Source organism: Azospirillum sp. B21, assembly GCF_008364825.1.
GTDB lineage: Bacteria > Pseudomonadota > Alphaproteobacteria > Azospirillales > Azospirillaceae > Azospirillum.
Map to the genome: position 1 here is coordinate 111,197 of NZ_VTTO01000009.1, position 55,313 is coordinate 166,509.

The 55,313-nt window shown below is 65.8% G+C and carries 56 protein-coding genes, 4 tRNA genes and 1 CRISPR repeat array (1 of these 61 cut by a window edge); of the genes, 16 read left to right on the forward strand and 44 right to left on the reverse strand.

Going from position 1 to position 55,313, the window contains the following annotated elements; genetic code table 11:
- The 3 genes from FZ983_RS21125 to FZ983_RS21135 all read right to left on the reverse strand — a co-directional run.
- Positions 1 to 768: the 5' portion of an O-acetylhomoserine aminocarboxypropyltransferase gene (locus FZ983_RS21125; protein WP_149225489.1), read on the reverse strand. Its footprint begins 570 nt before the window's first position; only the first 768 of its 1,338 coding nucleotides appear in the window; the start codon lies at positions 766 to 768; its stop codon lies beyond the left edge, outside the window.
- Between the two features lie 380 nt (positions 769 to 1,148).
- Positions 1,149 to 2,285, reverse strand: coding sequence for a carboxylate-amine ligase (locus FZ983_RS21130; protein WP_188092440.1), 1,137 nt, complete (start codon positions 2,283 to 2,285; stop codon positions 1,149 to 1,151).
- A gap of 19 nt (positions 2,286 to 2,304) precedes the next feature.
- Positions 2,305 to 3,207 (reverse strand): N-formylglutamate amidohydrolase, encoded by a 903-nt coding sequence (locus FZ983_RS21135; protein WP_149225491.1) that lies wholly within the window; start codon positions 3,205 to 3,207, stop codon positions 2,305 to 2,307.
- A 119-nt stretch (positions 3,208 to 3,326) separates the two neighbouring features.
- On the opposite strand from FZ983_RS21135, the gene FZ983_RS21140 reads away from it, so the two are divergent.
- From FZ983_RS21140 to FZ983_RS21150, 3 genes are all read left to right on the forward strand, one after another.
- Positions 3,327 to 4,028, forward strand: coding sequence for a hypothetical protein (locus FZ983_RS21140; RefSeq protein WP_149225492.1), 702 nt, complete (start codon positions 3,327 to 3,329; stop codon positions 4,026 to 4,028).
- A 140-nt stretch (positions 4,029 to 4,168) separates the two neighbouring features.
- Complete coding sequence (locus tag FZ983_RS21145; RefSeq protein WP_149225493.1) at positions 4,169 to 5,086, forward strand: DMT family transporter; 918 nt, start codon at positions 4,169 to 4,171, stop codon at positions 5,084 to 5,086.
- 163 nt (positions 5,087 to 5,249) lie between these two features.
- Entirely contained in the window at positions 5,250 to 6,029 is a 780-nt protein-coding gene (locus tag FZ983_RS21150) for a FadR/GntR family transcriptional regulator (protein WP_149225494.1), read from the forward strand.
- A gap of 93 nt (positions 6,030 to 6,122) precedes the next feature.
- Here FZ983_RS21150 and FZ983_RS21155 read toward each other — a convergent pair whose 3' ends face one another.
- The 39 genes from FZ983_RS21155 to FZ983_RS21345 form a co-directional block, all read right to left on the reverse strand.
- The gene (locus tag FZ983_RS21155) at positions 6,123 to 6,770 is read right to left on the reverse strand and encodes an adenylate kinase (RefSeq protein WP_149225495.1); all 648 of its coding nucleotides are present in this window, start codon (positions 6,768 to 6,770) and stop codon (positions 6,123 to 6,125) included.
- Complete coding sequence (gene secY, locus FZ983_RS21160; RefSeq protein ID WP_014246905.1) at positions 6,770 to 8,110, reverse strand: preprotein translocase subunit SecY; 1,341 nt, start codon at positions 8,108 to 8,110, stop codon at positions 6,770 to 6,772. The genes FZ983_RS21155 and secY overlap by 1 nt, the downstream gene beginning before the upstream one ends.
- Before the next feature lie 123 nt (positions 8,111 to 8,233).
- Positions 8,234 to 8,719, reverse strand: a complete 486-nt coding sequence (gene rplO / locus FZ983_RS21165) for a 50S ribosomal protein L15 (RefSeq protein ID WP_149225496.1) — start codon at positions 8,717 to 8,719, stop codon at positions 8,234 to 8,236.
- Between the two features lie 4 nt (positions 8,720 to 8,723).
- Positions 8,724 to 8,915, reverse strand: a complete 192-nt coding sequence (gene rpmD / locus FZ983_RS21170) for a 50S ribosomal protein L30 (RefSeq protein WP_014246903.1) — start codon at positions 8,913 to 8,915, stop codon at positions 8,724 to 8,726.
- Between the two features lie 2 nt (positions 8,916 to 8,917).
- The gene (gene rpsE, locus FZ983_RS21175) at positions 8,918 to 9,487 is read right to left on the reverse strand and encodes a 30S ribosomal protein S5 (RefSeq protein WP_014246902.1); all 570 of its coding nucleotides are present in this window, start codon (positions 9,485 to 9,487) and stop codon (positions 8,918 to 8,920) included.
- A gap of 12 nt (positions 9,488 to 9,499) precedes the next feature.
- The gene (rplR, locus tag FZ983_RS21180; RefSeq protein WP_014246901.1) at positions 9,500 to 9,862 is read right to left on the reverse strand and encodes a 50S ribosomal protein L18; all 363 of its coding nucleotides are present in this window, start codon (positions 9,860 to 9,862) and stop codon (positions 9,500 to 9,502) included.
- Between the two features lie 5 nt (positions 9,863 to 9,867).
- Positions 9,868 to 10,401, reverse strand: a complete 534-nt coding sequence (gene rplF / locus FZ983_RS21185) for a 50S ribosomal protein L6 (RefSeq protein ID WP_149225497.1) — start codon at positions 10,399 to 10,401, stop codon at positions 9,868 to 9,870.
- Positions 10,402 to 10,414: 13 nt separating this feature from the next.
- A complete protein-coding gene (rpsH, locus tag FZ983_RS21190) occupies positions 10,415 to 10,813 on the reverse strand; it encodes a 30S ribosomal protein S8 (RefSeq protein WP_042694090.1) in 399 nt (132 codons plus the stop codon).
- Between the two features lie 13 nt (positions 10,814 to 10,826).
- A complete protein-coding gene (gene rpsN / locus FZ983_RS21195) occupies positions 10,827 to 11,132 on the reverse strand; it encodes a 30S ribosomal protein S14 (protein WP_149197556.1) in 306 nt (101 codons plus the stop codon).
- 15 nt (positions 11,133 to 11,147) lie between these two features.
- Positions 11,148 to 11,690: a 50S ribosomal protein L5 gene (gene rplE / locus FZ983_RS21200; protein ID WP_014246897.1), complete on the reverse strand. Its 543-nt coding sequence runs from the start codon at positions 11,688 to 11,690 to the stop codon at positions 11,148 to 11,150.
- Positions 11,691 to 11,700: 10 nt separating this feature from the next.
- Positions 11,701 to 12,018, reverse strand: coding sequence for a 50S ribosomal protein L24 (gene rplX / locus FZ983_RS21205; RefSeq protein ID WP_014246896.1), 318 nt, complete (start codon positions 12,016 to 12,018; stop codon positions 11,701 to 11,703).
- A complete protein-coding gene (rplN, locus tag FZ983_RS21210; RefSeq protein WP_012973215.1) occupies positions 12,018 to 12,386 on the reverse strand; it encodes a 50S ribosomal protein L14 in 369 nt (122 codons plus the stop codon). The genes rplX and rplN overlap by 1 nt, the downstream gene beginning before the upstream one ends.
- Positions 12,387 to 12,405: 19 nt before the next feature.
- Positions 12,406 to 12,660, reverse strand: coding sequence for a 30S ribosomal protein S17 (gene rpsQ, locus FZ983_RS21215; RefSeq protein ID WP_042694099.1), 255 nt, complete (start codon positions 12,658 to 12,660; stop codon positions 12,406 to 12,408).
- 12 nt (positions 12,661 to 12,672) lie between these two features.
- Positions 12,673 to 12,879, reverse strand: coding sequence for a 50S ribosomal protein L29 (gene rpmC, locus FZ983_RS21220; RefSeq protein WP_012973213.1), 207 nt, complete (start codon positions 12,877 to 12,879; stop codon positions 12,673 to 12,675).
- A complete protein-coding gene (gene rplP / locus FZ983_RS21225) occupies positions 12,876 to 13,307 on the reverse strand; it encodes a 50S ribosomal protein L16 (protein WP_012973212.1) in 432 nt (143 codons plus the stop codon). Before rplP ends, rpmC begins: the two co-directional genes overlap by 4 nt.
- A gap of 12 nt (positions 13,308 to 13,319) precedes the next feature.
- Entirely contained in the window at positions 13,320 to 14,069 is a 750-nt protein-coding gene (rpsC, locus tag FZ983_RS21230; protein WP_085088119.1) for a 30S ribosomal protein S3, read from the reverse strand.
- Entirely contained in the window at positions 14,069 to 14,464 is a 396-nt protein-coding gene (gene rplV, locus FZ983_RS21235) for a 50S ribosomal protein L22 (RefSeq protein ID WP_014246892.1), read from the reverse strand. The genes rpsC and rplV overlap by 1 nt, the downstream gene beginning before the upstream one ends.
- Positions 14,465 to 14,467: 3 nt before the next feature.
- On the reverse strand, positions 14,468 to 14,746 hold the full coding sequence (gene rpsS, locus FZ983_RS21240; protein ID WP_012973209.1) for a 30S ribosomal protein S19: 279 nt from the start codon (positions 14,744 to 14,746) through the stop codon (positions 14,468 to 14,470).
- A gap of 12 nt (positions 14,747 to 14,758) precedes the next feature.
- Positions 14,759 to 15,586 (reverse strand): 50S ribosomal protein L2, encoded by an 828-nt coding sequence (gene rplB / locus FZ983_RS21245; RefSeq protein WP_012973208.1) that lies wholly within the window; start codon positions 15,584 to 15,586, stop codon positions 14,759 to 14,761.
- A 16-nt stretch (positions 15,587 to 15,602) separates the two neighbouring features.
- Positions 15,603 to 15,920 carry a 50S ribosomal protein L23 gene (locus FZ983_RS21250; protein WP_012973207.1) on the reverse strand — a complete coding sequence of 106 codons (318 nt, stop codon included), beginning with the start codon at positions 15,918 to 15,920 and terminating at the stop codon, positions 15,603 to 15,605.
- Entirely contained in the window at positions 15,917 to 16,537 is a 621-nt protein-coding gene (rplD, locus tag FZ983_RS21255) for a 50S ribosomal protein L4 (RefSeq protein WP_044549482.1), read from the reverse strand. The genes FZ983_RS21250 and rplD overlap by 4 nt, the downstream gene beginning before the upstream one ends.
- Positions 16,538 to 16,542: 5 nt before the next feature.
- Positions 16,543 to 17,253, reverse strand: coding sequence for a 50S ribosomal protein L3 (rplC, locus tag FZ983_RS21260; protein ID WP_149225498.1), 711 nt, complete (start codon positions 17,251 to 17,253; stop codon positions 16,543 to 16,545).
- 59 nt (positions 17,254 to 17,312) lie between these two features.
- Positions 17,313 to 17,621, reverse strand: a complete 309-nt coding sequence (gene rpsJ / locus FZ983_RS21265) for a 30S ribosomal protein S10 (RefSeq protein ID WP_012973204.1) — start codon at positions 17,619 to 17,621, stop codon at positions 17,313 to 17,315.
- A 539-nt stretch (positions 17,622 to 18,160) separates the two neighbouring features.
- Positions 18,161 to 19,351 (reverse strand): elongation factor Tu, encoded by a 1,191-nt coding sequence (gene tuf / locus FZ983_RS21270; protein ID WP_014246875.1) that lies wholly within the window; start codon positions 19,349 to 19,351, stop codon positions 18,161 to 18,163.
- A 38-nt stretch (positions 19,352 to 19,389) separates the two neighbouring features.
- The gene (gene fusA / locus FZ983_RS21275) at positions 19,390 to 21,462 is read right to left on the reverse strand and encodes an elongation factor G (protein ID WP_149225499.1); all 2,073 of its coding nucleotides are present in this window, start codon (positions 21,460 to 21,462) and stop codon (positions 19,390 to 19,392) included.
- A 27-nt stretch (positions 21,463 to 21,489) separates the two neighbouring features.
- On the reverse strand, positions 21,490 to 21,960 hold the full coding sequence (gene rpsG, locus FZ983_RS21280) for a 30S ribosomal protein S7 (RefSeq protein ID WP_012973202.1): 471 nt from the start codon (positions 21,958 to 21,960) through the stop codon (positions 21,490 to 21,492).
- Positions 21,961 to 21,972: 12 nt separating this feature from the next.
- Complete coding sequence (gene rpsL / locus FZ983_RS21285) at positions 21,973 to 22,344, reverse strand: 30S ribosomal protein S12 (protein WP_012973201.1); 372 nt, start codon at positions 22,342 to 22,344, stop codon at positions 21,973 to 21,975.
- A gap of 325 nt (positions 22,345 to 22,669) precedes the next feature.
- Complete coding sequence (gene rpoC, locus FZ983_RS21290; protein WP_149225500.1) at positions 22,670 to 26,842, reverse strand: DNA-directed RNA polymerase subunit beta'; 4,173 nt, start codon at positions 26,840 to 26,842, stop codon at positions 22,670 to 22,672.
- A gap of 102 nt (positions 26,843 to 26,944) precedes the next feature.
- Positions 26,945 to 31,138, reverse strand: coding sequence for a DNA-directed RNA polymerase subunit beta (rpoB, locus tag FZ983_RS21295; RefSeq protein ID WP_149225501.1), 4,194 nt, complete (start codon positions 31,136 to 31,138; stop codon positions 26,945 to 26,947).
- Positions 31,139 to 31,386: 248 nt separating this feature from the next.
- The gene (gene rplL / locus FZ983_RS21300) at positions 31,387 to 31,764 is read right to left on the reverse strand and encodes a 50S ribosomal protein L7/L12 (RefSeq protein WP_014246882.1); all 378 of its coding nucleotides are present in this window, start codon (positions 31,762 to 31,764) and stop codon (positions 31,387 to 31,389) included.
- A 58-nt stretch (positions 31,765 to 31,822) separates the two neighbouring features.
- Positions 31,823 to 32,347, reverse strand: a complete 525-nt coding sequence (rplJ, locus tag FZ983_RS21305) for a 50S ribosomal protein L10 (protein ID WP_014246881.1) — start codon at positions 32,345 to 32,347, stop codon at positions 31,823 to 31,825.
- A 305-nt stretch (positions 32,348 to 32,652) separates the two neighbouring features.
- On the reverse strand, positions 32,653 to 33,366 hold the full coding sequence (gene rplA / locus FZ983_RS21310; RefSeq protein WP_149225502.1) for a 50S ribosomal protein L1: 714 nt from the start codon (positions 33,364 to 33,366) through the stop codon (positions 32,653 to 32,655).
- 4 nt (positions 33,367 to 33,370) lie between these two features.
- Positions 33,371 to 33,805: a 50S ribosomal protein L11 gene (gene rplK, locus FZ983_RS21315; RefSeq protein WP_014246878.1), complete on the reverse strand. Its 435-nt coding sequence runs from the start codon at positions 33,803 to 33,805 to the stop codon at positions 33,371 to 33,373.
- A gap of 160 nt (positions 33,806 to 33,965) precedes the next feature.
- The gene (gene nusG / locus FZ983_RS21320; protein ID WP_014246877.1) at positions 33,966 to 34,496 is read right to left on the reverse strand and encodes a transcription termination/antitermination protein NusG; all 531 of its coding nucleotides are present in this window, start codon (positions 34,494 to 34,496) and stop codon (positions 33,966 to 33,968) included.
- Between the two features lie 3 nt (positions 34,497 to 34,499).
- Positions 34,500 to 34,697 (reverse strand): preprotein translocase subunit SecE, encoded by a 198-nt coding sequence (gene secE, locus FZ983_RS21325; RefSeq protein WP_014246876.1) that lies wholly within the window; start codon positions 34,695 to 34,697, stop codon positions 34,500 to 34,502.
- Positions 34,698 to 34,784: 87 nt separating this feature from the next.
- Positions 34,785 to 34,860, reverse strand: a tRNA-Trp gene (locus tag FZ983_RS21330).
- A 192-nt stretch (positions 34,861 to 35,052) separates the two neighbouring features.
- Complete coding sequence (gene tuf / locus FZ983_RS21335) at positions 35,053 to 36,243, reverse strand: elongation factor Tu (RefSeq protein WP_014246875.1); 1,191 nt, start codon at positions 36,241 to 36,243, stop codon at positions 35,053 to 35,055.
- 80 nt (positions 36,244 to 36,323) lie between these two features.
- Positions 36,324 to 36,397, reverse strand: a tRNA-Gly gene (locus FZ983_RS21340).
- Positions 36,398 to 36,459: 62 nt separating this feature from the next.
- Positions 36,460 to 36,545, reverse strand: a tRNA-Tyr gene (locus FZ983_RS21345).
- A 141-nt stretch (positions 36,546 to 36,686) separates the two neighbouring features.
- Here FZ983_RS21345 and rlmB point away from each other — a divergent pair.
- The 13 genes from rlmB (at position 36,687) to FZ983_RS21410 (ending at position 52,866) form a co-directional block, all read left to right on the forward strand.
- Positions 36,687 to 37,586 carry a 23S rRNA (guanosine(2251)-2'-O)-methyltransferase RlmB gene (gene rlmB / locus FZ983_RS21350; protein ID WP_149225503.1) on the forward strand — a complete coding sequence of 300 codons (900 nt, stop codon included), beginning with the start codon at positions 36,687 to 36,689 and terminating at the stop codon, positions 37,584 to 37,586.
- A gap of 85 nt (positions 37,587 to 37,671) precedes the next feature.
- Positions 37,672 to 37,747 (forward strand) — tRNA-Thr (locus tag FZ983_RS21355).
- Between the two features lie 176 nt (positions 37,748 to 37,923).
- Positions 37,924 to 38,619 carry an Abi-alpha family protein gene (locus FZ983_RS21360; RefSeq protein ID WP_149225504.1) on the forward strand — a complete coding sequence of 232 codons (696 nt, stop codon included), beginning with the start codon at positions 37,924 to 37,926 and terminating at the stop codon, positions 38,617 to 38,619.
- 195 nt (positions 38,620 to 38,814) lie between these two features.
- Positions 38,815 to 39,093, forward strand: a complete 279-nt coding sequence (locus FZ983_RS21365; protein WP_149225505.1) for a hypothetical protein — start codon at positions 38,815 to 38,817, stop codon at positions 39,091 to 39,093.
- A gap of 1,595 nt (positions 39,094 to 40,688) precedes the next feature.
- Positions 40,689 to 43,304 (forward strand): CRISPR-associated helicase Cas3', encoded by a 2,616-nt coding sequence (cas3, locus tag FZ983_RS21370; protein WP_188092441.1) that lies wholly within the window; start codon positions 40,689 to 40,691, stop codon positions 43,302 to 43,304.
- A 372-nt stretch (positions 43,305 to 43,676) separates the two neighbouring features.
- Positions 43,677 to 45,299, forward strand: coding sequence for a type I-E CRISPR-associated protein Cse1/CasA (gene casA, locus FZ983_RS21375; RefSeq protein WP_188092442.1), 1,623 nt, complete (start codon positions 43,677 to 43,679; stop codon positions 45,297 to 45,299).
- Positions 45,268 to 45,882: a type I-E CRISPR-associated protein Cse2/CasB gene (casB, locus tag FZ983_RS21380; RefSeq protein WP_211102968.1), complete on the forward strand. Its 615-nt coding sequence runs from the start codon at positions 45,268 to 45,270 to the stop codon at positions 45,880 to 45,882. The genes casA and casB overlap by 32 nt, the downstream gene beginning before the upstream one ends.
- 25 nt (positions 45,883 to 45,907) lie before the next feature.
- A complete protein-coding gene (cas7e, locus tag FZ983_RS21385; RefSeq protein ID WP_149225508.1) occupies positions 45,908 to 47,113 on the forward strand; it encodes a type I-E CRISPR-associated protein Cas7/Cse4/CasC in 1,206 nt (401 codons plus the stop codon).
- Positions 47,110 to 47,952, forward strand: a complete 843-nt coding sequence (gene cas5e, locus FZ983_RS21390) for a type I-E CRISPR-associated protein Cas5/CasD (protein ID WP_149225509.1) — start codon at positions 47,110 to 47,112, stop codon at positions 47,950 to 47,952. The genes cas7e and cas5e overlap by 4 nt, the downstream gene beginning before the upstream one ends.
- Positions 47,949 to 48,713, forward strand: coding sequence for a type I-E CRISPR-associated protein Cas6/Cse3/CasE (locus tag FZ983_RS21395; protein ID WP_149225510.1), 765 nt, complete (start codon positions 47,949 to 47,951; stop codon positions 48,711 to 48,713). Before cas5e ends, FZ983_RS21395 begins: the two co-directional genes overlap by 4 nt.
- Positions 48,707 to 49,594: a type I-E CRISPR-associated endonuclease Cas1e gene (cas1e, locus tag FZ983_RS21400; RefSeq protein ID WP_149225511.1), complete on the forward strand. Its 888-nt coding sequence runs from the start codon at positions 48,707 to 48,709 to the stop codon at positions 49,592 to 49,594. The genes FZ983_RS21395 and cas1e overlap by 7 nt, the downstream gene beginning before the upstream one ends.
- Positions 49,566 to 49,898: a type I-E CRISPR-associated endoribonuclease Cas2e gene (cas2e, locus tag FZ983_RS21405; RefSeq protein WP_149225512.1), complete on the forward strand. Its 333-nt coding sequence runs from the start codon at positions 49,566 to 49,568 to the stop codon at positions 49,896 to 49,898. The genes cas1e and cas2e overlap by 29 nt, the downstream gene beginning before the upstream one ends.
- Positions 49,899 to 50,145: 247 nt before the next feature.
- Positions 50,146 to 52,249: a CRISPR direct-repeat array (repeat unit 29 nt; unit sequence GGCTCCCCTACGCCCGTAGGGATGGACCC).
- Positions 52,250 to 52,602: 353 nt separating this feature from the next.
- On the forward strand, positions 52,603 to 52,866 hold the full coding sequence (locus FZ983_RS21410) for a hypothetical protein (protein ID WP_149225513.1): 264 nt from the start codon (positions 52,603 to 52,605) through the stop codon (positions 52,864 to 52,866).
- 121 nt (positions 52,867 to 52,987) lie between these two features.
- Here the strand turns inward: FZ983_RS21410 and FZ983_RS21415 are convergent, their stop codons facing one another.
- Together FZ983_RS21415 and FZ983_RS21420 are read right to left on the reverse strand one after the other, a co-directional pair.
- A complete protein-coding gene (locus FZ983_RS21415) occupies positions 52,988 to 53,569 on the reverse strand; it encodes a polysaccharide biosynthesis/export family protein (RefSeq protein WP_149225514.1) in 582 nt (193 codons plus the stop codon).
- A 334-nt stretch (positions 53,570 to 53,903) separates the two neighbouring features.
- Positions 53,904 to 55,172: an outer membrane beta-barrel protein gene (locus tag FZ983_RS21420; protein WP_149225515.1), complete on the reverse strand. Its 1,269-nt coding sequence runs from the start codon at positions 55,170 to 55,172 to the stop codon at positions 53,904 to 53,906.
- Positions 55,173 to 55,313: the final 141 nt, after the last annotated feature.

Consider the following 55,313-nt stretch of genomic DNA (forward strand, 5'->3'; position numbering starts at 1 on the left):
GTATTCCTCGGCGAAATCGATGCCGTGATAGCCGGCATAGGGCTCGGTCAGGGTCGGGAACTTGCCCGAGGCTTCCCAATCGAACCGACCGCCGTCGATCACCACGCCGCCGATGGCGGTGCCGTGGCCGCTCAGCCATTTGGTGCAGGAATGCATGACGATGTCGGCGCCATGCTCGAACGGACGGCAGAGATAGGGGGTGGTGAAGGTCGCGTCGATCATCAGCGGGATGCCCGCCTCGTGCGCGATGGCCGCGACCTTCGGCACGTCCAGCACCTCCAGCCCCGGATTGCCCAGCACCTCGCCGAAGACCAGCCGGGTCTCCGGCCGGATCGCCGCACGGATGCCGTCGAGGTCGCGCGGATGGACGAAGGTGGTGGTGATGCCGAAGCGCGGCAGCGTGTAGGCCAGCAGGTTGCGGCTGCCGCCATAGATGGAGGATGAGGCGACGATGTGCCCGCCCGCCCCCATCAGCGTCATGATCGCCAGCGTCATGGCGGCCTGCCCGCTGGCGGTGCAGACCGCACCCACCCCGCCTTCCAGCGTCGCCAGCCGCTCTTCCAGAACCGCGACGGTGGGGTTGGAGATGCGCGAATAGATGTGGCCCGGCCGTTCAAGGTTGAACAGGGCCGCCGCCTGATCGACGTCGCTGAAGACGTAGGAGGAGGTCAGGTGGATCGGAACCGCCCGCGCCCCGGTCGCCGGATCGGGCCGCTGCCCCGCATGCAGGCTTTGCGTATCGAACTTCAGGAACTTGGCGCCCGCCATGCTCCTCCCTCCCCTTGGATTGGAAAGAGGGCCGCCTTTGGTCGAGCGGCCCTCTCTGCTTGTCAGCTTTTTATTTGCCAGCCCTGTTCAACCCGCATTCCAGCGGCATCGACGGCGCGGAAGCGTATGGAGACATGACGCGCGCGTCAAGGCGGTTGGCAAAGCGGAGTGTCGGAAGAGGTTTTCCGGGACCAGGAAGGGAATGCGTCGCCAGCAAGATTGACACGGATTTCACGGATTGAAACACGGATTTCACGGATGTGCCGTCGCAAAGCGGCAGCTTCCTGAAGAGGCGGCGACATCGCCAAGCTCAGAAAAATCCCTAAAATCCGTGTTCACCTTACCCACACCGGCACAACGCTCCTTGATGGCGAACCCCTTTACGGCGCCACCCCCACCATCGTCTCCTCCACCAGCCAGTCAACCACCCGGCGCAGCGCCTCGTCCTCGCCGGCACCGTCGGCGAGCGCCTCCTGGTAGATCGCGATCTGGCGGTGGGCACTGGTGCCGCGGGCCACGATCTCGCGCGCCCGCTCGACCTCGGCGGTGCAGCCGAAATGCAGGGCATCCTCGCGGGTCAGATCGATGATCTCGTCCAGCAGGTCGGCATAGGGCACAATGCGGCCCTGGCCGAAATCGACCAGCCCGCTGTCCAGGCCATAACGCTGGGCACGCCAGCGGTTCTCCTCGATCAGCAGGTTCTTGTAGGGCCTCCAGGTGACGTTGCGCAGCTTCAGACGCCACAGCATGCGCAGCAGGCAGCGGTAGAGCGCCGCCACCGTGACCGCATCGTCCAGCCGGGTGCAGATGTCAGTGATGCGCATCTCCAGCGTGGGAAACCGCGAGGACGGCCGGATGTCCCACCACAGCTTGCTGGCATCCTCGATCACCCCGGCATTCACCAGCACCGCCACATGGCTCTGATACTCGCCGAAGCTCTGGAAACCGTCGGGCATGCCTGTGCGCGGCAGCTCGTGCCACACGCTCAGCCGGTAGGACCGGCGCTCCATGTCGCGCCCGCGCCAGAAGGGCGAGGAGGTCGACAGCGCCAGCAGATGCGGCAGGAAGTAGCGGACCTGATTCATCAGGTCGATGCGCAGGTCGTCGTCCTCGATCCCGATATGGACATGCATGCCGCAGATCATCAGCCGCCGGGCTGGCGCACCCAGATCCCGCGCCAGCATATTGTAGCGGTCGCGGTTGGTGTGCTTCTGCGGCTCCCACGCGGCAAAGGGATGGGTGGAAGCGGCGATCGGCGCCAGCCCATAGCGGTCGGCCACCCCGGCCACCGTGGCGCGCAAGGCCGCCAGTTCGGCGCGCGCCTCGGCCAGCGTCTTGCAGACCGGTGTGCCGACCTCGATCTGGCAGCGCAGGAATTCCGGATGGATGCGGCCGGGTGCCTGCTCCTGACAGGCCTCCAGCATCTCGTCCGGCGGGCTCTGCACGATGTCGCGCGTTCCGCGGTCCACCAGCAGATATTCTTCTTCCAGGCCCATGGTGAAGGACGGTTCGGTCACGGCGGCTTCCATCTCGTGTTCAGGCCCGCGGATAATGGTGGATGGTGGCCAGCGACGGCAGGTCCAGCAGCGGCTCCAGCACATCGCCGATCACCTGAGCCCACAGATCGGCACCTTCCGGCGTCGCGATCAAATCCTGCCGCACCTCCAGCAGGACGTTGGGATAGCCGGCCGGCGTCGCGTGGGTCTCCACCGTGCCGCCCAGCGTGCCGCGGCCGGAATAGGGCTGGTTGTCGCCGACGCACCAGCGCCCATCGGCCTTCAGCGCCTCGATCAGCGGCACCGGCAGGCGCGGGTCGTTGTCCCACAGCACGCCGATGTGCCAGGGCCGCGCCACCCCGCGCATGGCGGGGGTGAAGCTGTGGACCGACACCACCACCGGAACCTGCCCGCGCCCGCGGATGTCCGACAGCGCCGCCGCCACCGCCGCATGGTAGGGATGGAACAGCGCCTCCACCCGCCGGGCCTGCTCGTCGGCATCCAGGGCGCGGTTGCCGGGGATCACCACATCGTCGCTGACCACCGGGATCGCGGTCGGATCCTCCAACGCCCGGTTCGGGTCGATCACCAGCCGAGAGAATCCGGACAGCACCGCCGTGGCGCCGAACCTCGCAGCCAGCCGCCGCGTCACCTCCGCCGCACCGATGTCATAGGCGATGTGGCGGCAGAGCTGCTCCTCCGGCAGGCCGAGGTCGCCCATCGCCTTGGGAATCGCACGCGATGCATGGTCGCACACCAGCAGCAGCGGCCCGCCCGCATCCGGGTTCAGCGTGGTCGCCGGCGGCGGATCACCGGGACCCAGCAGCGGGGCGGCGAGTCGCGGCGCAGGTGCAGGCGCGGTGACCGGCTGCCGGTGTTCGGGCGGCCCGGCCTGGGATTGGCCGGAATGGCGGGGGGAGTCTTGAGGGGTGGAGACAACCATACGCCACACTAACGCAACCACCACGCCGGGCGGAAGCGCGGCCGATGGTGGTAGCCCGATCGGCAAGCTGTTACGGTGTCCTTCCCTTTCCGCGCGAACCCACCCGGAAGACATCCCGCATGCTTCGCCTGCTCACCCTCTGCCTTGCCGTGATGGCGCTGCTCAGCGCCTGCGGTCCCGTCTATGAGACTCAGTACAGCCTGATCCCGCCCAATTCGGCGGAGGGGCGGCTGTGCGTCAACCAGTGCCAGCAGAACCGCAATTTCTGCCGCCAGAACTGCGGCCTGAACCAGCAGGCCTGCGTGAACGAGGCACGGTCGCGGGCGCTTTACGAGTATCAGTCCTACGTCAACCGGCAGCAGGCGGAAAAGAAGCCGATCAAGAAATCGGTCAGCGACTTCGACCGCTCCTACTCCTGCGGCAACAGCAGCTGTGAAGCGCGGTGCGAGGCCGACTATCGCGACTGTTTCGGCGGCAGCTGCGGCGGTCAGGTGATCGCCCGGACGGTGTGCACCGCCTTCTGCGACCAGGAGAAGCCCGCGCCGGTCCCCGCAGCCGCGCCGAGGCTGAGCCCGATGACGCCGGGCGCGGCCCAATCTCCGGTCCAGTCCCCGGCGATGTCCAACAACTCCGGTGGCTACCCGGCCGGCGCCTCGCTGTGCCAGCCCGGCATGCGGGTGGAGGTGGAATGGAAGGGCGAGTGGTATCCCGCGACGGTGAAGGACAAGCCGCGCAAGGATGGACGTTGCCCGATCCACTATGACGATTTCGGATCGGAAGACGACGAGTCGGTGTCGCTGCGCCGCATCCGCCCGCGCTGACGCACCGGATCGAGGCACTGGATCGACGCAGTGGGCAGACACGCTCGGCCAACACCGTAAAAGCGAAACCCGGGCGCGCACGGCAGCCATGACGCGCGTCCCGCTGGCCTGCCAAATCATCGGCGGATATAAGCGATCCCATGCCAGACGCCACTGCCATCCCCATCGACCATGCATCCCGGACGCAACGCGTCGCCCTGATCGCCTTGCTGCTGGGCGCCCTCGGCATCGCCTTCGCCCCGATCTTCGTCCGCCTGTCCGATGTCGGGCCGGTTGCCACCGGCTTCTGGCGCATGGCCCTGGCGACCCCGGTGCTGGCCCTGTGGATGGTAGGCGAGTCGCGACAGCCCACCGGCCGAGCCAGCCGGCGCCCCTCCTCGCTCGCCGATTACGGCCGGCTGTCCCTGGCCGGCCTCTGCTTTGCCGGCGACCTTGCGGTCTGGCACACCTCCATCCGCTACACCTCCGTCGCCAACGCCACGCTGCTGGCCAACTTCGCGCCGCTGTTCGTCGCGCCGGCCGCCTGGTTCCTGTTCAAGGAGCGGATCACCGGCCGCTTCGTTCTGGGCATGCTGCTGGCGCTTGGCGGCGCGGTCGTGCTGATGGGTCAGAGCTTCCAACTGAGCGCCGACCATCTGTTCGGCGACGCATTGGGCCTTTTGACCGCCGTCTTCTATGCCGGCTACATCCTGTCGGTCGGGCACCTGCGCGCCGAATTCTCCACCGCCACCATCATGACGTGGAGTGGCGTCATCACCGCGGCCGTGCTTCTGCCGCTCGGCCTCTATGACGGCGAGGCGATGCTGCCGGCGACGGCTGCTGGATGGCTGGTGTTGGCCGGGCTGGCGCTGTTCAGCCATGCCGGCGGGCAGAGCCTGATCGCCTACGCCCTGGCCCATCTGCCGGCCTCCTTCTCGTCCGTCAGCCTGCTCCTGCAGCCGGCCGCCGCCGCGATCCTGGCCTGGGTGCTGCTGAACGAACCTCTGGGGACGCTGCAGGCGGTGGGCGCCGCCGTGATCCTGATGGGCATCCTGATGGCCCGGCGCGGAAGCCGCTGATATCAGGCCGGGCTGTCCAATCGGTCAACCGGCCAGCCATGTCTTTTCATCCCGCGGGCAAGGCGCCGCAGGCGGGCTGTCGACCATTGACCAGGCCCGCCGAGACGGCTACCGGTATTACCAACTGCCAATAAACCGCTTTCCGACCGAAGGGAAACCACCCGTGCCCGGCACAGACGACAGCGCTCACGTCCCCTCCTCCTCGCAGCGCATTTCGGAGTGGGTGGCTCAACAGCTTCTCGACCGCATCGCGCGCGGCGAGTTGGTGCCGGGGGAGCGTCTGCCGGGCGAGCGCCAACTCGCCGAACAGCTGCATGTCAGTCGCGTGTCGGTCCGGGCGGCCTTGCAGAAGCTTAAGACCCAGGGATTTCTGACCGCCGTCCAGGGCGGCGGCACCCGCGTGGTGTCGTCGGCCGGGGTGATGGACGGCGCATTGACCACTATGGTGCGCAGCACCCATCAGAACCTGTGCGACCTCGTCGAGATCCGCATGGCGTTGGAAGGCTGGGCAGCCCGCCGTGCCGCCGAACGGGCGACGCAGGAACAGATCGACACCATCGGCCGCATCCTGCAGGCGATGAGCGAGACCAACCGGGATGGCGGCCGCGCGGCGGATGACATGGACTTCCACGTCGCCGTCGCCCAGGCGTCCGGCAGCCCGGTCTATCTCCACCTGCTTTCCACCATCCGCGACATCCTCGGCAACATGGTCGAGATGAAGCACACCGAGCCCTTCATGGAGAACCACGAGGCGCTGATGATCGAACATCACCGCGCCATCCATCAGGCCATCGCCCGCCGCGACCCCGATGCCGCCGCCAATGCCGTTACCGCCCATCTCGGCTGGATCCTGGCCCGCTACCGCACCATGACCGAAGAGCCGACGACCCCGGCGGCGCCGCAGGCCGATGCCCCGCCCTCCCCCGCCACGCCCACCGCCTGACGCGGCCGCTCCGCCGACCAGTACCAAAGAACGACAAAGGCCGCAGCCTCCCACCGGAGACTGCGGCCTTTGTCATCGGACCCGATGCGACCCTCAGCTTGCGAGGACCGCCTCGATCTCCTTCGTCACCTCATCGATGTCGGCCATGCCGTCCACCGCCTTCAACACGCCGCGTCCCTGGTAATAGGGCAGGATCGGCGCGGTCTGCTGGTGGTACTGGGCGAGACGGGTCGTCACCGTCTCCGCATTGTCGTCGGCGCGCCGCTTGAACTCGGTGCTGCCGCAGACATCGCAGACGCCCTCGACCTTCGGCTTCTCGAAGCTGTCGTGATAGCCCTTGCCGCATTTGGCGCACGTGTAGCGACCGGTGATGCGCTCCACCAGGACATCGTCGACGACCCGCATCTCAATCACATGATCGAGCTTCAGGCCCTTCTCCTCCAGCATCTTGTCCAGCGCCTCGGCCTGGGCCACGGTGCGCGGGAAGCCATCGAGAATGAAGCCGTTCTTGACGTCGGGCTTGGAAATGCGTTCGGCGATCATGCTGACCATCAGCTCGTCCGGCATCAGCTTGCCGGCGGCCATGATCTCCTTCGCCTGCTGCCCGAGCGGCCCACCTTCCGCCACTATGGCGCGGAGCATGTCGCCCGTGGACAACTGCACCAAGCCACGCGTGTCTTCCAGACGGCGCGCCTGGGTCCCCTTCCCGGCGCCCGGCGGACCGAGCAGTATGAGGTTCATTACTTTCTCCCCCGAAGCTTCGATTTCTTGATCAATCCCTCATACTGGTGAGCCAGCAGATGGGAATGAATCTGCGCAACCGTGTCCATCGTGACGGTGACCACGATCAGCAGGCTGGTGCCGCCAAAATAAAACGGAACCGAGTGCTGGGATATCAGGATTTCGGGGAGGAGACAAACCGCCACAAGGTAGGCGGAGCCGATGACCGTCAGCCGGCTAAGCACATAGTCGATATGGTCGGCGGTGTTCTTGCCCGGACGGATGCCCGGGATGAAGCCGCCATACTTCCGCAGATTCTCGGCCGTTTCCGCCGGATTGAAGACGATGGCCGTGTAGAAGAAGCAGAAGAACACGATCAGCGAGGCGTAGAGCAGCATGTAGAGCGGCGTGCCGTGCGCCAGATAGCGCGACACCGCCTGCAGCCACTCGGGCCCCTCGCCGCCGGCGAAGCCGACTGCGGTCAGCGGCAGCAGCAGCAGCGACGACGCGAAGATCGGCGGGATGACACCGGCCGTGTTCATCTTCAGCGGTAGGTGCGACGCTTCGCCACCGAACACGCGGTTGCCGACCTGGCGCTTGGGATACTGCACCAACAGGCGACGCTGGGCGCGTTCCATGAAGACGATGAAGAACACCACGCCGACCGACATCACCAGCATCAGGATGATGAACAGGGTGGACAAGGCGCCCTGGCGGCCGAGTTCCAGCGTGTTGACCAGCGCGCGCGGCAGTTCCGCGACGATGCCGGCGAAGATGATGAGCGAAATACCGTTGCCGATGCCGCGGGCGGTGATCTGCTCGCCCAGCCACATCAGGAACATGGTGCCGCCAACCAGCGTGATGACCGTTGCGACGCGGAAGAACAGTCCTGGATCGATGACCGCCGCCCCGCTGGAGCCGCGCATCGCCTCAAGACCGACCGCCAGGCCATAGGCCTGCACCGTGGCGAGCGCCACCGTACCGAATCGGGTGTACTGGTTCAGCTTCTTGCGCCCGGCCTCGCCTTCCTTCTTCATGGCCTCCATCTGCGGCGACACGGCGGTCAGCAACTGCACGATGATGGACGCCGAGATGTACGGCATGATGTTGAGCGCGAAGATGGTCATGCGGCTCAGCGCGCCGCCGGCCAGCATGTCGAACATGCCGAGGATGCCGCCGCCCTGCTGCTTGAAGACGTCGCTGAGAATCGTCGGGTCGATGCCCGGCAGAGGGATGTAGGTGCCCAGCCGGTAGACGATCAGGGCCGCCAAGGTGAACCAAATCCGCTTTTTCAGCTCGGTCGCCTTGGAGAAAGCCCCGAAATTGATGTTGGCGGCAAGCTGCTCGGCCGCTGATGCCATGGTCCAATCCCTGTCCCGTAAGCGCGAACGGGGCGGCACTGCATGACGCAGGCCGCCCCTCGCGACTTCGCTTTTTGTAGTGCCACGAAAGCCCGTGCGCAAGCACGGGCTTCACGCGGAACCTTACTCGGCGGCTTCGGCGGTGGGCGCGGTCAGCGTGACGCTGCCACCCGCCTTTTCGACGGCCTCAATCGCCGACTTGGACGCGCCGGCCACCGTGAAGGAAACCTTCGCGGTCAGCTCGCCCTTGCCCAGCAGACGGACGCCGTCCTTCTTCACCTTGCCGGTGACGCCGGCAGCGTTGAGCGCCGCGGCATCGATGGTCTCGGAAGCATTCAGCTTGCCCAGGTCGATGGCCTTCTGGACCATGCCCAGGTTAACCACCGAATATTCCTTGGCGAAGATGTTCCGGAAACCGCGCTTCGGCAGGCGGCGGTGCAGAGGCATCTGCCCGCCTTCGAAGCCGTTGATCGCCACGCCGGTGCGCGAGGTCTGACCCTTCACGCCGCGGCCAGCGGTCTTGCCCTTGCCGGAACCGATACCGCGGCCGACGCGCATGCGCGCCTTGCGGGCACCGGCGTTGTCACGCAGGTCGTTAAGCTTGGTCATGATCTCAGCCCTCGTTCTCGACGCGGACCAGGTGCGCGACCTTGGCGATCATGCCCCGCACGGCCGGAGTGTCCTCCAGCTCGCGGGTCCGGTGCAGCTTGTTGAGACCCAGACCGACCAGCGTCTCGCGCTGGTCGTGCTTGCGGCCGATCGGGCTACCGATCTGGGTCACGACGACGGTCTTCTTCTCCGCCATGATCAGGCCTCCTGTCCGGCGCCGGCCTCGCGACGGCCGAGGATGTCGCTCACGCGACGACCGCGACGCGCCGCGACGGAACGCGGGCTGGTGACCTGGGTCAGGGCGTCGAAGGTCGCCTTGATCATGTTGTGCGGGTTCGACGTGCCGATCGACTTGGTCACGACGTCAGCGACGCCGAGAGCCTCGAAGATCGCGCGCATCGGACCACCGGCGATGATGCCAGTACCGGCCGGAGCCGCCCGCAGCACGACCTTGCCGGCACCGAAGTGACCGTTGGTGTCGTGATGCAGCGTACGGCCCTCGCGCAGCGGAACACGGATCATGCCGCGCTTGGCCTGATCGGTCGCCTTGCGGATCGCTTCCGGCACTTCACGGGCCTTGCCCGAACCGACGCCGACGCGGCCCTTGCCGTCGCCAACGACGACCAGAGCGGCGAAGCCGAAGCGACGACCACCCTTGACCACCTTGGCGACGCGGTTGATACCGACGAGCTTTTCGATCAGCTCGCTTTCTTCCCGCTCGCGCGGCTGCCGGTCGCGGTTATCCCGCTCCCCACGTTCACGTGCCATATCCGGGCCTCCTTAGAACGACAGCCCGCCCTCGCGGGCGGCGTCGGCCAGGGCCTTGACCCGGCCATGGTAAATATACCCACCGCGATCGAAGACGACCTCGGTAATCCCAGCGGCCTTGGCGCGCTCGGCGATCAGCTCGCCGATGCGCTTGGCAGCATCGACGTTGCCGCCGTGCTTGAGCTGCTCGCGCAGCTCCTTCTCGAGCGACGAGGCGGACGCGAGCGTCTTGCCGTTTTCGTCGTCGATGATCTGGGCGTAGATGTGCAGATTCGACCGGAAGACCGAGAGGCGAACGCGCCCGCCGGCCTTCTTGGCAATCTGCGCGCGCACGCGCTGCTTGCGGCGCTCGTGGAGTTGCTTTGGCTTCAGCATGGCGGTTACTTCTTCTTACCTTCCTTGCGCAGGACGGTTTCGGTCTCGTACTTGATGCCCTTGCCCTTGTAGGGCTCCGGCTTCTTCCAGCCGCGGATCTCGGCAGCCACCTGGCCGACCTTGTGCTTGTCGTAGCCGCTGACCGAAATGGCCGTCGGCTTGTCGCACTTGATCGTGATGCCTTCCGGAATCGGGTACTTCACGTCGTGCGAGAAGCCGAGCTGCATGACCAGCTCCTTGCCCTGCACGGCCGCGCGGTAACCGACGCCGTTGATCTCGAGGTTGATCGTGTAGCCCTGGCTGACACCGGTGACCATGTTGTTGATCAGGGTGCGCGAGGTCGCCCACATGACGCGGGCGCGCTTGCTGTCGTTTGCCGGCTTCACCACCACCTTGCCGTCTTCCAGCGAGGCGGTGATGTCGTCGATCAGGGTCAGGCTGAGTTGCCCCAGCTTGCCCTTGGCCGTCACCTGCTGACCGTCGACTTTCACGTCGACGCCAGCCGGGACCGGCACGGGATGCTTGCCAATGCGCGACATCTGCCAATCCCCCTTAGAACACGCGGCAGAGGACTTCACCGCCGACGTTGGCGGCGCGGGCCTCATTGTCCGACATCACACCGCGCGGGGTCGAAAGGATCGACAGACCAAGCCCGTTGTAGACACGGGGCAGGTCGGCGATCTTCGAGTAGACGCGACGGCCGGGCTTCGACACACGGGCGATCTGCTTAATGACAGGCTCGCCTTCGTGGTACTTCAGCTCGATCTTCAGGTTCTTGACGCCCGGACGCAGTTCTTCCTCGGACCAGCCGCGGATGAAGCCTTCACGCTTCAGAACTTCCAGGACGTTGACGCGCAGCTTAGACGCCGGGGAAACCACAACGGACATGCGGGCGTGCTGACCGTTGCGGATGCGGGTCAGCATATCGCCGAGCGGATCGCTCAAAGACATTCTCGGACCCTCCTTACCAGCTCGACTTCGTCATGCCCGGGATCTGGCCGGTAGAGGCCAGTTCGCGGAGCGTGACGCGGGACAGCTTGAACTTGCGATAGAACGCGCGCGGACGCCCGGTCATTTCGCAGCGGTTCCGGACGCGCACCTTCGAGGAGTTGCGCGGCAGTTCGGCCAGCTTGAGGCGGGCAGCGAATTGCTCTTCCGGCGGGAGGGTCTTGTCGTTCGCGATTGCCTTCAGGCGCGCACGCTTGTTCGCGTACTGCTTGGCCAGCTTGGCGCGACGCTTGTTCTTTTCGATGGCACTGGTCTTAGCCATGGTCGTGCTCCAGCCTCAGCTCACGAACGGCATGTCGAAGCCCTTCAGGAGAGCCTTGGCTTCCTGGTCGGTCTTCGCCGTAGTGACGATGATGATGTCCATGCCGCGGATCTGATCGATCTTGTCGTAATCGATCTCCGGGAAAATGATCTGCTCCTTGACGCCCATGGCATAGTTACCACGGCCGTCGAAGCTGTCACCCGGGATACCGCGGAAGTCACGGACGCGCGGCAACGCAATCGTCACCAGGCGATCCAGGAACTCGTACATGCGGTCGCGACGGAGCGTGACCTTGCAGCCGATCGCCATGCCTTCGCGCAGCTTGAACTGGGCGATCGACTTGCGCGACTTGGTCACCACCGGCTTCTGACCGGTGATGGCGGCCATCTCGGCCACGGCGAGCTGGATCTTCTTGGAGTCGGCGACAGCCTCGCCGACACCCATGTTGACCACGATCTTCTCGATCCGCGGAACTTCCAGGTCGTTCTTGTAGCCGAATTCCGACTTCAGAGCGGCGCGGATCTTGGAATCGTAAACTTCTTTCAGACGTGCGGTCATGCCCGGGCCCTCACAGGTCAATGACTTCGCCGGACCGCTTGGCGACACGCACCTTGCGGCCATCCTCAAGGATCTTGAAGCCGACGCGGGTCGGCTTGCCATCCTTGGGATCGACGTGAGCGAGATTGGAGACGTTGATCGGCGCCTCCATCTCGATGATGCCACCCTGCGAGCGGGCGCTGGCACGCTGGTGCTTCTTCACCACGTTCACGCCCTGCACAACGGCACGGTTCTCCTTGGGGAAAACCTTCAACACCTCGCCGGTCTTGCCCTTGTCACGGCCGGTCAGGACAACGACCTTGTCCTTGGTCTTGATCTTGGCGGCCATTACAGCACCTCCGGCGCCAGCGAGATGATCTTCATGAACTTCTTGCCGCGAAGCTCACGAGTGACCGGCCCGAAAATACGGGTGCCGATCGGCTCGCCCTGCTTGTTGATCAGCACGGCGGCGTTGCGGTCGAAACGGATCGCTGACCCGTCCTCCCGACGCAGTTCCTTCGCGGTGCGGACGATGACGGCACGATGCACGTCGCCCTTCTTGACGCGGCCCTTCGGAATGGCCTCCTTGACCGAGACGACGATGACGTCGCCCACGGTCGCGACCTTCCGCTTGGACCCGCCAAGCACCTTGATGCACTGCACCCGGCGCGCCCCGCTGTTATCGGCGACTTCCAGGTTGGTTTGCATCTGGATCATTGTTTACGACCTTTCGTTATCACGCGGCGCCGCTGTCGGCGGCGGACTCCGTCACGACCGTCCAACGCTTGGACTTCGAGATCGGGCGGCATTCGATGATCGAAACGGTATCGCCGACCTTGAACTGGTTGCCCTCGTCGTGGGCGGCGTACTTCTTCGACTGACGAATGAACTTCTTGTACACGGGGTGCATGACACGGCGCTCGACAAGAACCGTAACGGTCTTGTCGCACTTGTCGCTGACCACCGTGCCCTGCAGAACGCGGCGAGGCATGGATGATCCCCCTTACTTGCCGGCGTCGGCGGAGCGGGCACGCTCGCCGAGGATGGTCTTGATGCGGGCGATGTCGCGACGCACCGTGTTCACCCGCGCGGTGTTCTCCAGCTGGCCGGAGGCCTTCTGGAAACGCAGGTTGAACTGTTCCTTCTTGAGCTGGAGGAGCTGATCATTCAGCTCATCCGCGCTCTTCGTACGAATGTCTACGGCCTTCATGCCGCGGTCTCCTCGACACCGCCCAGGCGGGTCACCAGCTTCACCTTGATCGGCAGCTTCGCGGCCGCCAGAGCGAAGGCGGTTTTTGCCACATCTGCCGGCACGCCGTCCAGTTCAAACAGGATGCGACCCGGCTTCACGCGAGCCGCCCAGTACTCCGGCGAACCCTTACCGGAACCCATGCGGACTTCGGCGGGCTTGGTGGAGACGGGGAGGTCCGGGAAAATGCGGATCCAGACGCGGCCCTGACGCTTCATCGCGCGGGTGATCGCGCGGCGAGCCGCTTCGATCTGACGGGCGGTGATGCGCTCCGGCTCCAGGGCCTTCAGGCCGTAGGAGCCGAAATTGAGGGCGGTGCCGCCCTTGGCGTTGCCGTGGATGCGGCCCTTGTGGGCCTTACGGAATTTCGTGCGCTTGGGAGAAAGCATCGCTCGGCCCCTTTACTCGCGTTCGGAGCGCTCGGAGCGCTCGCGACGGTCGCGGCGATCGTGACGATCGCGGCGCGGCTCGCCGTCGGTCGACACCGGCTCGGAACCCATGCGCTTGTCCTGCGCCATCGGGTCGTGAGCCATGACCTCGCCCTTGAACACCCACACCTTGACACCGCAGGTGCCGTAGGTGGTCTTGGCGGTGCCCACACCGTAATCGATGTCGGCGCGCAGGGTGTGCAACGGAACGCGGCCCTCGCGGTACCACTCCATGCGGGCGATTTCCGCACCGCCGAGACGGCCGGAGCAGTTGATCCGGATGCCCTGGGCGCCCAGACGCATGGCGGACTGCACGGCGCGCTTCATGGCGCGACGAAATGCCACGCGACGCTCGAGCTGGCTGGCGATGTTCTCAGCGATGAGGCGAGCGTCGATCTCCGGCTTGCGGATCTCGACGATGTTCAGGCTCACCTCGCTGCCGGTCATCTTCGACAGCTCAAGACGCAGCTTCTCGATGTCCGCGCCCTTCTTGCCGATCACCACGCCCGGACGGGCCGAGTGGATGGTGATGCGGGCCTTCTTGGCCGGACGTTCGATGACGACGCGCGAGCAACCGGCCTGCTGCAGGCGACCCTGCAGATAGCCACGCAGCTTCAGGTCCTGGTGCAGCAGGTTGGCGTAGTCGCGCTTGGCGAACCAACGGCTGTCCCAGGTCCGGTTGATGCCGAGGCGCAGCCCGATCGGATTGATTTTCTGACCCATTACTCGGCCCCCTCGGCAACGGCGGCGTCACGCTCGCGAACGATGATCGTCAGGTTGCTGAACAGCTTCTCGACCCGGGCGCCGCGACCGCGGGCACGGGCGTGGAAGCGCTTCATCACCAGAGCGCGACCGACCGTCGCCGACGACACGTACAGACGGTCGACGTCGAGCTGGTGGTTGTTCTCGGCGTTCGCGATCGCGGCCTGCAGGACCTTCTTCACTTCGCCGGCGATGCGACGCTTGGAGAAGGTCAGCTCGGCCACGGCGCGGCTGGCATCCATGTTCCGGATCAGCTGGGCGACGAGGTTGAGCTTCCGCGGGCTGGTGCGGATCATCGGATTGCGGGCCAGAGCCTCGTTCTCCGCGATCCGGCTGGGATTGGCAGACTTGCCCATGGCTTACTTCCTCTTCGCCTTCTTGTCCGCCGCGTGGCCATAGAAGGTCCGCGTCGGAGCGAACTCGCCGAACTTGTGACCGATCATGTGCTCGGTAACCAGAACCGGCAGGAACTTGTGGCCGTTGTAGACGCCGAACGTCAGACCGACGAACTGCGGCAGGATGGTCGAACGACGCGACCAGATCTTGATGATCTCGTTGCGGCCCGAAGCCCGGCTCTTGTCCGCCTTCTTCAGCAGATAGCCGTCGACGAACGGGCCCTTCCAAACGGAGCGTGCCATCGTTCGACCTCCTTACTTCGAATGACGGCGGCGCAGGATCAGGCCATCCGTCTTCTTGTTGTGACGAGTCTTCTTGCCCTTGGTCGGCTTGCCCCACGGCGTGACCGGATGACGGCCGCCCGAGGTGCGACCCTCACCACCACCGTGCGGGTGGTCGATCGGGTTCATGGCGACGCCACGGACCGACGGACGCTTGCCCAGCCAACGGTTGCGGCCGGCCTTGCCCAGGTTGGTGTTCATCTGGTCCGGGTTGGACACGGCACCGAGGGTGGCCATGCACTCGCCGCGAACCATCCGCAGCTCTCCGGACGGCAGCTTCAGCTGGGCGTAGCCGCCGTCGCGGCCGACCAGCTGCAGGTAGGTGCCGGCGGAACGAGCCACCTGACCACCCTTACCGGCCTTCAGCTCGACGTTGTGCACGATCGAACCGACGGGGATGTTCTTCAGCGGCATGGCGTTGCCGGGCTTCACGTCGACGCGTTCGCCCGAGATGACCGTGTCGCCGACCTTCAGGCGCTGCGGCGCCAGGATGTAGGACAGAGTCCCATCCTGGTACTTGATCAGCGCGATGAAGGCCGTGCGGTTCGGATCATATTCGAGCCGCTCGACGGTGGCCGGAACGTCGAACTTGCGACGCTTGAAGTCCACCAGACGATAGGTGCGCTTATGACCGCCACCCATGCGGCGCGCAGTGATGCGGCCGGTGTTGTTGCGGCCACCAGACTTGGTCAGGCCCTCGGTGAGGGTCTTGACCGGCTTGCCCTTCCACAGCTCCGAGCGGTCAACGATGACCAGCTGGCGGAGCGACGGCGTAATCGGGCGGTATTGCTTCAGAGCCATCGGATCACACTCCCGCTCAGATGCCCGTGGTCACGTCGATCTTGTTACCCTCGGCGAGGGTGACGACGGCCTTCTTGAAGTCCGAGCGACGGCCGATGGTGCCGCGGAACCGCTTGGTCTTGCCCTTGGAAACCAGGGTGTTGACCGCGGTCACCTTGACGTTGAAGAGACCTTCAACGGCGGCCTTGATCTCCGGCTTGGAGGCCGTGAGCGGCACGCGGAACGTGACCTGGTTGTGCTCCGACACCAACGTCGACTTCTCGGTGATGACGGGAGCGAGGATCAGGTCGTACATCCGCTCCTGGCTCACCGCAGGTTTCGACTGCTTGCTCATTTCAGGCGAGCCTCCAGTTGCTCGACCGCGTTGCGGGTCAGGACCAGCGTGTCGCGGCGGAGAATGTCGTAGACGTTGGCGCCCTGCTCCGGCAGCACGTCGATCAGCGGGATGTTGCGCGAAGCCTTGGCGAAATTCTCGTCCAGGTTCGAGCCATCGATGATCAGCGCGGACGTCAGGCCGAGGGTGGCCAGACGGGCGGCCAGCTCCTTGGTCTTGTGCGTCTCGGCAGCGGCAGCCTCGAGAACGATCAGCTTGCCCTCGGCGGCCTTGGCCGACAGGGCAGTCTTGAGCGCCAGCTTGCGGACCTTCTTCGTCAGGTCGTGGGCGTGCGAACGCACCACCGGCCCGAAGATGGTCGCACCGCCGCGGAACTGCGGCGAACGGATGGAGCCCTGGCGAGCGCGACCGGTGCCCTTCTGCGAGTAGGGCTTCTTGGTCGTGCCGCTGATCTCGCTGATGCCCTTGGTCTTGTGGTTACCGGAGCGGCGCTTGGCCAGCTGCCAGTTGACCATGCGGGCCAGCAGGTCGGTGCGGGTCGGCAGGCCGAACACGGCATCCGACAGCTCGATCTCGCCGACGGCTTCGTTGTTCAGGTTCTTGATCGTGGCCTTCATGGCGCTCACTCCTGCGTCTCGGCCGGGGCTTCCGCCGCCGGAGCAGACTTGATGCCGGCCGGGAAGGGCAGGCCTTCCGGAGCCTTCTTCTTGACGGCGTCACGGATGCGCAGCCAACCGCCCTCGGCGCCGGGGACGGCACCCTTGAGCATGATCAGACCACGGGCTTCGTCGACGGCGACGACCTGAAGGTTCAGGACCGTAACCTTCTCGTCACCGAGGTGACCGGCCATCTTCTTGTTCTTGAAGACCTTGCCGGGGTCCTGACGGTTACCCGTCGAACCGTGCGAGCGGTGCGACACCGACACGCCGTGCGTGGCGCGCAGACCACCGAAGTTCCAGCGCTTCATCGCACCGGCAAAGCCCTTGCCGATGGAAGTGCCGGTGACGTCGACGTACTGGCCGGCGACGAAGTGGGTGACCGACAGCTCGGCACCAACCTCGATCAGGGCATCGGCATCGACGCGGAACTCGACCAGCTTGCGCTTCGGTTCCACACGCGCCTTGGCGAAATGCCCACGCTCAGGCTTGTTGACGTTCTTGACCTTGATGGCGCCCGCGCCGAGCTGGACGGCAGTGTAGCCATCCTTTTCCTCGGTGCGAACGGCGACGACCTGGCAGCTGTCGACTTTCAGCACAGTGACCGGAACATGTTGGCCGTCGTCCGTGAAGACGCGGGTCATGCCGACCTTCTGCGCGATCAAACCGGATCGCATTGTTCTTTATCTCCTGACCAGGGACGTCCGTGAGTGGAGAGGTCCCTTACCAACCAAAATCAGAGCTTGATCTCGACGTCGACGCCGGCGGCGAGGTCGAGCTTCATCAGCGCATCCACGGTCTGCGGCGTCGGATCGACGATGTCGAGCAGGCGCTTGTGGGTGCGGATCTCGAACTGCTCACGCGACTTCTTGTCGATGTGCGGCGAGCGGTTCACGGTGAACTTTTCGATGTGCGTCGGCAGGGGGATCGGGCCCCGCACGCGCGCGCCGGTCCGCTTGGCGGTGTTGACGATCTCGCTGGTCGACTGGTCGAGCACGCGATGATCGAACGCCTTCAGACGGATGCGGATGTTCTGGCTGTCCATGTCCAAACGTCCCTTGCACCTTCTAGCGATGACGCGGACGCGTCACCGGAACTCCACGAGCTTGCTTGGGGGGCATCGCCGACAGCGCAAGGCCGCGCGCCGAACCACCGAAGCGGGGCTGACGGGCGACACAGTGACCGAAGCGACGGGCCGATACGAAAAAGAACATCCCCCGCGCACGGAGCGCGAAGGGGATGTTCCGTTCAGCAGACGGCGCGCCCTGTAGAGGCGCGCCGTGCCGTTCGTCTCGGGCTGCGTCTAGGCCGATTCTGCCTACCACCAACCCAAAATCCAGAGGGCGTAATCTCTAGGCGTTCAGCGCCCGCGTGTCAATCCTGAATCGCCCCTGGATCGGAGGAAGCTGGATCGACAGGCGGACGGTTCCAAACACCGACGCCCGATGGCTAGAACCGGGCGGGCCGCCCTTCCTGCTTACGCGGAGAAGACGGCCCGTCTCAAACAACTGGCGGCGGGATCGCTCCCGCTGCCCCACCCTTCCCTCTCCGGCGACCACCTTGCGGCGGATGCCGGATGGGTCATCACTCGACGATCTTGGCAACGACGCCGGCGCCGACGGTGCGGCCACCCTCGCGGATGGCGAAGCGCAGGCCTTCGTCCATGGCGATCGGGGCAATCAGAGCCACTTCCATCGCGACGTTGTCGCCCGGCATCACCATCTCCACGCCTTCCGGCAGCGAGACCATGCCCGTCACGTCCGTCGTACGGAAGTAGAACTGCGGACGGTAGTTGGTGAAGAACGGGGTATGGCGGCCGCCCTCTTCCTTCGTCAGGATGTAGGCTTCGGCCTTGAACTTGGTGTGCGGGGTGATCGAACCCGGCTTGGCCAGAACCTGGCCGCGCTCGACGTCCTCGCGCTTGGTGCCGCGCAGCAGCGCGCCGATGTTGTCGCCGGCCTCACCCGAGTCGAGCAGCTTGCGGAACATCTCGACGCCGGTCACCGTCGTCTTCACCGTCGCCTTCAGGCCGACGATCTCGACTTCGTCACCAACCTTCACGATGCCGCGCTCGACACGGCCGGTCACCACGGTGCCGCGGCCCGAGATCGAGAACACGTCTTCGATCGGCATCAGGAACGGACGATCCTTCGGACGCTCCGGCTGCGGGATGTACTCGTCGACCGTCTTCATCAGCGCCAGGACGGCGTCACGGCCGATCTCCGGCTGACGGTCCTCCAGCGCGCACAGGGCCGAGCCCTTGGTGATCGGAATGTCGTCGCCCGGGAACTGGTAGGACGACAGAAGCTCGCGAACTTCCAGCTCGACCAGCTCCAGCAGCTCCGGATCGTCGACCATGTCGACCTTGTTCATGAACACGACCAGCGCCGGAACGCCGACCTGACGCGCCAGCAGGATGTGCTCGCGGGTCTGCGGCATCGGGCCGTCGGCGGCCGACACGACCAGGATCGCGCCGTCCATCTGGGCGGCGCCCGTGATCATGTTCTTCACGTAGTCGGCGTGGCCCGGGCAGTCGACGTGCGCGTAGTGGCGGTTGGTCGTCTCGTACTCGACGTGGGCGGTCGAGATCGTGATGCCGCGCGCCTTTTCTTCCGGCGCCTTGTCGATCTGGTCGTAAGCGGTGAAGGTCGCGCCGCCGGACTCCGCCAGCACCTTCGTGATCGCCGCCGTCAGCGACGTCTTGCCGTGGTCGACGTGGCCGATCGTGCCAACGTTGCAGTGCGGCTTGTTCCGCTCGAACTTTGCCTTGGCCATGGGTTGGTCTCTCCGTTTCTCAATCGTTCCAGCGGTCTTCAGGCCACCTTGGCGCGGACGCCGTCCGCGATGGCCTGTGGCACCGGCTCATAATGGTCGAACTGCATGCTGTACTGCGCGCGGCCCTGACTCATGGAGCGCAGGGAATTCACATAGCCGAACATGGCCGCCAAGGGAACCAGTCCCGTGACGATTCGCGCGTTGCCACGCTGGTCCATGCCGGTGATTTGTCCGCGGCGACCGTTCAGGTCACCGATGACGTCGCCCATATAGTCGTCCGGCGTGATGATTTCGACCCGCATCAGCGGTTCCAACAGGACCGGAGCGGCTTTTGTCATCGCCTCGCGGAAGGCAGTCCGCGCCGCCAACTCGAAGGCCAGCGGGGAGGAATCCACATCGTGGGATTCGCCGCTGACCAGCGTCACCTTGACGTCGACGACCGGATAGCCGGCGACCACGCCACTGTCCTTGGTGGCTTCCAGCCCGCGCTGCACACCGGCCACGAACTCACGCGGCAGGGCCGCCGTACGGTTCTCAAACACGAAGCCTGCGCCACGGTCCAGCGCCTCCACCTTCAGCGCCACCCGCGCGAACTGCGCACGGTCTCCGGTCTGACGGGCGTGGGTGTGGTCAACCTCCGCCGTACGCAGCACCGTCTCGCGGTAGGCCACCTTCGGCGCGCCGACGGAGGCGTCGACGCGGAACTCGCGCTTCATCCGGTCGACAACGATGTCGAGGTGCAGTTCGCCCATGCCGCGGATGACGGTCTGGCCGCTCTCGCGGTCGACGGACACGCGCAAGGAGGGGTCTTCATGGCCCAGCCGGTTCAGCGCCGCTGCCATCTTGTCATGGTCGGCCTCGGTGCGCGGCTCGACCACGATCTCGATGACCGGCTCGGGGACGTCCAAGCGTTCCAACACGATCGGCTTGGCAGGATCGCACAGCGTGTCGCCGGTCGCCGTGTGTTCCAATCCGGCGAAGGCCACGATGTCGCCAGTATGGGCGCGCTCGATGTCCTCGCGGCTGTTGGCGTGCATCAGCAGCATGCGGCCGATCTTCTCGCGCTCGCCCTTGACCGGGTTGAGCATCCAATCTCCGACGGTCGCTGTGCCGGAATAGATGCGGCAGAAGGTGAGCGTCCCGACATAGGGATCGTTCATCACCTTGAAGGCCAGACCGGAGAAGGGAGCACTGTCGTTGGCCGGGCGCTCTTCGTCGCGCTCGCCGCTGACGGCATGTCCCTTGACCGCACCGATGTCGTTCGGGGCGGGCAGGTAATCGATCACCGCGTCGAGCATCGGCTGGATGCCCTTGTTGCGAAAGGCCGAACCGCAGAGCACCGGCACCACGGCGCCGGCAATCGTGCCCTTGCGGATCAGCGCGCGCAGGGCGTCCGGCGCAGGCTCATCGCCGCGCTCCAGATAAGCGGCCATCGCCGCCTCGTCGAGGTCAAGCACAGCCTCCAGCAGCGCCTGGCGGGCGCTTGCTGCCGCTTCTGCGAGATCCTCGGGAATGTCCGTGTGTTCGAATTCGGCGCCAAGCGTCTCGGCCTTCCAGATCGTGGCGCGCATTGCGACCAGATCGACGATGCCGGAAAAGCTGGCTTCGACACCGATGGGCAACTGCAGGACCAGCGGCTTGACGCCCAGCCGGTCTGCCATCATGGCGACGCAGTTGGCGAAATCTGCGCCGGTGCGGTCCATCTTGTTGACGAAGGCCATGCGCGGCACGCCGTACTTGTCGGCCTGCCGCCACACGGTCTCGGTCTGGGGCTCGACCCCCGCAACCGCATCGAAGATGGCGACGGCGCCATCCAGGACACGCAAGGACCGCTCGACCTCTATGGTGAAATCCACATGGCCGGGCGTGTCGATGATGTTGATGCGGTGGTCGCGCCAGAAACAGGTCGTGGCCGCCGAGGTGATGGTGATGCCCCGTTCCTGCTCCTGCTCCATCCAGTCCATGACGGCGGTGCCGTCATTGACTTCGCCCATGCGATAGGACTTGCCGGTGTAGAACAGGATGCGCTCGGTCGTCGTCGTCTTGCCGGCATCGATGTGAGCCATGATGCCGATGTTGCGGTAACGGTCGAGGGCGTGCGAACGGGGCATGCAAAATCACCAGGACAGGCGTGAACCTTACCAGCGGTAGTGCGAGAACGCCTTGTTGGCTTCCGCCATGCGGTGCGTATCTTCGCGCTTCTTCACGGCAGTGCCGCGCTGGCTGGCGGCGTCGAGCAGCTCACCCGACAGACGCTCGGTCATGGTGTTTTCCGAGCGGGCGCGGGCGGCGCTGATCAGCCAACGGATGGCCAGAGCCTGGGCGCGGTCCGAACGGACCTCGACCGGAACCTGGTAGGTCGCACCGCCGACGCGGCGACTGCGAACTTCGAGGTGCGGCTTCACGTTGGCGAGGGCGTCGTGGAAGACCTGAACGGGGTCGTTCTTGGTCTTGACCTCGATACGGCCCAGCGCGCCGTAGACGATGCCTTCGGCGGCCGACTTCTTGCCGTCCAGCATCAGGCAGTTCATGAACTTCGTCAGGACGCGGTCGCCGTACTTGGCGTCCGGCAGGACTTCACGCTTCTCGGCGCGATGACGACGGGACATCGTGAGTTCTCCTTACTTCGGACGCTTCGCGCCGTACTTCGAACGACGCTGCTTACGATCCTTGACGCCCTGGGTATCCAGCGTGCCGCGAATGATGTGGTAGCGAACGCCGGGAAGATCCTTCACACGACCGCCGCGGATCATGACCACCGAGTGTTCCTGGAGGTTGTGGCCCTCACCAGGGATGTAGCTCGTCACCTCGAAGCCGTTCGTCAGACGAACGCGGGCGACCTTACGGAGCGCCGAGTTCGGCTTCTTCGGGGTGGTGGTGTAAACGCGAGTGCAGACGCCACGCTTCTGCGGGCAGGCCTCCATCGCGGGAACCTTGTTGCGCGCGGCCAACGGCTCGCGCGGCTTACGGATCAACTGGTTGATCGTCGGCATATCTGCCCTTCATCCCTTCAAGATCACTCGGCCGGACGAGCCGGACGAAGCAAAAGCCCGCCTGCGAAACGTTGCCGTTCCGAGCGGGCTGAATGAGCGAAAGCCGACCGGAGGACTCCGATCGGCGGGATCGGTGGATTCAAGCGGACGCACGGAGAGCCCCGGCGTCCTTTGAAGTTCGCGGACTTTAGGGAAACGGGGTGGGAGAGTCAAGAACGGTATTTCAGCCTGTGGAAGGTCCCGTTGCTCCGGCGCGAAACCCGACAAGAAAAGGGCGCGTCCCTTGCGGAACGCGCCCCCTCCCCTACTCGCTCTTCCCGACAGATCAGGCTGCGGAGCTTTCCTCGCCCGGGGTCGGCAGGGCCGGAGTTTCCTCCGGAGCGCCGGCTTCCAGGGCCGCTTCGCGGTCACGCTCGGCGGCGATCAGCTTCAGGCGGTTCACCACGGAGCCCGTGCCGGCCGGGATCAGACGGCCGACGATGACGTTCTCCTTCAGGCCTTCCAGGTTGTCGACCTTGCCGCCGACGGCCGCTTCCGTGAGGACGCGGGTGGTTTCCTGGAACGACGCGGCCGAGATGAAGGAGCGCGTCTGCAGGCTGGCCTTGGTGATGCCCTGGAGAACCGGGTGGCCGTGGGCCGGCTGCAGACCTTCCGCAACCGTCTTCTCGTTCTCCTCGTCGAACTCCTGACGGTCGACCTGCTCGCCCACCAGGAAGGTGGTCTCGCCGGCGTCGGTGATCTCGACCTTCTGCAGCATCTGGCGAACGATCACCTCGATGTGCTTGTCGTTGATCTTCACGCCCTGCAGTCGATAGACGTCCTGGATCTCGTTGATCAGGTAGTCGGCCAAGGCCTCCACACCCATCACCGCCAGGATGTCATGCGGCACCGGATTGCCGTCCATCAGCAGATCGCCGCGCTCGACGTAATCGCCTTCCTGCACGGAGATGTGCTTGCCCTTCGGGATCAGATACTCCTTCTCGTCACCGGTCTCGTCGTTGCGAACGACGATGCGGCGCTTGGTCTTGTAATCCTTCCCGAATTCGACGCGGCCGCTCATTTCCGAGATGATGGCGAAGTCCTTCGGACGACGCGCCTCGAACAGCTCGGCCACGCGCGGCAGACCGCCGGTGATGTCGCGGGTCTTCGACGACTCGCGCGGGATACGCGCCAGCACGTCGCCGGCCCGGACCTCGGCACCGTTCTCCACCGACAGAATGGCGTCCACCGACATGAAGTAGCGGGCTTCCAGGCCGTTCGGTAGGGTGATCAGGTCGCCCCGGTCGTCCACTAGCGCGATGCGCGGCTTCAGATCGGCACCGCGCGGCTGCTGGCGCCAGTCGACAACCACCTTGGAGCTGATGCCCGTCGCCTCATCCATCACCTCGCGCATGGAGATGCCCTCCACGAGGTCGATGTAGCGGGCGGTACCGGCACGCTCCGTGATGATCGGCAGGGTGTAGGGGTCCCACTCGGCCAGCTTGGCGCCGCGTTCGACCTTTACGCCCTCATCCGCCAGCAGCTTGGCGCCGTACGGCACGCGGTGACGCGCCCGCTCGCGGCCCTGCTCGTCGAGCAGAATCACTTCGGTGCTGCGGCCCATGACGACCGGGATGCCCGACGAGTTCATGACGACGTTGCGGTTGTTGATCCGCACCGTTGCATCGAACGCCGCCTCGATCTGGCTCTGCTCCGCACCGCGCTGCGCCGCACCACCGATGTGGAAGGTACGCATCGTCAACTGGGTGCCCGGCTCGCCGATCGACTGCGCCGCGATGACGCCGACCGCCTCGCCGGTGTTGACCAGCGTGCCGCGGGCCAGATCACGGCCATAGCACTTGGCGCAGACGCCGTCGCGGGTCTCGCAGGTCAGGACCGAGCGGATCTTGACCGAGTCGATACCCGACCGCTCGATGCGGTCGACCGTCGGCTCGTCGATCAGGCCGCCGTCCTCGACGATCAGCTCGCCGTTCAGCGGGTCGATCACCGCGCCGACCACGGTGCGGCCGAGGATGCGGTCGCCCAGCGGAGAGATGACCTCGCCACCATCGATCACCGCCTTGACGGTGATGCCGCGCTCGGTGCCGCAATCATGCTCGACGATGATGGCGTCCTGCGCCACGTCGACCAAGCGGCGGGTGAGGTAACCGGAGTTCGCCGTCTTCAAGGCGGTGTCGGCCAGACCCTTGCGGGCGCCGTGGGTGGAGTTGAAGTACTCCAGCACGGTGAGGCCTTCCTTGAAGTTCGAGATGATCGGCGTCTCGATGATCTCGCCCGACGGCTTGGCCATCAGGCCGCGCATGCCGGCCAGCTGACGGATCTGCGCGGCGGAACCACGCGCACCGGAGTGGGCCATCATGTACACCGAGTTGACCGGCTTGCCGGCTTCGGTGGTCGAGATCGCCTTCATCATCTCGGAGGCGACCTTTTCGGTGCACTCCGACCAGACGTCGACGACCTTGTTGTACTTCTCGCCCTGGGTGATCAGGCCGTCGAGATACTGCTGCTCGAACTCCTTCACCCGCTCCTTCGACTCGTTGACCAGCTTCTCCTTGGCGGCGGGGATGACCATGTCGTCCTTGCCGAAGGAGATGCCGGCGCGGCAGGCGTGGCCGAAGCCCAGCTTCATCAGGCGATCGGCGAAGATCACCGTCTCCTTCTGGCCGCAGTGGCGGTAGACGGCGTCGATGACGTTGCCGACGTCCTTCTTGGTTAGGACGCGGTTGATCAGCGAGAAGGGCACCTTCGGGTGACGCGGCAGCAGCTCCGACAGCAGCATGCGGCCCGGCGTCGTCTCGACGATGCTGATCAGCTCGTTGCCTTCGTCGTCAACGCCGACGTAGCGCGCCTTGATCTTCGCATGGATCGACAGGACCTTGGCGTTCAGCGCCTGCTCGATTTCCGAGACGTTGGCGAACACCATGCCCTCGCCCTTCTCGCTCGGGCGATCCATCGAGATGTAGTAGATGCCAAGGACGATGTCCTGCGACGGCACGATGATCGGCTTGCCGTTGGCGGGCGACAGGATGTTGTTGGTCGACATCATCAGGACGCGCGCTTCCAGCTGGGCTTCGAGGCTCAGCGGGACGTGCACGGCCATCTGGTCGCCGTCGAAGTCGGCGTTGAACGCGGTGCAGACCAGCGGGTGCAGCTGGATCGCCTTGCCTTCGATCAGCGTCGGCTCGAACGCCTGGATGCCGAGACGGTGCAGCGTCGGCGCACGGTTCAGCATCACCGGATGCTCGCGGATGACCTCTTCCAGGATGTCCCATACCTCGGGACGCTCCTTTTCCACCATCCGCTTGGCGGCCTTGATGGTGGAGGCGAGGCCGTACAGCTCCAGCTTGGCGTAGATGAAGGGCTTGAACAGCTCCAGCGCCATCTTCTTCGGCAGGCCGCACTGGTGCAGCTTCAGCTCGGGACCGACGACGATGACCGAACGGCCCGAGTAGTCGACGCGCTTGCCGAGCAAGTTCTGACGGAAGCGGCCCTGCTTGCCCTTCAGCATGTCCGACAGCGACTTCAGCGGACGCTTGTTGGCGCCGGTGATGACGCGGCCACGGCGGCCGTTGTCGAACAGAGCGTCGACGGCCTCCTGCAGCATGCGCTTCTCGTTGCGGACGATGATGTCCGGCGCCTTCAGCTCGATCAGCCGCTTCAGACGGTTGTTGCGGTTGATGACGCGACGGTACAGGTCGTTCAGATCGGACGTGGCGAAGCGGCCGCCGTCCAGCGGCACCAGCGGACGCAGCTCGGGCGGGATCACCGGAATGACTTCCAGGATCATCCATTCGGGCCGCGACTGCGAGGCCAGGAAGGCGTCGATCAGCTTCAGGCGCTTGACCAGCTTCTTGCGCTTGGCTTCGGAGTTGGTGTCGCGCAGATCCTCACGGCAGCGCTTCTTCTCCTCGTCGAGGTCGAGCGCGGACAGCATGATGCGCAGCGCTTCGGCACCGATCGAGGCCGTGAAGGCGTCCTCGCCATACTCGTCCTGGGCGTTCAGGAACTCTTCCTCGTTCAGCAGCGAATGCAGCTTCAGCGGGGTGAGGCCCGGCTCGATGACGACGTAGTTCTCGAAATAGAGGATGCGCTCCAGATCCTTGAGCGTCATGTCGAGCAGCAGACCGATGCGGCTCGGCAGCGACTTCAGGAACCAGATGTGCGCGACGGGGGACGCCAGCTCGATGTGGCCCATGCGCTCGCGCCGGACCTTCGACAGCGTGACCTCGACGCCGCACTTCTCGCAGATGATGCCGCGATACTTCATGCGCTTGTACTTGCCGCACAAGCACTCGTAATCCTTGATCGGGCCGAAGATGCGGGCGCAGAACAGGCCGTCGCGCTCCGGCTTGAAGGTACGATAGTTGATGGTTTCCGGCTTCTTGATCTCGCCGTAGGACCAGGACCGGATCCGCTCGGGGCTCGCGATCTGGATGCGGATCTGATCGAAGCTCTGCGGCCCCTGGACCTGGCCGAAAATGTTCATCAACTCATTCATGACCGTCTCCCGCTGGCATCGCCGCGTTGTCGGTTAAGGGCAGTGCATGACCCCGGAGCAGCGCATCGGCACCGCACCGGGGTTTGGTCACGTCAAATCGGCTCAGTAGGACCGCTGGTTCAGTTCGACGTTCAGGCCGAGCGAGCGCAGCTCCTTGACCAGCACGTTGAACGACTCCGGAATGCCGGCCTCGAAGTTGTCGTCGCCGCGGACGATGGCTTCGTAGACCTTGGTGCGGCCGGACACGTCGTCCGACTTCACCGTCAGCATTTCCTGCAGCGTGTAGGCGGCGCCGTAGGCTTCCAGCGCCCAGACCTCCATCTCACCGAAGCGCTGACCGCCAAACTGGGCCTTACCGCCCAGCGGCTGCTGCGTGACCAGCGAGTAGGGACCGATCGACCGGGCGTGGATCTTGTCGTCCACCAGGTGGTGCAGCTTCAGCATGTAGATGTAGCCGACGGTGACCTTGCGGTCGAAGGTCTCGCCGGTGCGGCCGTCCACCAGCGTCGACTGGCCCGAGCGGTCGAAACCGGCGCGTTCCAGATGGACGCAGATGTCCTCCTCGCGGGCACCGTCGAAGACCGGCGTCGCGAAGGGCACGCCCTTGCGCAGGTTGCCGCCCAACTCCAGCAGTTCGCCGTCGGTCATGTCGGCGATGTCCTCGTTGTAGGTCACCTCGCCGTACGCCGACTTCAGCGTGCTGCGCAGGGCCTCCAGCTGGGGAGCGCCTTCGGCCTTCTGGCGGATCGCCAGACGGTACTGGTCGACCGCACGGCCGATCTGCTTGCCGAGACCCGAGGCCGCCCAGCCGAGGTGGGTTTCCAGGATCTGACCGACGTTCATGCGCGACGGCACGCCCAGCGGGTTCAGCACCAGATCGACGGGAGTGCCGTCCTCCAGATAGGGCATGTCCTCCTGCGGGATGATGCGCGAGACGACACCCTTGTTGCCGTGACGACCGGCCATCTTGTCGCCCGGCTGCAGCTTGCGCTTCACCGCGACGAAGACCTTGACCATCTTCATGACGCCCGGCGGCAGCTCGTCACCGCGCTGCAGCTTGTCGACCTTGTTCTCGAAGCGGTCCTGCAGGGCCTTGATCGAGTCGTCGAACACCTTGCCCAGGTTCTCGACGGTCTCCATCACCTGCTCGTCGGCGATGGCGATCTGGCGCCACAGGCCCTTGGACAGGCCGGCCAGCACCTCGTCGGTGAGAACAGTGCCGCCCTTCATACCCTTCGGACCGGACTGGGCGGTCTGGCCGATCAGCACTTCCTTCAGGCGGGTGTAGAAGCTGCGCTCAAGGATGCCACGCTCATCGTCGCGGTCCTTGGCCAGCTTCTCGATCTCGGCGCGCTCGATCGCCAGGGCGCGCTCGTCCTTGTCGACGCCGCGGCGGCTGAACACGCGCACCTCGACGATCGTGCCGACCACGCCCGGCGGCAGGCGCAGCGAGGTATCGCGGACGTCGGAGGCCTTTTCGCCGAAGATGGCGCGCAGCAGCTTCTCTTCCGGCGTCATCGGGCTTTCGCCCTTCGGCGTCACCTTGCCGACCAGAATATCGCCCGGACGGACTTCGGCGCCGATGTAGACGATGCCGGCCTCGTCGAGGTTCTTCAGCGCTTCCTCGCCCACGTTCGGGATGTCGCGGGTGATTTCCTCCTGGCCCAGCTTGGTGTCGCGGGCCATGACCTCGAACTCCTCGATGTGAATCGAGGTGAAGACGTCGTCCTTGACGATGCGCTCGTTGATGAGGATCGAGTCCTCGAAGTTGTAGCCGTTCCACGGCATGAACGCGACGAGGACGTTCCGGCCGAGCGCCAGCTCGCCGAGATCGGTCGACGGGCCGTCAGCCACGATGTCGCCGGCGTTCACCCGGTCACCGACCTTCACCAGCGGGCGCTGGGTGATGCAGGTGTTCTGGTTGGAACGCTGGAACTTCAGCAGGTTGTAGATGTCGACGCCCGGCGCCGTGCTGTCCGAGCTGTCGGTGGCGCGCACGACGATGCGCGTGGCGTCGACCTGGTCGACGATGCCCGAGCGCTTAGCGACGATGGTCACGCCGCTGTCGCGGGCGACGGTCGCCTCCATGCCCGTGCCGACCAGCGGCGCGTCCGCCTTCACCAGCGGCACCGCCTGACGCTGCATGTTGGAGCCCATCAGCGCGCGGTTGGCGTCGTCGTTCTCCAGGAACGGGATCAGCGCCGCGGCGACGGACACCAGCTGCTTCGGCGACACGTCGATCAGGTCGATCGCTTCCGGCCGGAACATCAGGTATTCGCCGCCCTGGCGGCAGGACACCAGATCGGCGGCGAAGCTGTTGTCGGGGTTCAGCTCGGCGTTCGCCTGGGCGACGACGTAGCGGCCCTCCTCCATCGCCGACAGATAGACCACCTCGTTGGTGACCTTGCCGTCGATGACCTTGCGGTAGGGGCTCTCGATGAAGCCGTACTGGTTCACGCGGGCGTAGGTCGCCAGCGAGTTGATCAGACCGATGTTCGGGCCTTCCGGCGTCTCAATCGGGCAGATGCGGCCATAATGCGTCGGGTGCACGTCGCGCACCTCGAAGCCGGCGCGCTCGCGGGTCAGACCGCCCGGGCCGAGAGCCGAGAGACGACGCTTGTGCGTGATCTCGGACAGCGGGTTGGTCTGGTCCATGAACTGGGACAGCTGCGACGAACCGAAGAACTCGCGGACGGCGGCGGCGGCCGGCTTGGCGTTGATCAGGTCGTGCGGCATCACCGTGTCGATCTCGACGGAGCTCATGCGCTCGCGGATCGCACGTTCCATGCGCAGCAGGCCGACGCGGTACTGGTTCTCCATCAGCTCGCCGACGGAGCGGACACGGCGGTTGCCGAGATGGTCGATGTCGTCGATCTCGCCGCGGCCGTCCTTCAGGTTCACCAGAACCTTCAGGATCTCCAGGATGTCCTCCTTGCGGAGAACGCGCATCTGGTCGTCGGTCTGGAAGTTCAGACGCGCATTCATCTTGACACGGCCGACGGCCGACAGGTCATAGCGCTCACTGTCGAAGAACAGGCCCGAGAACAGCGCCTCGGCCGACTCGAGAGTCGGCGGCTCGCCCGGACGCATGACGCGGTAGATGTCGATCAGCGCGTCTTCCCGGCTGGCGTTGCGGTCCGCATTCATCGTGTTGCGGATGTAGGCGCCGACGTTCAGATGGTCGATCGCCAGCACCGGCAGTTCGTCGACGCCGGTCTTCTCCAGCTTCTCAAGGTCGCTCGCCGACAGTTCGTCACCGGCTTCGAACAGGACTTCGCCCGTGCGCTCGTTGATGATGTCGACAGCGAGATAGCGGCCGGTCAGCTCCTCGGTGGAGACCTGCTGCTCGGTCAGGCCGGCCTCGACCAGCTTCTTGATGACGCGCGGGGTCATCTTGGTGCCGGCCTCGGCGACGATGGCGCCGGTGGCGGCATCGACGAGGTCGGACGCCAGCTTGACGCCCTTCATGCGCTCGGCGCTGAACGGGGTCTTCCAACCGCCGGCGGAGCGGCTGTAGGTGATGGTGTCGTAGAAGTAGTTGAGGATCTCTTCCTTGGCCATGCCCTGCGCCTCGTAGGGCAGCAGGTCCTTGCGGTTCGCCTTGCGCTCGGCGCGCAGAGCCTCGGTCTCCGCGCTGTCCAGGGCGAACAGCAGCGTGGTGGCCGGCAGCTTGCGGCGGCGGTCGATGCGCACATAGACGAGATCCTTGGCGTCGAACTCGAAGTCGAGCCAGGAACCGCGATAGGGGATGACGCGCGCGGCGAACAGATACTTGCCCGACGCGTGGGTCTTGCCCTTGTCATGGTCGAAGAAGACGCCCGGGCTGCGGTGCATCTGGGAGACGATGACGCGCTCGGTGCCGTTGATGATGAAGGTGCCGTTGGCCGTCATCAGGGGCATGTCGCCCATGTAGACGTCCTGCTCCTTGATGTCGCGGATGGACCGGAGGCCGGTATCTTCCTCGACGTCGAACACGGACAGGCGCAGGGTGACCTTCAGCGGGGCAGCGAAGGTCATGCCGCGCTGCTGGCACTCCTCGACGTCGTACTTCGGCTGCTCAAGCTCGTACTTGACGAAATCCAGCACCGCGCGGTCGGAGAAGTCCTTGATCGGGAAGACCGACTTGAAGACTTCCTGCAGGCCCAGGTTCGCCCGCTTTTCCGGGGCGACGTCCATTTGCAGGAAGTGATCGTAGGAGCTGCGCTGCACCTCGATGAGGTTGGGCATCTGGGTGACTTCCGGGATGCGCCCGAAGCTCTTCCGAACACGTTTACGACCCGTAAAGGATTTGGCCATGGATGTCCCCAAACGTCTGTACGTGATGCGCGTTATACCGACCGTTCAACCGACCGTGGGATCAAGCCGACTGGTGTCGACCGGTCCCAAGGGCGCCCGCGCGGGCCATCCCCATGATGGGGACGGAAAGAGCCGGGCCGGGCAAGCCCGGTCCGGCGGAAGGCAGAAAACGCCGTGCAGCGGCCGGTCCCCTGGGGGACCGGCCGCCGTCCGGCGTGGAACTGTATGATCCGTAACGCAACAAGGTCTTACTTAATATCGACCTTGGCGCCGGCTTCTTCAAGCTGCTTCTTGATCTTGGCGGCCTCGTCCTTCGTGGCGCCTTCCTTGACCGGCTTCGGAGCGCCCTCGACCAGGTCCTTGGCTTCCTTCAGGCCCAGGCCGGTGATCGCACGGACTTCCTTAATCACGTTGATCTTCTTGTCGCCGGCATCGGCGAGGATCACCGTGAACTCGGTCTGCTCTTCGGCCGGAGCGGCAGCGGCAGCGGCCGGGCCGGCGGCGGCGACGGCCACCGGAGCGGCGGCGGAGACGCCCCACTTCTCTTCGAGGAGCTTCGACAGCTCGGCGGCTTCCAGGACGGTCAGGGCCGACAGATCGTCGACGAGCTTCTGCAGATCAGCCATGTTACTACTCCAAACGACTTGAGTTCTGGGGATGGAAAAAACGAGTGACTAGGCCTGGTTAGGCCGCCGCCTCGTCGTCCTTCTTCGCGTAGGCAGCAAGCACGCGGGCGACCTGGCCGCCCGGAGCCTGGAGAACACCGGCGATACGGGTCGCCGGGGTCTGGATCATGCCCACGAGGCGGCCACGCAGTTCGTCCAGCGACGGGAGCGAGGCGAGGGCCTTGACCCCCTCCGCGTCCAGAATCTGGGTGCCGAGGCTGGCGCCGACGATCTTGAGCTTCTCGTTGGTCTTCGCGTAGTCGGCCACCACCTTGGCGGCCGCAACGGGATCCTTCGAGAAGGCGATCGCCGTCGGTCCCTTGAAGAGACCGTCCAGACCTTCGAACTGCGTCCCCTGAAGGGAACGACGGGCGAGCCGGTTCTTCGTCACTTTGAAGCTGGCGCCAGCAGCCCGAACCTTCGCACGCAGGTCGGTGACTTCCTTCACCGTCAGGCCCAGATGGTGGGTGACCACCACCAGGCCCGTGTCCTGGAGCTTCGATTGCAGAGCCGCGATCGTCGCTTCTTTTTGTGTACGATCCACGGATCGCCTCCTTGCACAGAGGTGTACATGAACCCCCTGCCCTCGCGGGCCGGAGGTCCGGCGAACCTGTCCCAGAAGTTCAAGCCGTTCCTGATCCGGTGGCCCGCCTTGACGGGTTCCGGAATGGTCAACGGGTTCAACTCCTGTCTGCGCCGGTGAATTTTAAGCCCTCACCTTCCGGAGAAGGGGCGGACACCTGCGGTCTCGGACAGGGGTGGGTGGGCGTTCCGCCGGGGCAGGCCCCCTTGGATCATCCACCCGGTCGCCGCCGACACCCTGGGGCATCGGCGGCGAAAGACGGTCGATTACGCCGCAGCGCCGGCCGGAGCCGACACGCTGGCGAGGTCGAGCTTCAGGCCCGGGCCCATGGTCGACGAGAGCGAGACCTTCAGCAGGTACTGGCCCTTGGCGCCGGTCGGCTTGGCACGGGTGATGGCATCGACGAAGGCGCGGATGTTCTGGACCAGCGCCTCTTCCGAGAAGCTGACCTTGCCGACGCCGGCGTGGATGATGCCGGTCTTCTCCGCACGGAACTCCACCGCGCCGGCCTTGGCAGCCTTGACGGCGCCGGCCACGTCGGGGGTCACGGTGCCCAGCTTCGGGTTCGGCATCAGGCCGCGCGGGCCGAGAACCTTACCGAGCTTGCCGACCACGCCCATCATGTCGGGCGAGGCGATGCAGCGATCGAAGTTGATGTTGCCGGCCAGGATCTGTTCGGCCAGATCGTCGCCGCCGACCACGTCGGCGCCAGCGGCCAGAGCCTCATCGACCTTGGCGCCACGGGCGAACACCGCCACGCGGACGGTCTTGCCGGTGCCGTTCGGCAGGTTCACGACGCCGCGGACCATCTGGTCGGCGTGGCGCGGATCGATGCCGAGGTTCATCGCGATCTCGATGGTCTCGTCGAACTTGGCCTTTGCGGCGCCCTTCACCAGGGTGACGGCCTGTTCCAGCGAGTAGAAGGAGTCGCGGTCGACGTTCTTGTAGGCGTCGGTCAGACGCTTGCCCAGCTTCGCCATAGGATCAGCCCTCCACCACTTCGAGGCCCATCGAGCGGGCGGAACCGGCGATCATCGTCGCGGCGGCGTCGACGTCGTGCGCGTTCAGGTCGACCATCTTCTTCTGGGCGATCTCGCGGATCTGCGAGGTCGTGACCTGGCCGACGAAGCCGCCCTTGCCGGGGGTGGTCGAACCCTTGTCCTTGCCTGAAGCCTTCTTGAGGAAGTAGCTCACCGGCGGGGTCTTGGTCACGAAGGTGAAGGTGCGGTCGCCGTAGGCGGTGATGACCACGGGAATCGGCATGCCGACTTCCAGGTCCGCCGTCTTGGCGTTGAACGCCTTGCAGAACTCCATGATGTTCAGGCCGCGCTGACCCAGCGCCGGGCCGATGGGCGGCGACGGGTTGGCCTTGCCGGCCGGGACCTGCAGCTTGATGTAACCGACGATTTTCTTCGCCATCTCACAACCTCCTGGGACGACGCGTCACGCTCTCGACCGGCTGGTCCGGCGTTGCGTCGCGGGGTTTTGCGGTTCGGCCATGGCGAGCCTCCCGCAACAGAATGGAGCCACCGGTGCAAGCACCGGCAGCTCCGACACGAAACACTTTGGAACCTTGCGCTCAGATCTTTTCGACCTGCGTGTATTCCAACTCGACCGGCGTGGAGCGGCCGAAGATCGAAACCGCCACCTTGAGGCGGGACTTCTCTTCGTCGACTTCCTCGACGACGCCATTGAACGAGGTGAAGGGGCCGTCGCTCACTCGAACCTGCTCGCCCACCTCGAAGGTGATCGAGGGCTTGGGGCGCTCAAAGCCTTCCTGCACCTGATGGATGATCCGCTCGGCCTCGCGCTGGGAAATCGGCTGCGGCTTGCCGCCGCCACCCAGGAAGTCCGTAACCTTCGGCGTGTTCTTCACCAGCGACCAGGATTCGTCGGTCAGGTCCATCTTGACGAGGACGTAGCCGGGGAAGAACTTGCGTTCCGTATTGATCTTGGAACCCCGGCGCACCTCGACCACTTCTTCGGTCGGAACCAGGATTTCCTCGAACTTGTCTTCCAGACCCTTCTGAGCCGCCTTTTCGCGGATGGCCTGGGCGACCTTCTTTTCGAAACCGGAATAGACGTGAACGACGTACCAGCGCGCAGCCATGTCTTAGCCTCCCAGCCCAAGGATCAAGCGAACGGCAACCGCCAGCACCTGATCGACGACGAGGAAGAACAGGGCGGCCAGCACGACCATGACAAAGACCATGGCGGTCGTGATGCCGGTTTCCTTGCGGGTCGGCCAGGTAACCCTGGCTACCTCGCGGCGGACCTCGCGCGCGAATTCTGCGGGATTGACTTTAGCCATCGTGCGAACCGTGCGAGCTCCGAAGCGACTGTGAAGGGCGCCGCTTTTACCCTAACCGTTGTTGAGACGGCCGTTATTGGGACGGGATGGCAGGAGTGGAGGGGCTCGAACCCCCAACCCCCGGTTTTGGAGACCGGTGCTCTACCAATTGAGCTACACTCCTATCTCCGTCCGGCCACACCCTTCGGCGTGGGACGCCGCTTAAAGCATTCTTTCAGCGGCGGTGTCAAGGCCTTTCGACCCGACTTTCGGAAGAACTTTTTAGAACGGCTTTCCGGAAGCCCAACCGTACTCTTCGCGCACATAAAACTCCCCCGCCGAACCGAAGCTCGGCGGGGGAGGCAGGCTTATAGCATCACTCGACGATCTTGGCAACGACGCCGGCGCCGACGGTGCGGCCACCCTCGCGGATGGCGAAGCGCAGGCCTTCGTCCATGGCGATCGGGGCAATCAGAGCCACTTCCATCGCGACGTTGTCGCCCGGCATCACCATCTCCACGCCTTCCGGCAGCGAGACCATGCCCGTCACGTCCGTCGTACGGAAGTAGAACTGCGGACGGTAGTTGGTGAAGAACGGGGTATGGCGGCCGCCCTCTTCCTTCGTCAGGATGTAGGCTTCGGCCTTGAACTTGGTGTGCGGGGTGATCGAACCCGGCTTGGCCAGAACCTGGCCGCGCTCGACGTCCTCGCGCTTGGTGCCGCGCAGCAGCGCGCCGATGTTGTCGCCGGCCTCACCCGAGTCGAGCAGCTTGCGGAACATCTCGACGCCGGTCACCGTCGTCTTCACCGTCGCCTTCAGGCCGACGATCTCGACTTCGTCACCAACCTTCACGATGCCGCGCTCGACACGGCCGGTCACCACGGTGCCGCGGCCCGAGATCGAGAACACGTCTTCGATCGGCATCAGGAACGGACGATCCTTCGGACGCTCCGGCTGCGGGATGTACTCGTCGACCGTCTTCATCAGCGCCAGGACGGCGTCACGGCCGATCTCCGGCTGACGGTCCTCCAGCGCGCACAGGGCCGAGCCCTTGGTGATCGGAATGTCGTCGCCCGGGAACTGGTAGGACGACAGAAGCTCGCGAACTTCCAGCTCGACCAGCTCCAGCAGCTCCGGATCGTCGACCATGTCGACCTTGTTCATGAACACGACCAGCGCCGGAACGCCGACCTGACGCGCCAGCAGGATGTGCTCGCGGGTCTGCGGCATCGGGCCGTCGGCGGCCGACACGACCAGGATCGCGCCGTCCATCTGGGCGGCGCCCGTGATCATGTTCTTCACGTAGTCGGCGTGGCCCGGGCAGTCGACGTGCGCGTAGTGGCGGTTGGTCGTCTCGTACTCGACGTGGGCGGTCGAGATCGTGATGCCGCGCGCCTTTTCTTCCGGCGCCTTGTCGATCTGGTCGTAAGCGGTGAAGGTCGCGCCGCCGGACTCCGCCAGCACCTTCGTGATCGCCGCCGTCAGCGACGTCTTGCCGTGGTCGACGTGGCCGATCGTGCCAACGTTGCAGTGCGGCTTGTTCCGCTCAAACTTTGCCTTCGCCATCGCTTTGGTCTTTCGTTCCCGACGTTCCGGACGCACACAATGGCCCGGCCGAGATCGGTTTTCCGTGGCGCACGCGGGATTGGAGCGGGTGAGGGGAATCGAACCCCCGTCGTAAGCTTGGAAGGCTTCTGCTCTACCATTGAGCTACACCCGCAAGCATCCCGCCGGCGCGACTGTCCGGGGCAAACGCGATCACGGACAAGCCGTGGAAAGTAGTGGTGGAAGGGGCTGGATTCGAACCAGCGTACGCGTACGCGGGCAGATTTACAGTCTGCTGCCTTTAACCACTCGGCCACCCTTCCAATCCGCAGCCTGGCAGTGCCCGCCGCGGAGTTCGGCAATATGCGAATTTTTCAGACCTTGTCAACACGGGTTAAGCGGTTCACACCAGAAAAAATTCGGCCGCTGTTTCCGGCGGCCCCCTCCCCTCCTTCGTGGGTACCATGACGCGCTCAAAACATCCGGGTTCCGGCCGCCAGTCCGACAAGCATTCCGTCCACGCCGCGGGCACCCCGCGCGCAACCGCTCCGCGGCAGGAGCAGGCGGACGAGGGTGCGCGCACCCGCCGCGGCGGGACGAAGGGCAATCGCCCGCCGCCGGCGCGTGGAGTCATTCTGTATGGCATGCATCCGGTCGCCGCAGCTTGGACCAACCCCGAGCGGCGCATCCACCGGCTGCTGGCCACCGAATCCGGCCGGGCCGCGCTGGAGCCCGCCTTCGCCGCCGCGCGCGCTCAGGGGCTTCAGCGGCCCGAGGCGTCGATCGTCGACCGGACGGAGTTGGACCGCATGCTGCCGGCCGGCGCCGTTCACCAGGGCATGGTGATCGACACCTCTCCCCTGCCGGAAGTGGGGATCGAGGATCTGTGCAACGAGTTGGCGGATGAGCCTTCGGCGGTGATCGTCGCCCTGGATCAGGTGACCGACCCCCACAATGTCGGGGCCATACTGCGCTCCGCCGCCGCTTTTGGTGCCCGCGCGGTGGTGGTGACCGAACGTCACGCGCCGGAGACCACGGGCGTGCTGGCGAAGAGCGCGTCGGGCGCACTCGAGGCGGTGCCGCTGGTGCGCGTCACTAACCTGGCCCGCGCACTGACCGATCTGCAGCAGAACGGCTTCTGGGCGGTGGGGCTTGCCGAGTCGGGTGCATCGACTCTGGCGAAGCTGGATATGACCGGCAAAACGGTGCTGGTGATGGGTGCGGAGGGCAGCGGTCTGCGCCGCCTGACCATGGATCGCTGCGACACCATTGCCCGGCTGCCCACGGGCGGCCCGGTCGGCAGCCTGAACGTATCCAACGCCGCCGCCGTCGCTCTCTACGAGGTCGCCCGCCTGCGCGAGTGACCGGGTTCACGATCGCCGTCATGGGCAAGTGCTTGTTTACGCGGAAAAGGGACGCTAAGGTGTGCGTCCCGCAAGCGTCGGGTGCGCCGGATTAGCTCAGCTGGTAGAGCAGCTGATTTGTAATCAGAAGGTCACGGGTTCGATTCCTGTATCCGGCACCAGTTTCAGCTTGAATATCAAGCGCTTACGACAAGGCCCCGAGCGATCCGCCGGGGCCTTTGCTTTTGTGTCCGCACAGTGTCCGGGTTTCGGACATGGCGTGTCTGCGGCATGGTGCTGCGCTCAACCACGGCCGGCAGTATCCTTCGGCTTCTTGTGATTCGAATGGGAGTACGGAATGGACGATCCTTCAGGCGGATGGGCCAAAGCGGTAAAGGTGTCTGCCGAGCTTGGCGGGAAGGTAGTGGACGCTGCTCGCGACCTGGGGAGCTTCATCGCCGGGCCGGCGGCGGAAGTTGTGGGAATGGTAGAGGACCGGCTTAAGGTCGCGCGCTTCGAGCGCCGGGTCCGGCTGATGGATCGCGTTGATGCGCTCATGGAGGAGCGGGGCATGTCCGGGCCAACCCGACAGCTTCCTCTGGCGGTGGGGCTTCCCCTTCTCTCTTATGCCGCCGTCGAGGAAGACGACGAACTCCAGGACCGTTGGGCGACGCTGCTGGCAAACGCTGCGGACGCTGACAGCGGAACGGAGATGCGGCGGGCTTTCGTGTCCATGCTTGCCGATATGACGCCGCTCGACGTGAAGTGCCTTGTGTCTATCGCGTCGGCTCCAAATGCCGGGAACGGCACGGTCCTCACGGGTAGGCTGCCTGAGTGCATTGAGATCGACGAGCAGAGAGAAGCAGACGCACCAATGCCAACTGAGGAAGTGGCTGTGTCGCTCGGGAACCTTTACCGTCTGGGCTGCATCACGCTGGGGGTTACCTGGGGCGGTTGGATCCACCCAGCTACAGCTGCCGTGACACCTCTTGGCCTCGCCTTTGTGAAGGCGTGCACAGCCCCACCGAGGTCGGATCATACTTTGGAGGTGTGAACAGCACAGATCGCGCCGTCGCCTCCTCCGCCTCGCGACGCCGTCCGGGAACGCCACACGGCAGAGCTGATGCCGATTGATGCCCTCCTTGTGCGCGGCCATGCTGAAGCCGAGCCCAAGGAGAGCCCAATGCCTGTGAAGCCCCGAAAGCCAGCGGCAGGTCGAAAGCTGCGCTCTGATGCGAAGGTGGACCCGATGACGATCCCGCCGGACCTGCAAGAGTTCATCCTGCGCCGTAGTGAAATAGCTCGCGTCCACGCTGTCGACGCTTTGATTTCCGCAGCCGGCGCGTACCGGGATGAGCTCGATCGGCAGGACAACTTGCATCGTGCCCGGCTTCGCCAGCGCGAGGAGACCATGATGCAGGCTGCAGAGGATTTGCTCGCGACGAAGCGACCGCTGGCGAACCTGACACACACTGACGTGGACTTCTACCGGCGGAGCATGGAAGCGGCGGCTGATCGGGAGGCGTAATCGTCAGTCCCGGGGCGGCACCAGCCAAGCTGTGGATTTCGCTGATAAGGCAACGATGACGCTGGTCGATCTGTTGGCGGGCCTACCCTCGACAGGCGACGCAAGGGGTTGAGGGCGACGGCAACGGACCATCAGACAAATTGCCGTCCCGAAAGGATCTCCTTCTGAGACGGCGCGGCGATCAGCGAAACACCGCGAGAATGTTGGGGAGGGCCGGCCGACTTTGGCCGGCCCTTTTGGGACGGTTGCCCAGCACGCGGGGCGTGGCATGATAGGGCACATTCCTCAAATGGCACCCCGCATGCTCACATTCCTCCGACGCTGGCTGGACGCACGGTCCGACCCCGGCCCCCTTCCCTGCGGGACGCCCTTCCTCATGGAGGCGCAGCGGGCGCTGCTGGCCCGGACGCCGCTCCCCCGGCCACGTTCGGAACGGACAGATTCGGTCGGCGGGTCCCATCCCGCCGACCGGGACTCCTGCCCCCACGGGGCCATTGAGTTGGATGGGACGCATACCCGGTAGCGGGTCCCATCTCTGTAGCTAACTCTCAAGACATGCTGACATCTTTTGACAGCATCAGGTCGCTCACTCGACCCTCTGGCCTAATGGGTCCGCGTTGTTGATGCGGCGCTTAACCTTCACCCCCCACAAGCATTTGAAATCCCTCAAGGTTCCGCTGCACCAGGGGATGACATAAGGGTGGTGGCCTACCAGCCCGCCATCATTTTGGAATGACATAGCGCGTCAACGAGGCCATCATACACGTACAGCGCGACAAATACAGCACCCAACACACGCGCGAATCTTGCACATAGTGAATGCTGTCAATAACTTAATGATTAGAGGCTCCCCCACGCCCGTGGGGATGGACCCAGAAGCGCATGATTAAGGACGCTATCCGGGCGGGCTCCCCCACGCCCGTGGGGATGGACCCCAGCCGTCATTCTCGACGCTGCGGTCTTCGCTGGGCTCCCCCACGCCCGTGGGGATGGACCCGCCCGCTCCTGAGCGTCAAGGCTTTGCCCTTCGGCTCCCCCACGCCCGTGGGGATGGACCCCTGGAACTGCTGACCGACTACGGCACCGGCTGGGCTCCCCCACGCCCGTGGGGATGGACCCGTCATAACGTTACGCTTGACGGTGCCGCGGTCGGCTCCCCCACGCCCGTGGGGATGGACCTGCCCGCCTGAAAATCTACGACGGCACCCCCCCGGCTCCCCCACGCCCGTGGGGATGGACCCCAGTGCAGGACATGCGCCTGCTCGGCCTCGCAGGCTCCCCCACGCCCGTGGGGATGGACCCGAGATCATCGCGCTGAAGCAGCGTGAGACCGTGGCTCCCCCACGCCCGTGGGGATGGACCCGATTACGAGCAGGCGCTGGCCCAGGTCGTCGCGGCTCCCCCACGCCCGTGGGGACGGACCCCTGCAGCGCGTCGACGTGGCACCGATAGACGAGTCTCCCCTACGCCTGTGGGGATGGAGCGGTGTCGTAGAGCGAGATTACCAGCCCTTCGGGGCTCCCCCACGCCTGTGGGTAACCACCCGCTACAGCCAAGAGTCTCAAAACACCTCATGTTCATTCGAAGGAGATCGCATGGCCAACATGTTTCCTGTGCCTCGCCCTTGGGGGAAGCTGCGGCGGGCGGAAGACGGAGGCGTCTTGTCGTCGCTGGGGCTGGCCGATCATTGCGCCGATGTCGGCGCTGTTTTTCTCGCCTTGCTGGAGGTTCCCAACATCCGCCTGGGGCTGGCGCGGCTCGGCGATTTGGAGACACTGGACGATGCCCAGGTGGCGCGACTGTGCGTACTGGCCGCCCTTCACGACCTGGGCAAGGTCAACCACGGTTTCCAGAACAAGGCGCTGCCGAAGGGAACCATACAGGTAGAGGGGCATATCGGCTGCGTGGTCGGCGCGCTGCATGACAGGATCATCCAGGGGGCTTTAGCCAATCTGTATGACGCCATGGACGGTTGGTGCGAAAACGACGGCAACGACGATCCGCTCCTCGCCATCCTGTCGCATCACGGCGGACCGCCGGAGACCTCGCCGTCGGTGGCGAGGGGAAATCCGAAGCTCTGGCAGCCGGCCGGCGGCTATGCGCCGTTGGCGGCGCTGACGGAACTGGTGCAAACGGCACTCGGCTGGTTTCCGCAGCACCGCGAGACCTGCCAGCCGCTTCCCGCCAAACATTCGTTCTGGCACGGCTTCGCCGGTCTGGTGGCTCTGGCGGACCGGCTCGGCTCCGACGAGCGTGTTTTCACCTATCCCGAGGGACCAGGGTCGGGCGAATCGCGGATCGCTTTCGCGCTACGGACTGCCCGGCGGATCGTCGGCGAGCGCTTTTTGCGGCCTGATCGGTCCAGGACGGCGGCGGAGGCGCTGGACTGGTCGTTCAGGACGCTGTTCCCGTCCTTCTCCGCTCCGCAATTCGCCCAGGCGGCGGTCCTGTCGGCTGCGCTGCCGACCCGGGCAGGTTCGCTGGCGATCCTGGAGGCGGAAACCGGATCGGGGAAGACGGAGGCGGCCCTGCTGCATTTCCTGCGGCTGTTCCGGGCGGGGATGGTCGACGGGATGTATTTCGCCCTGCCGACCCGCGTCTCCGCGGTGCAGATCAGGGAGCGCATCCGAAAGGCTCTGGGCCGTCTGCTCGGGACACAGGCGCCGCCGGTGATACTGGCCGTGCCCGGCTATCTGCGGGTGGACGACGTCGACGGAACCGCCCTGCCCGGCTTCAAGGTGACGTGGCCGGATGACGAGGCTGGGACGATGCGCGACCGCGGCTGGGCGGCGGAGCATCCCAGCCGCTATCTGGCCGGCGCGGTGGTGGTCGGCACCATCGATCAGGTGTTGCTGTCGGGGCTGGACGTGAAGGACTGCCGCCTGCGCGCCGCCTCGCTGATGCGCAGCCTGCTGGTGGTGGACGAGGTCCATGCCTCCGACACCTACATGGTCCGGCTGCTGGAGAATGTGCTGCGCTTCCGCGCCGCCGCCGGCGCCCACACGCTGCTGATGTCGGCCACCTTGGGGGAGGGTGCAAGGGCGCGGCTGGTGGCAATCATGGGGCCGCGGTCCCGGACCTCGCCGGTGGCGGCACCCGACATTGCGCTCCGCAAACCCTACCCGATGCTGAGCGGCCTGCCGGTCGACAACGCCGATTCAATGCCGAAGCCGCGCCGCAGGAGCGTTTCGGTGGAATTGGTAGCGGATACCGCCGGTCTCGCAGAGATAGCGGAACTGGCACTGTCGGCCGCGGGCCGCGACGCCCGGGTGTTGATCATCGTCAACACGGTCAATCGGGCAATGGCCGTTCAGCAGGCGTTGGAGGAAAAGGCCGGCGACAGCCCGCTTCTCTTCACCGTCAACCGCCGACGCTGCCCCCATCATGCCCGCTATGCCGCCGAAGATCGCCGCCTGCTCGACCGGGCGGTCGAAGAGCGGTTCGGGAGCGGCGCCACCACGCCAGTGGTGCTGGTCGCCACCCAGACGGTAGAGCAGAGCCTGGACATCGACGCCGACCTGCTGATCACCGACCTATGCCCGGCCGACGTGCTGCTGCAACGGCTGGGACGGCTGCACCGCCACCCGCAACGAACCCGGCCAACCGGCTTCGAGGAGCCGCGGGCCATCGTCCTGGCCCCGACCGTGGCGGAGTTGGCTGAGGCACTGGAGCGGCCGGGACGATTCGGCATGGGGTTCGGCAAGGTCTACGACAGCTTGACCGCACTCGCCGCCACTCGCATCACGCTGGAAGCCCGTCCTCACCTGACCGTCCCCGACGACAACCGGATGCTGGTGGAGGCGGCGACCCATCCAGAGTTGCTTGGCGAACTGGCCGACCGCCTCGGCGGAGGCTGGCCGAAGGCGCATCGGGGTTCGACCGGCGATGCCCAGGCCCGGTGGACGCTGGCGACCAATCACGCCATCGATTGGGCCAAGCCGTTGCAGGCGACGCCGAAGGCTCTGGAGGAAAAGGCGGCAACCCGACTCGGCCTGCGCGATGCGCTCATCCGCTTGCCGGAGGCGACGAAGGGGCCATTCGGCGAAGCCGTATCGACGATCAAACTGCCCGGCTGGATGCTGCCCAATGATTGGATCGGGTCGGAGATCGAGGAACTGGCCAGCTCGGCGCCGGGGGAAGTGACCTTCCGATTCGCCGGTGTGGGGTTCGTCTATGACCGGCTGGGGTTACGGATGGTTGCAATCGGCTGAGTATAAGGCGAGATTGAATTTGCTAGAGTGCAGGCATCCGCTCTTCCCGAACCTTTCGGGATGGACCGCGTGTAGGTAGCGCAAGCCTCGCGATCCTAGATGCTCCCTCGCGCCCGCGAGGATGACCGCCCGCAAGATGCAGAGACAGATCGCAACCGCTCCCTTTCAGAAGACACGGCACGATGACAACCGTGTGGGTAGAGCAAGTTCGCGCAATTTTCCCTTGAATTGGAGATATTGCCAGCTTAGCCTCGGCATTAAGATTGCCTGACGCTAATGAAACCAAACCGATGCCCGCAACAGCCTGCGAGCATCCATAAGCTGCATACAAGCAAACCGATCACGTCACAGCCGCCCGCAAGAGGTCCGGCCATGCCCAGCTATTGCCTGTTGACCGAGCCGCTGTTGCCGGCGGCCGGAATGGATGGTCCTGTCTTCCACACGCTGCCCGGCCTGCTCGCCGAATTGTGCGCCGACCGGGTGGAGGACATTGGCGATCTCGCCGCCCATCAGCAGCAACCTTTCTATCAGTTCCTGGTCCAGCTCGCCGTGCTGGCCCTGGTCCATGCCGATCCTGACCCGGACCCCGACGCCGATCCGCCGGACGACGAGGACACATGGCGCGCCCTGCTGTCGGCATTGGCCCCGGATGAGGCCTGGTCGCTGGTCGTCGCCGACGCGGCAGCTCCGGCCTTCCTGCAACCGCCGGTGCCGGAGGGATCGCTCGACCGCTTCACCCCGCTGTCGGACACCGCCGACGGGATCGACACGCTGGTCACCGGCCGAGCGGTCGATCTCAAGCCGGCGCGGGCGGTGCGGGCGAAGCCGCATCATTGGGTCTACGCCCTGATTTCGCTGCAGACCGGCATGGGGTTTCTCGGCCGCGGCAACTACGGCATCGCCCGGATGAACGGCGGCTTTTCCAGCCGACCGATGATGGAGCTGGCGCCGCTCTCGATGCGCTGGGGCGCCCGTCTTCGCCGGTCGCTGCGGGTTCTGCTGCGCGACCGCGCCCGCATCTTCGACGAGGGAGATTTCGAAGGCACCTATGCCCCCGGCGGTGCCGCGCTGCTGTGGCTGGAGCCATGGGACGGCAAGACCAGCCGCCCCTTGAGCGGCCTGGAGCCCCACTTCATCGAGATCTGCCGGCGGGTGCGGTTGGTCGAGCGGGACGGCCGCGTCGTGGCGCTCGGCCGACCGACCGACGCTGCCCGCCTGGATGCCAAGAACCGGATGGGCAACCTCGGCGATCCATGGACGCCCATCGACCGTGAGGCCGGCAAGGCGGTCACCTTCCAAAGCGGAGCGTTCGACTACCGCCGGCTGACCAGACTGCTGACGAACGGCAGCGGCATCGCGCTTCCGACCGCCATGGCGCCGCTGCCGGGCGACGATCCGCGCATGGTCCTGCATGCCACCGTACTGGTCCGCGGCCAGGGCAAGACCGAAGGGCTGGAGCGCCGGGTCATCCCGCTTTCCACCCGGACCGCCGCGCTGTTCCAGAGCCACCGCAAATCGCCGGTGGAACGCCTCGACATGCTGTCCGCCCGAATGATCGGTGACGCGGGGCGAGCGCAGGCTGCGCTGGGGCTTGGCTTGGCGCTGGCGCTGGAATACCGCCGCAACGGCCCTGAAACGAAGCTGTCCACCGACGACAAGAAGATCATCCCGGCGCGCGAGGCGCTGGACCGGCAGATCGACGGGTTCTTCTTCCATCATCTGTGGAGGCAGCTGGAAGTGGAAGAGACCTCGGCCGAGGCCGAGTCCTTGCGCGTCGCATGGCATCGCGCCGTGCGCGGGGCGGCAACTGCCCTCTTCCACCGCGAACTGGATCGCCTGCCGGAGGATGCGGCGCGCGTCGGCCCGGCACGGGCGGCGGCGATGAACCTCTTCCACGCCATGCTGAACGAACATCTGCCGCTGCCTGCCCAGCCTGGCGATGAGTCCGAAAAGGAGACGGACGATGACGACCACCCAACCGATGCCGCCGCCTGACACTGAGCCGAACGGCAAAGCGCCACCGATGCCAACGATGGCCGAGGCGCTGGCCGCACTGGCCCGCCGCTTCGCCGACCCGGACGACCACGGCAAGTGCTTCGACACCGGCCTCGTTGCCCGGTTGCGCCGCCTACCGGTTGGTGGGCCTGCCGGCGTGGATGTTTGGCAAGCACTCTACGACGGACTGGGTGCAGACCGGACGGACGCACTCCTGTCCGGACGGCCTCCCGACCGGGTGGGGGCGGCGTGGGCGCTGGTCCTGCACGGCATGGCACTGATGGCGCCGGAGCCGCACCGGCAGGGCCGTCGCGCCGGCGAAGCGCTGGCGGAGGCGGGCTTCTCCGAGATCCGACTGACCCAACTGCTGCGCGCCGATGCCGACGGCTTCCCCGACCATTTCGCCACCGCCTGCCGCTTTCTGCGGGCCAAGGGGGAGGACGTGGACTGGACCGAGTTCGGCCAGCTCGCCCTCAAGCGCCTCGGCCTGTCGCCGGGCTACGAGGCGGCGGCCGACCGCATCGCCCGCGATTACGTCCGCACTCTTCACCGCGCCGCCAAACAGCCCGAAGCCGGCGCCTGACCATTCTTGCCCGGGATTTCCGACGATGACCAACCCCCGCTTCCTGCAAATCCATACGCTGACCCCCTACGCCGCCGCGCTCCTCAACCGCGACGATGCCGGGGCCGCCAAGCGGCTGCCCTTCGGCGGCAGCATCCGCACCCGCATTTCCAGCCAATGCCTGAAGCGCCACTGGCGGCGCGCCGACCATGAATGGGAGCTGAAGAGCTTCGACCCAGGCCTGTCGCTGCGTTCGCGCCGCATTTTCAGCGAGCGTGTCGCCCTGCCGCTGATCGGCGAAGGCTTCCCGGCCGAGCAGGTGGTCGCCGTGGTCGGCGCCATCCAGGCGCTTCTGCTGGGCGAGAGCCCCAAGGCGAAGAAGGAGAAGAAGGGCAAGGCTGCCGCCGGGACCGACGCCGAGGCCGACCCCGCCACCCTCGTTGAGGCGCTGGAGACCAAGCAGGTCATCGTGCTGGGCGAGCCGGAGGTGGCCTATCTGCGGGAGGCCGCCCGCACCCTGCTGCGCGACCCGGCGGCGGAGGCCGACCCGGTCCGCGCGGTGACCGATTGGGCGAAGGCCGGCAAGGCCAACCTCGCGGCGCTGAACAAGGGCGCCGGAATCGACGCTGCCCTGTTCGGCCGCATGGTGACCTCCGATCATCTGGCGCGCTGCGATGCGGCGATCCACGTCGCCCACGCCTTCACCGTCCATGCCCAGGAGTTGGAGAACGACTATTTCTCCGCCGTCGACGATCTGGCGCAGGAAAGCGGCGAGACCGGCAGCGGCCACATCAACACGACCGAACTGACCAGCGGCCTGTTCTACGGCTATGTCGCCATCGACGTGCCGCTGCTGGTCTCCAACCTGGGTCATGACACGGCGCTGGCCGGACAAGTGGTCGAACGGCTGATCCACACGGTGGCCACCGTATCGCCGGGGGCGAAGCTGGGATCGACCGCGCCGCACTCCTGGTCCGTTCTGGTGCTGGCGGAGATGGGCGGCCGGACGCCGCGCAGTCTCGCCAACGCCTTCCTCAATCCGGTACCCCTGCGCGGCGGCGATGTGGCGGCGGCGGCGGTGGAGCGGCTGACCACGCATGTCGCGGCGCTCGACGCCATGTATGGTGCGGGAGACGAGCGGCGGGTCGCCTCGATCCTCGACGGCAGCGAGGCGCTGGGCACGCGCCTGCCTCTTGGCGACCTCGCCGGCTGGGCCGCCGGCAGCGTGGCGGCGAACGGGAGGGCGGAATGACCGCTTCCCCGTCCGGGGGGGAGGCGCACGTCATCCTCCTTCTCGACGCACCACTGATGGCGTTCGGCGTTCCGCAGGTCGATGAGATCGGGCGGACCGGCCAGTTCCCCGGCCGCTCGCAGATTGCCGGGCTGATCGGCAACGCGCTGGGCTGGACTCATAGTGACACCCGCCTGCTGCAAGGGCTGCAAGCGCGTCTGTCGATTGCCGGTGTCCTGCTGCGGGAGGGGGAGGCGGTGCGCGATTACCAAACGGTCGACCTCGGCCAACCCTTTCTGGACGGAGCCGGCTGGACAACGCGCGGCGTCCCGGAACAGCGCGAAGGCGGATCCGCCGCGACCGGAACCCACATCCGCCAGCGCTGGTATCGCGCCGACGCCGTGGTGTTGGTCGCGGTCGGGCTGCTTCCGGCAGGCGGGGAGGACGGTCAGCCCGACATCGCCGCGGTCGCAAGGGCGCTGGAGTCCCCGGCCCGTCCGCTGTTCATCGGCCGCAAGAACTGCCTGCCGTCGCTGCCGCCCTTCGCCGGCACGGTGACCTCCGCCGATCCGCTCGCCGCCCTGGCGGAAGGGATGCGGTTGCCCCCGGTTGCGGCCCGGCGGCTGGAGATCGCAGGCAGAAGCCGCGGCGAGGATGCGCTGCTGACCGAATGGCCGGCCCGGCTTCCCGTTCCGGCGAGCCTGCGGACCCCCGCGATGCCGGACGGCTATGACGAGGATGTCGTGTTCGACAGCCGGGATTGGGCAAACCAGCTTCATGGCGGCACGCGACGGGTGCGCCGCCAGCGCCTGACCGGCTGGCCACCTGCCAAGCCGGCTGGCGAGGAGGCCACGCGATGACCACCCCGCTCCACCTCCTGTACCTGCCGCTGTCCAGCCGGCGGATCGCCGCCTTCGCCAAGCGTTACCGCGCGCTGTCGTCCGACCGCGGCTATCTGGTTCATGGCGTCCTGACCGCCGTGTTCGGCGAACAGGCGCCAAAGCCCTTCTCCATCGCCGGGGACACCGGGGAGCGGCTGTCGATCTACGCCTATGCCGACCGGGATCTGGCCGCATTGCGTGACGCGCGCGATCCCTTCGCCCCGCCGGATGTCGACGAACTGATCGACTGGGAGGCCGCGGCAACCAAGCCGATGCCGGCGCTACCGGCCGGGATGCGGCTGACCTTCTCCGTCCGGGTCTGCCCCACTGTGCGGTTGGGCCGGACACCGGCGGGTGGAAAGACATCGGGCGCCGAGATCGACGCATATCTCGCTGCCATCGACAAATGGGAAGCGGCGGATGGTGATCCACAAGCGAAGCCGGTTCGCGACGAGGTCTATCTCGACTGGTTTCGTGCCGCGCTGGACCGCGCCGGCGGAGTCGAGCTGGAAAGCCTGCGCCTCGCCACCTTCCAGCTTGAAGACCTGATGCGCAAGTCCGGGAACCGGGGAGATGCCGGCCGGCCCTCCACCGAACTGCGCCGCCACCCGGCCGCCACCATGGAGGGCGTGCTGCGCGTGACGGAAGCCCAAACATTCGCCCGTCTCCTGGCCCGCGGAGTCGGCCGGCACCGCGCCTTCGGCTTCGGCATGCTGATGCTGCGGAAGGCACCATGCTGAAGGGCCGACTGGGGCTGGAGACGGCGCGGGTTCCCCATGTCGACCGGCATGGCCTGATCGGGCTGGCCCACGGCCGGCTTTATGTGGAGGACGGGACGCTGCGCTTCCGCACCGCAGGAACCGGCGACCTGCCGCCGGGCGACTATGCCCTGCCCTATCAGGGGCTGTCGCTGATCCTGCTCGGTCCCGGCACCACGGTCAGCCACGATGCCCTGCGGTTGGCCGCCCGGCATGGCACCGGATTGCTGGCGGTGGGAGAGGACGGCACCCGCCTCTACGCGTCGCTGCCCGGCGGAGCCGACGACAGCCAGTTGGCCCGCCGGCAGGCGCGGCTGTGGGCTGATGCCGAAGGGTCACGCCTGTTCATCGCCCGCCGGCTTTACGCCTGGAGGCTGGGCGAGGTTCTGCCCCACCGCGACATCGCAGTTCTGCGTGGGATCGAGGGGGAGCGGATGAAGGCGCTCTACCGCCGCCTGGCGGAGGAATTCGGCATCGCGTGGCGCGGCCGGCGCTATGACCGCGCCAATCCACAAGGTGCCGACCTGCCCAACCAAGCGATCAACCACGCCGCTTCGGCGGTCGAGGCCGCAGCGGCCATCGCGGTGGCGGCAACCTCCACCCTGGCGCCGCTGGGCTTCATCCACGAGGATTCGGCAAACGCCTTCACACTGGATATCGCCGACCTGTTCCGGGACGCGGTGACCATCCCCCTCGCCTTCGCCGCCGTCCGCAACGCTGAAAGAGAGCCCAGCCGCAGCATTGAATCCCATGTGCGGAAGCTGGCCGGACGGACGTTCCGCGAGAAGGAGCTGATCCCGTCGATGATCGACCGCATCAAGGAGCTGTTCGCCGATGACCCTGACCGTGGTGGTGACCCGTGACGTTCCCGACCGCTTCCGGGGTTTCCTCGCCTCGGCGATGCTGGAGATCGCACCCGGCGTCTACACCTCTCCCAACCTGACCAAGCCGGTTCGCGAGCGCATCTGGGCTGTGCTGGTCGACTGGCATGGCGTGCTCGAACAGGGCAGTGTGGTGATGACGTGGCGTGACCGCGGAAGCGCCGGCAATCAGGTGATCCGGACCTTGGGCTGCCCGCCCGTGACCCTGGTCGAACATGACGGCATCGTGCTGGCCAAGCGTGGGTTGCATGGCGGAGAGGGGACAGACGCCTTCTGCACGATATGACCGTGATCGGCGTGCGTCCGGCGGCCATCTGGTTGATTGAGCGATCGGGGCGAAATACTGCCATCTTTTGGCAGCATTCCCTCCTCTTCCTGTGCAACTCGATCTGACGGAGAGCGTTCCATCCCGTATCCGAGATGACATGGGGAGTGATTGCTGCCATTATGCTCGTATAGCGTGATCTGATTGCAAGCCAGTGCACGCGAGATTCTTTTATGTTGTGAATGCTGTCAGTAGCTTAACAGGCAGAGGCTCCCCTACGCCCGTAGGGATGGACCCCGGATCTGATGCCGTCACCGTCAATGGTACCCGGCTCCCCTACGCCCGTAGGGATGGACCCGACCTCGCTCCCGACCTCCCATGCCTCAACCGGGCTCCCCTACGCCCGTAGGGATGGACCCGGTCGCTCGGTCGCTAAGCGATCTGGCGTCCGGGCTCCCCTACGCCCGTAGGGATGGACCCCGGTCCAAGGCGCTCGCCGACAACACCTCGAAGGCTCCCCTACGCCCGTAGGGATGGACCCTGAAGGCCGCCCACACCGCCATCGCCGAGATGGGCTCCCCTACGCCCGTAGGGATGGACCCCCGATGCGGCCGTTAACCGCACGCGGAAAGTGGGCTCCCCTACGCCCGTAGGGATGGACCTTGAAGTGCTGTACGCCGGCCAATACTTCCAAGGGCTCCCCTACGCCCGTAGGGATGGACCCGGCATCTGGGAAATCACCGCCGTCACCGATGCGGCTCCCCTACGCCCGTAGGGATGGACCCGGCTATCGCGGCCTGGGCGGCGGGGGCAATGGGGCTCCCCTACGCCCGTAGGGATGGACCCTCGCCGGCGGCCTCGCGCTCCTCGAAATCGCGGGCTCCCCTACGCCCGTAGGGATGGACCCAAGTGGCTCAGCCAGACCATGCACATCATCAAGGCTCCCCTACGCCCGTAGGGATGGACCCGTGTCAATCGAGGCCTTTTACCCGCAAGGCGCGGCTCCCCTACGCCCGTAGGGATGGACCCCCCTCGTAGGTCGTGACGTTCTCCTTGCGCCGGGCTCCCCTACGCCCGTAGGGATGGACCCTCCGAAATGGGGCGGCGCGGGGCCGCCCCGTCGGCTCCCCTACGCCCGTAGGGATGGACCCTGGTCCGCGAAGGATCTGGACGACGGGAACGAGGCTCCCCTACGCCCGTAGGGATGGACCCTCGCCGAGCTTCTCGCCGAGTTGGAAGCGGCTGGCTCCCCTACGCCCGTAGGGATGGACCCCCGGATCGGACGAACACGGCATCATCGTGGTCGGCTCCCCTACGCCCGTAGGGATGGACCTTTCAGACTGGCCTTGTGCGGGTCGTACGAGCAGGCTCCCCTACGCCCGTAGGGATGGACCTTTGAGGGCCGTCCCTACATCGACCAGCTTCGCGGCTCCCCTACGCCCGTAGGGATGGACCCTGGTTCAGCCGCTCGCCCCAGGTGTTGACGTTGGCTCCCCTACGCCCGTAGGGATGGACCCGGCTCCCACCGCGCCGCCTCCGCCTCAACCCGGGCTCCCCTACGCCCGTAGGGATGGACCCCACGGCCGGCCAGAAAGCCGCCGACCCGGTCGGGCTCCCCTACGCCCGTAGGGATGGACCCGTGACGGTGTAGGCGCTGGATTTGGCGAGTGTGGCTCCCCTACGCCCGTAGGGATGGACCCCTCGGGACAGCCGGCTCCTCGGCGTAGGTGACGGCTCCCCTACGCCCGTAGGGATGGACCCGGAACCGGCGCATCGAACACAGCGACGGGCACGGCTCCCCTACGCCCGTAGGGATGGACCCTGGAGGGATGGCGCCGGTGGTGTCGGCAAAATGGCTCCCCTACGCCCGTAGGGATGGACCCGCAGATGGATACATAGAGTGCGGTCTTTTTGAGGCTCCCCTACGCCCGTAGGGATGGACCCAGCAGCACGGGCGCTTGGTGCCGCTTCACCGGGGCTCCCCTACGCCCGTAGGGATGGACCCTACAGCCAGGGCCGTGAGGACGGGTGGAACCCGGCTCCCCTACGCCCGTAGGGATGGACCCGCGCCGCCCAGGCGGAGCGCGACCGGCTGGCAGGCTCCCCTACGCCCGTAGGGATGGACCCAACTATGCGCTTCCACTGACCGTCGCCAGCACGGCTCCCCTACGCCCGTAGGGATGGACCCTCGACGCCGGCCAGCGGCACCGCATTGAGGGCGGGCTCCCCTACGCCCGTAGGGATGGACCCATCGCCTACGCTCCTGACGGGACAATTACTGCGGCTCCCCTACGCCCGTAGGGATGGACCCTACGGGACCATCTTCGACCTGGGCGGCGGCTCGGCTCCCCTACGCCGTAGGGATGGACCCACGTTGATGGCCCACACCGTCGGCACCGGCAAGTCTCCCTTGCGCCCGCAAGGATGCTCCATGTTTTCCCAACAATCCTAAACCGTAGTGACTGCATCAACGCTCAAAGATCGAAGATGTGCGACTCGCACACATATGCTTGAAACAGCCCTGATTAATCCCGCCTCGTCTTGGGATGGAGCACCACCTCGACAGGTTGCAAGAGCGAACAGGACGCAAGCCAGCGTCCTGCATCGGGGCTCCCCTGAAATCGGCCGCAGGGTTGCAGATCGTCGCACCGGGGAACCCTCGGCAGGCGGCGGCGGTTGGAGGAGGCGACAGAACGCCACTCACAGCTTGTGCGAAAGGCCGACCATGACCAAGCCCCAGCGTCCCGAGTCGGGCCGTGACACGCCCACCACGCCCAGCGCGGAGGCCAACCGGATGCGCGCGGACATCGACCGCGGGTTGACCGGCGACAAGGTCCCGGCCACCGACCCCGCCGCCGCACCGCTCGGCACCGACGACGAGGCCGCCGGCACCACCCCGCCGCACGGCATCTCACGCGATCCGGTGGTTCCCCCGAACCAGCGCATGCCGTCGGGACAGAAGAAGGGCTGGGATACGCTGGACACCTGATCGCCACCGCCGGCTATCGCCGCATAGCCGAAAGCCCGGCCGGGACATCTCCCGGCCGGGCTTTCCGTTGGTCGCCCTGGCCTGCCTGGGCTCGACAATCCTGGGCTCTGAAATTCCGGGCTCAGAAATAGCGCTCCGGCACGCGGACCACGTCGTCCGGCATCACGGAGGTGGTGATCGGCGCCCGGCGGATTTCCTTCTTGGGATCGGCGCCGCGGGTGATCAGGACGTAATCCTCCTTGGCGCGATAGGTGTAGCCGCCGGCCATCGCCACCGCCGACAGGGCGGTCATGCCGTTGACATACTGGTACTGGCCGGGGTTGCGCACTTCGCCCAGGATGAAGAAGGGACGGTGGTTCAGCACCTCGACGCTGACCTTCGGGTCCTTCACATAGCCGGCGGACAGGCGGGTGGAGATCTCCTTTTCCAGATCGCGGGTGCTGCGGTCCTTGGCCGAGACCTCGCCGATCAGCGGCATGGCGACCTTGCCCGTGCCGTCGACGCGGAACTCGCCGGACAGTTGCTCCTCGCCGAAGACGATGACGCGCAGCGCGTCGCCGGCACCCAGACGGTATTCGCTGATCTGGCCGACATTGGCGGTTTCCAACGGCGCGTCGTTGCCGGCGCAGCCGACCATGGCGACAGCGAGCGCGGTCAATCCGATCCCCTGGCCCAGCGCACGGATCACTTGACGTCGATTCATCCCTAAACCCTTTCCCTGGCTGGTGGGTGCCTGCCGCAGCGCCCGGTCCGGCACGATGGTACGGCTTCGAGAACCCGTCCCATTCGCCGGTCGCCTTGCGGCGGCGCCCTTTGGTCACGCACCTGAATTCGGGTGGAGACTAGCAACTCGCAAGCGCTTGGGAAAAAGTGGAGAGGAATTACCGCCTTCGGATCTCTCCAGTACATCGCCCACGACAACAAAAACAGGCATAAGAAAAGGGCGCCCGTCATAGGACGGACGCCCTGTACTGTTCAGCGAAACCTTTAGGCCCTTCGGCCGGACTTGCCCGGTCGGCGGGCCTAGAACCGCCGGATTACATCTGCGCGCCGAGACGCAGGTAGATCAGGTTGTCGCTGTATTCGGCGGCGCTCACGTTGGAGCTGCGCTTTTCATAGGTGTAGCCGCCGGTCATGAACAGGTAGCGGTTCATCTGGTAGGTGCCGCCGACGCCGGCCGTATAGACCTTGTCGTTGCGGTCGTTACCGTTGAAGTCGTCCTGACGGTACTGCAGGCGGCCGTTCAGCACCAGGGTGCGCAGCAGTTCGTGGTCCACGCCCAGGGCGAGGACGGTGCGGGTGTAGCTGGACGCGGTGCCGAATCCCGGGCTGGCCGTGGTCTCGCGCACCTGACGGCTGGCGGTGGCGCTGACGGCGGTCAGCTGCGTGACCGCCCAGTTCAGGCGGCCGCCGAAGGACAGGCCGCTGAAGTCCTCCAGCCGCGAATCCTTGTAGTTGCGGACCATGTAGCCGGCAAAGACCTCGCCGGTGATCAGCCCGGTCAGGTCGGTGGCGAGACCGCCGACCACCTCGTAGCCGTCCGAGTCGCGGTCGAGGCCGAAGGCGTCGCGGTCGTTCTTGTGACGGGTCCAGGAATAGGTGCCCTGGACGAAGGCCTCGTAGCCTTCGATGAACTCGTAGCCGACGCGGCCGACCGTGCCGTATTCCCAGCGGTCGCGGTCTTCCTGGCGCGCGATGCCGCCGCCGATCAGGCCGACATCGTCATACTCGCTGTACTGGGCGGAGCCGGACAGGCGGGCGCGCAGGCGGTTGAAGCGCTGGGTGTAGCCGGCCTCGCCGCCGCTGGTGCGGTAGACCACCGGCTCCGAATAGCCCGACAGGCTGTTGATGTCGCCGCGGCCCTCGTGGTTGCGGCGATGGAACAGCTGGCCGTCCAGCGCACCGCCCTTGTTCACGTCGAACCGGCCGGCCGCCTGCAGGGCGTAGTCGGTATAGTTCTCGCTGGAATTTTCGCGGTAGCGGCCGGCATCGGCGGAGGCCGAAAAGTTCAGCGCGTGGGCCGCGAAGTCGGACTTGATGTCGATTCGCGGACGGACGGTCCAGATGATGTCGTCTTCGTGGTCGTCGCGGGTGGCGTAGACGTTGGTGTCGTAGGTGGCGCCCGCTTCCACCCGCGGCAGGAACAGGAAGGAGCCCGCGCGCAGGCCGAGCTGCTCGACCTCCGGCCGGCGACGCTCCAGCACGGTTTCGCCACGCTGCAGGTCATCCTGGGCGGCGGCGGGAAGCGACGTCAGCCCGGTCGACGCGAGAGCGAGGGCGAGAAGGGAAAGGGTGCTGGTCTTCATGGAGTCACCGCGCTTGGCTGGGTTCGGTCGGCTCACTGGGCCGGGATTCCGGCTCCTTCGTGGGAGCGCCCGGCAACCGGCCCTTTTCGGGACCGGATGCGGACACATCCTCGGCAAAGACACAACAAGGCGTGCTTGCCA

Bases quoted from the DNA above. Each gene is read 5' to 3' on its own strand.
- FZ983_RS21135 (WP_149225491.1), bottom strand. From the start codon at position 3,207: ATGGTTGTCTCCACCCCTCAAGACTCCCCCCGCCATTCCGGCCAATCC.
- FZ983_RS21140 (WP_149225492.1), top strand. From the start codon at position 3,327: ATGCTTCGCCTGCTCACCCTCTGCCTTGCCGTGATGGCGCTGCTCAGC.
- FZ983_RS21145 (WP_149225493.1), top strand. From the start codon at position 4,169: ATGCCAGACGCCACTGCCATCCCCATCGACCATGCATCCCGGACGCAA.
- FZ983_RS21155 (WP_149225495.1), bottom strand. From the start codon at position 6,770: ATGAACCTCATACTGCTCGGTCCGCCGGGCGCCGGGAAGGGGACCCAG.
- secY (WP_014246905.1), bottom strand. From the start codon at position 8,110: ATGGCATCAGCGGCCGAGCAGCTTGCCGCCAACATCAATTTCGGGGCT.
- rplO (WP_149225496.1), bottom strand. From the start codon at position 8,719: ATGACCAAGCTTAACGACCTGCGTGACAACGCCGGTGCCCGCAAGGCG.
- rpmD (WP_014246903.1), bottom strand. From the start codon at position 8,915: ATGGCGGAGAAGAAGACCGTCGTCGTGACCCAGATCGGTAGCCCGATC.
- rpsE (WP_014246902.1), bottom strand. From the start codon at position 9,487: ATGGCACGTGAACGTGGGGAGCGGGATAACCGCGACCGGCAGCCGCGC.
- rplR (WP_014246901.1), bottom strand. From the start codon at position 9,862: ATGCTGAAGCCAAAGCAACTCCACGAGCGCCGCAAGCAGCGCGTGCGC.
- rplF (WP_149225497.1), bottom strand. From the start codon at position 10,401: ATGTCGCGCATTGGCAAGCATCCCGTGCCGGTCCCGGCTGGCGTCGAC.
- rpsH (WP_042694090.1), bottom strand. From the start codon at position 10,813: ATGTCTTTGAGCGATCCGCTCGGCGATATGCTGACCCGCATCCGCAAC.
- rpsN (WP_149197556.1), bottom strand. From the start codon at position 11,132: ATGGCTAAGACCAGTGCCATCGAAAAGAACAAGCGTCGCGCCAAGCTG.
- rplE (WP_014246897.1), bottom strand. From the start codon at position 11,690: ATGACCGCACGTCTGAAAGAAGTTTACGATTCCAAGATCCGCGCCGCT.
- rplX (WP_014246896.1), bottom strand. From the start codon at position 12,018: ATGGCCGCCAAGATCAAGACCAAGGACAAGGTCGTTGTCCTGACCGGC.
- rplN (WP_012973215.1), bottom strand. From the start codon at position 12,386: ATGATCCAGATGCAAACCAACCTGGAAGTCGCCGATAACAGCGGGGCG.
- rpsQ (WP_042694099.1), bottom strand. From the start codon at position 12,660: ATGCCTCGCCGCGTTCTGCAGGGCACGGTGGTCAGCGACAAGTGCGAC.
- rpmC (WP_012973213.1), bottom strand. From the start codon at position 12,879: ATGAAGGCCGTAGACATTCGTACGAAGAGCGCGGATGAGCTGAATGAT.
- rplP (WP_012973212.1), bottom strand. From the start codon at position 13,307: ATGCTTTCTCCCAAGCGCACGAAATTCCGTAAGGCCCACAAGGGCCGC.
- rpsC (WP_085088119.1), bottom strand. From the start codon at position 14,069: ATGGGTCAGAAAATCAATCCGATCGGGCTGCGCCTCGGCATCAACCGG.
- rplV (WP_014246892.1), bottom strand. From the start codon at position 14,464: ATGGGCAAGTCTGCCAATCCCAGCCGGATCGCGGAGAACGAGGCTCTG.
- rpsS (WP_012973209.1), bottom strand. From the start codon at position 14,746: ATGGCACGCTCCGTTTGGAAGGGCCCGTTCGTCGACGGCTATCTGCTG.
- rplB (WP_012973208.1), bottom strand. From the start codon at position 15,586: ATGGCTCTGAAGCAATACCGCCCGATTACGCCGTCGCTCCGCCAGCTG.
- FZ983_RS21250 (WP_012973207.1), bottom strand. From the start codon at position 15,920: ATGAGCAAGCAGTCGAAACCTGCGGTGAGCCAGGAGCGGATGTACGAC.
- rplD (WP_044549482.1), bottom strand. From the start codon at position 16,537: ATGAAGGCCACGATCAAGAACCTGAACAACGAAGCCGTCGGCGAGATC.
- rplC (WP_149225498.1), bottom strand. From the start codon at position 17,253: ATGCGATCCGGTTTGATCGCGCAGAAGGTCGGCATGACCCGCGTCTTC.
- rpsJ (WP_012973204.1), bottom strand. From the start codon at position 17,621: ATGGACAGCCAGAACATCCGCATCCGTCTGAAGGCGTTCGATCATCGC.
- tuf (WP_014246875.1), bottom strand. From the start codon at position 19,351: ATGGCCAAGGCAAAGTTCGAGCGGAACAAGCCGCACTGCAACGTTGGC.
- fusA (WP_149225499.1), bottom strand. From the start codon at position 21,462: ATGCCCCGTTCGCACGCCCTCGACCGTTACCGCAACATCGGCATCATG.
- rpsG (WP_012973202.1), bottom strand. From the start codon at position 21,960: ATGTCCCGTCGTCATCGCGCCGAGAAGCGTGAAGTCCTGCCGGACGCC.
- rpsL (WP_012973201.1), bottom strand. From the start codon at position 22,344: ATGCCGACGATCAACCAGTTGATCCGTAAGCCGCGCGAGCCGTTGGCC.
- rpoC (WP_149225500.1), bottom strand. From the start codon at position 26,842: ATGAATGAGTTGATGAACATTTTCGGCCAGGTCCAGGGGCCGCAGAGC.
- rpoB (WP_149225501.1), bottom strand. From the start codon at position 31,138: ATGGCCAAATCCTTTACGGGTCGTAAACGTGTTCGGAAGAGCTTCGGG.
- rplL (WP_014246882.1), bottom strand. From the start codon at position 31,764: ATGGCTGATCTGCAGAAGCTCGTCGACGATCTGTCGGCCCTGACCGTC.
- rplA (WP_149225502.1), bottom strand. From the start codon at position 33,366: ATGGCGAAGCTGGGCAAGCGTCTGACCGACGCCTACAAGAACGTCGAC.
- rplK (WP_014246878.1), bottom strand. From the start codon at position 33,805: ATGGCGAAGAAAATCGTCGGTTACATCAAGCTGCAGGTCCCGGCCGGC.
- nusG (WP_014246877.1), bottom strand. From the start codon at position 34,496: ATGGCTGCGCGCTGGTACGTCGTTCACGTCTATTCCGGTTTCGAAAAG.
- secE (WP_014246876.1), bottom strand. From the start codon at position 34,697: ATGGCTAAAGTCAATCCCGCAGAATTCGCGCGCGAGGTCCGCCGCGAG.
- tuf (WP_014246875.1), bottom strand. From the start codon at position 36,243: ATGGCGAAGGCAAAGTTTGAGCGGAACAAGCCGCACTGCAACGTTGGC.
- rlmB (WP_149225503.1), top strand. From the start codon at position 36,687: ATGACGCGCTCAAAACATCCGGGTTCCGGCCGCCAGTCCGACAAGCAT.
- FZ983_RS21360 (WP_149225504.1), top strand. From the start codon at position 37,924: ATGGACGATCCTTCAGGCGGATGGGCCAAAGCGGTAAAGGTGTCTGCC.
- FZ983_RS21365 (WP_149225505.1), top strand. From the start codon at position 38,815: ATGACGATCCCGCCGGACCTGCAAGAGTTCATCCTGCGCCGTAGTGAA.
- cas3 (WP_188092441.1), top strand. From the start codon at position 40,689: ATGGCCAACATGTTTCCTGTGCCTCGCCCTTGGGGGAAGCTGCGGCGG.
- casA (WP_188092442.1), top strand. From the start codon at position 43,677: ATGCCCAGCTATTGCCTGTTGACCGAGCCGCTGTTGCCGGCGGCCGGA.
- casB (WP_211102968.1), top strand. From the start codon at position 45,268: ATGACGACCACCCAACCGATGCCGCCGCCTGACACTGAGCCGAACGGC.
- cas7e (WP_149225508.1), top strand. From the start codon at position 45,908: ATGACCAACCCCCGCTTCCTGCAAATCCATACGCTGACCCCCTACGCC.
- cas5e (WP_149225509.1), top strand. From the start codon at position 47,110: ATGACCGCTTCCCCGTCCGGGGGGGAGGCGCACGTCATCCTCCTTCTC.
- FZ983_RS21395 (WP_149225510.1), top strand. From the start codon at position 47,949: ATGACCACCCCGCTCCACCTCCTGTACCTGCCGCTGTCCAGCCGGCGG.
- cas1e (WP_149225511.1), top strand. From the start codon at position 48,707: ATGCTGAAGGGCCGACTGGGGCTGGAGACGGCGCGGGTTCCCCATGTC.
- cas2e (WP_149225512.1), top strand. From the start codon at position 49,566: ATGACCCTGACCGTGGTGGTGACCCGTGACGTTCCCGACCGCTTCCGG.
- FZ983_RS21410 (WP_149225513.1), top strand. From the start codon at position 52,603: ATGACCAAGCCCCAGCGTCCCGAGTCGGGCCGTGACACGCCCACCACG.
- FZ983_RS21415 (WP_149225514.1), bottom strand. From the start codon at position 53,569: ATGAATCGACGTCAAGTGATCCGTGCGCTGGGCCAGGGGATCGGATTG.
- FZ983_RS21420 (WP_149225515.1), bottom strand. From the start codon at position 55,172: ATGAAGACCAGCACCCTTTCCCTTCTCGCCCTCGCTCTCGCGTCGACC.